Annotated in this window: 52 protein-coding genes and 1 pseudogene (2 of these 53 running past the window's edge); 21 read left to right on the top strand and 32 right to left on the bottom strand. The window is 68.7% G+C overall.

What is annotated here, in order from left to right:
• From ACZ60M_RS03830 to ACZ60M_RS03805, 6 genes are all read left to right on the top strand, one after another.
• Positions 1-601 carry the 3' portion of a hypothetical protein gene (locus tag ACZ60M_RS03830; protein ID WP_465414403.1) on the top strand. 59 nt of this gene lie to the left of the window's left edge, so 601 of the gene's 660 nt are visible here — the last part of the coding sequence; its start codon lies off the left edge, out of view; it ends in the stop codon at positions 599-601.
• Positions 602-616: 15 nt separating this feature from the next.
• Entirely contained in the window at positions 617-1,015 is a 399-nt protein-coding gene (locus tag ACZ60M_RS03825) for a DivIVA domain-containing protein (RefSeq protein ID WP_465414401.1), read from the top strand.
• A 12-nt stretch (positions 1,016-1,027) separates the two neighbouring features.
• On the top strand, positions 1,028-1,555 hold the full coding sequence (locus ACZ60M_RS03820; RefSeq protein ID WP_465414399.1) for a hypothetical protein: 528 nt from the start codon (positions 1,028-1,030) through the stop codon (positions 1,553-1,555).
• A gap of 184 nt (positions 1,556-1,739) precedes the next feature.
• Positions 1,740-1,907 (top strand): DUF3117 domain-containing protein, encoded by a 168-nt coding sequence (locus tag ACZ60M_RS03815; protein ID WP_270121184.1) that lies wholly within the window; start codon positions 1,740-1,742, stop codon positions 1,905-1,907.
• 460 nt (positions 1,908-2,367) lie between these two features.
• Positions 2,368-3,594 (top strand): S1C family serine protease, encoded by a 1,227-nt coding sequence (locus ACZ60M_RS03810; protein WP_465414548.1) that lies wholly within the window; start codon positions 2,368-2,370, stop codon positions 3,592-3,594.
• A 68-nt stretch (positions 3,595-3,662) separates the two neighbouring features.
• Positions 3,663-4,136 carry a twin-arginine translocase TatA/TatE family subunit gene (locus tag ACZ60M_RS03805; protein WP_465414397.1) on the top strand — a complete coding sequence of 158 codons (474 nt, stop codon included), beginning with the start codon at positions 3,663-3,665 and terminating at the stop codon, positions 4,134-4,136.
• Between the two features lie 71 nt (positions 4,137-4,207).
• On the opposite strand, the gene ACZ60M_RS03800 is transcribed toward ACZ60M_RS03805, so the two are convergent.
• The 4 genes from ACZ60M_RS03800 to ACZ60M_RS03785 all read right to left on the bottom strand — a co-directional run bounded on the left by ACZ60M_RS03800 (position 4,208) and on the right by ACZ60M_RS03785 (position 9,218).
• Positions 4,208-4,738, bottom strand: coding sequence for a DUF4190 domain-containing protein (locus tag ACZ60M_RS03800; RefSeq protein WP_465414395.1), 531 nt, complete (start codon positions 4,736-4,738; stop codon positions 4,208-4,210).
• A 116-nt stretch (positions 4,739-4,854) separates the two neighbouring features.
• Positions 4,855-6,033: an amidohydrolase family protein gene (locus tag ACZ60M_RS03795; RefSeq protein ID WP_465414393.1), complete on the bottom strand. Its 1,179-nt coding sequence runs from the start codon at positions 6,031-6,033 to the stop codon at positions 4,855-4,857.
• A gap of 135 nt (positions 6,034-6,168) precedes the next feature.
• The gene (gene ffh, locus ACZ60M_RS03790; RefSeq protein ID WP_465414391.1) at positions 6,169-7,704 is read right to left on the bottom strand and encodes a signal recognition particle protein; all 1,536 of its coding nucleotides are present in this window, start codon (positions 7,702-7,704) and stop codon (positions 6,169-6,171) included.
• Positions 7,705-7,880: 176 nt separating this feature from the next.
• On the bottom strand, positions 7,881-9,218 hold the full coding sequence (locus ACZ60M_RS03785) for an ammonium transporter (RefSeq protein ID WP_465414389.1): 1,338 nt from the start codon (positions 9,216-9,218) through the stop codon (positions 7,881-7,883).
• Positions 9,219-9,711: 493 nt separating this feature from the next.
• Here ACZ60M_RS03785 and ACZ60M_RS03780 point away from each other — a divergent pair, with 493 nt between their 5' ends.
• A complete protein-coding gene (locus tag ACZ60M_RS03780; protein ID WP_465414387.1) occupies positions 9,712-10,758 on the top strand; it encodes a LacI family DNA-binding transcriptional regulator in 1,047 nt (348 codons plus the stop codon).
• Between the two features lie 16 nt (positions 10,759-10,774).
• Complete coding sequence (locus tag ACZ60M_RS03775) at positions 10,775-13,132, top strand: carbohydrate-binding protein (RefSeq protein WP_465414385.1); 2,358 nt, start codon at positions 10,775-10,777, stop codon at positions 13,130-13,132.
• Between the two features lie 46 nt (positions 13,133-13,178).
• Here the strand turns inward: ACZ60M_RS03775 and ACZ60M_RS03770 are convergent, their stop codons facing one another.
• A complete protein-coding gene (locus ACZ60M_RS03770) occupies positions 13,179-13,871 on the bottom strand; it encodes an aldo/keto reductase (RefSeq protein ID WP_465414383.1) in 693 nt (230 codons plus the stop codon).
• Between the two features lie 452 nt (positions 13,872-14,323).
• Between ACZ60M_RS03770 and ACZ60M_RS03765 the strand changes: the two genes are divergently transcribed.
• Positions 14,324-15,337 carry a helix-turn-helix domain-containing protein gene (locus ACZ60M_RS03765; RefSeq protein WP_465414379.1) on the top strand — a complete coding sequence of 338 codons (1,014 nt, stop codon included), beginning with the start codon at positions 14,324-14,326 and terminating at the stop codon, positions 15,335-15,337.
• 56 nt (positions 15,338-15,393) lie between these two features.
• Here ACZ60M_RS03765 and ACZ60M_RS03760 read toward each other — a convergent pair whose 3' ends face one another.
• Positions 15,394-15,756 carry a hypothetical protein gene (locus tag ACZ60M_RS03760; RefSeq protein WP_465414377.1) on the bottom strand — a complete coding sequence of 121 codons (363 nt, stop codon included), beginning with the start codon at positions 15,754-15,756 and terminating at the stop codon, positions 15,394-15,396.
• On the bottom strand, positions 15,757-16,731 hold the full coding sequence (locus tag ACZ60M_RS03755; protein WP_465414375.1) for a transcriptional regulator: 975 nt from the start codon (positions 16,729-16,731) through the stop codon (positions 15,757-15,759).
• 347 nt (positions 16,732-17,078) lie between these two features.
• Between ACZ60M_RS03755 and ACZ60M_RS03750 the strand changes: the two genes are divergently transcribed.
• Positions 17,079-17,399, top strand: a complete 321-nt coding sequence (locus ACZ60M_RS03750) for a hypothetical protein (RefSeq protein ID WP_465414373.1) — start codon at positions 17,079-17,081, stop codon at positions 17,397-17,399.
• 978 nt (positions 17,400-18,377) lie between these two features.
• On the opposite strand, the gene ACZ60M_RS03745 is transcribed toward ACZ60M_RS03750, so the two are convergent.
• Positions 18,378-20,072: a recombinase family protein gene (locus ACZ60M_RS03745; RefSeq protein WP_465414372.1), complete on the bottom strand. Its 1,695-nt coding sequence runs from the start codon at positions 20,070-20,072 to the stop codon at positions 18,378-18,380.
• 39 nt (positions 20,073-20,111) lie between these two features.
• A pseudogene (locus tag ACZ60M_RS03740) lies at positions 20,112-20,276 on the bottom strand (aldo/keto reductase); the annotation flags it as partial.
• 147 nt (positions 20,277-20,423) lie between these two features.
• Between ACZ60M_RS03740 and mscL the strand changes: the two are divergent.
• The 3 genes from mscL (at position 20,424) to ACZ60M_RS03725 (ending at position 22,707) form a co-directional block, all read left to right on the top strand.
• Positions 20,424-20,840 carry a large conductance mechanosensitive channel protein MscL gene (gene mscL / locus ACZ60M_RS03735; protein WP_465414370.1) on the top strand — a complete coding sequence of 139 codons (417 nt, stop codon included), beginning with the start codon at positions 20,424-20,426 and terminating at the stop codon, positions 20,838-20,840.
• Positions 20,841-21,004: 164 nt separating this feature from the next.
• Entirely contained in the window at positions 21,005-21,826 is an 822-nt protein-coding gene (locus ACZ60M_RS03730) for a VOC family protein (protein WP_465414368.1), read from the top strand.
• Positions 21,827-21,903: 77 nt separating this feature from the next.
• A complete protein-coding gene (locus ACZ60M_RS03725) occupies positions 21,904-22,707 on the top strand; it encodes a VOC family protein (RefSeq protein WP_465414366.1) in 804 nt (267 codons plus the stop codon).
• A gap of 68 nt (positions 22,708-22,775) precedes the next feature.
• On the opposite strand, the gene ACZ60M_RS03720 is transcribed toward ACZ60M_RS03725, so the two are convergent.
• Positions 22,776-24,521, bottom strand: a complete 1,746-nt coding sequence (locus ACZ60M_RS03720; protein ID WP_465414365.1) for an ABC transporter permease subunit — start codon at positions 24,519-24,521, stop codon at positions 22,776-22,778.
• Between the two features lie 3 nt (positions 24,522-24,524).
• Positions 24,525-26,030 (bottom strand): ABC transporter substrate-binding protein, encoded by a 1,506-nt coding sequence (locus ACZ60M_RS03715; protein ID WP_465414364.1) that lies wholly within the window; start codon positions 26,028-26,030, stop codon positions 24,525-24,527.
• A gap of 65 nt (positions 26,031-26,095) precedes the next feature.
• On the opposite strand from ACZ60M_RS03715, the gene ACZ60M_RS03710 reads away from it, so the two are divergent.
• On the top strand, positions 26,096-26,686 hold the full coding sequence (locus ACZ60M_RS03710) for a GNAT family N-acetyltransferase (protein ID WP_465414362.1): 591 nt from the start codon (positions 26,096-26,098) through the stop codon (positions 26,684-26,686).
• Between the two features lie 187 nt (positions 26,687-26,873).
• On the opposite strand, the gene rpmF is transcribed toward ACZ60M_RS03710, so the two are convergent.
• Together rpmF and ACZ60M_RS03700 are read right to left on the bottom strand one after the other, a co-directional pair.
• The gene (rpmF, locus tag ACZ60M_RS03705; RefSeq protein WP_465414361.1) at positions 26,874-27,050 is read right to left on the bottom strand and encodes a 50S ribosomal protein L32; all 177 of its coding nucleotides are present in this window, start codon (positions 27,048-27,050) and stop codon (positions 26,874-26,876) included.
• 116 nt (positions 27,051-27,166) lie between these two features.
• Positions 27,167-28,201, bottom strand: coding sequence for a glycerophosphodiester phosphodiesterase family protein (locus ACZ60M_RS03700; protein WP_465414359.1), 1,035 nt, complete (start codon positions 28,199-28,201; stop codon positions 27,167-27,169).
• 667 nt (positions 28,202-28,868) lie between these two features.
• On the opposite strand from ACZ60M_RS03700, the gene ACZ60M_RS03695 reads away from it, so the two are divergent.
• Positions 28,869-29,600: a DUF6270 domain-containing protein gene (locus ACZ60M_RS03695; RefSeq protein WP_465414357.1), complete on the top strand. Its 732-nt coding sequence runs from the start codon at positions 28,869-28,871 to the stop codon at positions 29,598-29,600.
• Positions 29,601-29,923: 323 nt separating this feature from the next.
• Here ACZ60M_RS03695 and ACZ60M_RS03690 read toward each other — a convergent pair whose 3' ends face one another.
• The 11 genes from ACZ60M_RS03690 to ACZ60M_RS03640 all read right to left on the bottom strand — a co-directional run bounded on the left by ACZ60M_RS03690 (position 29,924) and on the right by ACZ60M_RS03640 (position 41,728).
• Complete coding sequence (locus tag ACZ60M_RS03690) at positions 29,924-31,714, bottom strand: ABC transporter ATP-binding protein (RefSeq protein ID WP_465414355.1); 1,791 nt, start codon at positions 31,712-31,714, stop codon at positions 29,924-29,926.
• A gap of 165 nt (positions 31,715-31,879) precedes the next feature.
• Entirely contained in the window at positions 31,880-33,748 is a 1,869-nt protein-coding gene (locus ACZ60M_RS03685; RefSeq protein WP_465414353.1) for a CASTOR/POLLUX-related putative ion channel, read from the bottom strand.
• Positions 33,749-34,027: 279 nt separating this feature from the next.
• Positions 34,028-34,489, bottom strand: a complete 462-nt coding sequence (locus tag ACZ60M_RS03680) for a hypothetical protein (protein ID WP_465414351.1) — start codon at positions 34,487-34,489, stop codon at positions 34,028-34,030.
• Positions 34,486-34,983: an RNA polymerase sigma factor gene (locus ACZ60M_RS03675; RefSeq protein WP_465414349.1), complete on the bottom strand. Its 498-nt coding sequence runs from the start codon at positions 34,981-34,983 to the stop codon at positions 34,486-34,488. The genes ACZ60M_RS03680 and ACZ60M_RS03675 overlap by 4 nt, the downstream gene beginning before the upstream one ends.
• The gene (locus ACZ60M_RS03670) at positions 34,980-36,344 is read right to left on the bottom strand and encodes an alpha/beta fold hydrolase (protein WP_465414347.1); all 1,365 of its coding nucleotides are present in this window, start codon (positions 36,342-36,344) and stop codon (positions 34,980-34,982) included. The genes ACZ60M_RS03675 and ACZ60M_RS03670 overlap by 4 nt, the downstream gene beginning before the upstream one ends.
• 93 nt (positions 36,345-36,437) lie before the next feature.
• Entirely contained in the window at positions 36,438-37,658 is a 1,221-nt protein-coding gene (gene fxlM / locus ACZ60M_RS03665) for a methyltransferase, FxLD system (RefSeq protein ID WP_465414345.1), read from the bottom strand.
• A 70-nt stretch (positions 37,659-37,728) separates the two neighbouring features.
• A complete protein-coding gene (locus ACZ60M_RS03660; RefSeq protein ID WP_465414343.1) occupies positions 37,729-38,598 on the bottom strand; it encodes a hypothetical protein in 870 nt (289 codons plus the stop codon).
• 29 nt (positions 38,599-38,627) lie between these two features.
• On the bottom strand, positions 38,628-39,221 hold the full coding sequence (locus tag ACZ60M_RS03655; RefSeq protein WP_465414341.1) for an RBBP9/YdeN family alpha/beta hydrolase: 594 nt from the start codon (positions 39,219-39,221) through the stop codon (positions 38,628-38,630).
• Positions 39,222-39,317: 96 nt separating this feature from the next.
• The gene (locus ACZ60M_RS03650) at positions 39,318-40,130 is read right to left on the bottom strand and encodes a class I SAM-dependent methyltransferase (RefSeq protein WP_465414339.1); all 813 of its coding nucleotides are present in this window, start codon (positions 40,128-40,130) and stop codon (positions 39,318-39,320) included.
• Positions 40,131-40,312: 182 nt separating this feature from the next.
• A complete protein-coding gene (locus ACZ60M_RS03645) occupies positions 40,313-40,933 on the bottom strand; it encodes a LysE family translocator (RefSeq protein ID WP_465414337.1) in 621 nt (206 codons plus the stop codon).
• 90 nt (positions 40,934-41,023) lie between these two features.
• Positions 41,024-41,728, bottom strand: a complete 705-nt coding sequence (locus ACZ60M_RS03640) for a YqeB family protein (RefSeq protein ID WP_465414335.1) — start codon at positions 41,726-41,728, stop codon at positions 41,024-41,026.
• Between the two features lie 274 nt (positions 41,729-42,002).
• Between ACZ60M_RS03640 and ACZ60M_RS03635 the strand changes: the two genes are divergently transcribed.
• Positions 42,003-42,485 (top strand): hypothetical protein, encoded by a 483-nt coding sequence (locus ACZ60M_RS03635; RefSeq protein WP_465414333.1) that lies wholly within the window; start codon positions 42,003-42,005, stop codon positions 42,483-42,485.
• Positions 42,486-42,517: 32 nt separating this feature from the next.
• On the opposite strand, the gene ACZ60M_RS03630 is transcribed toward ACZ60M_RS03635, so the two are convergent.
• Genes ACZ60M_RS03630 through ACZ60M_RS03615 form a run of 4 tightly spaced genes read right to left on the bottom strand, consistent with a single transcriptional unit; the run spans position 42,518 to position 46,336 of the window.
• Positions 42,518-43,642, bottom strand: coding sequence for a PrsW family intramembrane metalloprotease (locus ACZ60M_RS03630; RefSeq protein ID WP_465414331.1), 1,125 nt, complete (start codon positions 43,640-43,642; stop codon positions 42,518-42,520).
• Complete coding sequence (locus tag ACZ60M_RS03625; protein WP_465414329.1) at positions 43,639-44,235, bottom strand: hypothetical protein; 597 nt, start codon at positions 44,233-44,235, stop codon at positions 43,639-43,641. Before ACZ60M_RS03625 ends, ACZ60M_RS03630 begins: the two co-directional genes overlap by 4 nt.
• Positions 44,236-44,289: 54 nt before the next feature.
• Positions 44,290-45,675: a hypothetical protein gene (locus ACZ60M_RS03620; RefSeq protein ID WP_465414327.1), complete on the bottom strand. Its 1,386-nt coding sequence runs from the start codon at positions 45,673-45,675 to the stop codon at positions 44,290-44,292.
• A 13-nt stretch (positions 45,676-45,688) separates the two neighbouring features.
• On the bottom strand, positions 45,689-46,336 hold the full coding sequence (locus ACZ60M_RS03615) for a hypothetical protein (protein WP_465414325.1): 648 nt from the start codon (positions 46,334-46,336) through the stop codon (positions 45,689-45,691).
• A gap of 172 nt (positions 46,337-46,508) precedes the next feature.
• Here ACZ60M_RS03615 and ACZ60M_RS03610 point away from each other — a divergent pair, with 172 nt between their 5' ends.
• Complete coding sequence (locus ACZ60M_RS03610) at positions 46,509-47,402, top strand: FG-GAP repeat domain-containing protein (protein WP_465414323.1); 894 nt, start codon at positions 46,509-46,511, stop codon at positions 47,400-47,402.
• Here ACZ60M_RS03610 and ACZ60M_RS03605 read toward each other — a convergent pair.
• From ACZ60M_RS03605 to ACZ60M_RS03595, 3 genes are all read right to left on the bottom strand, one after another.
• Entirely contained in the window at positions 47,399-48,847 is a 1,449-nt protein-coding gene (locus ACZ60M_RS03605) for a glycosyltransferase (protein ID WP_465414321.1), read from the bottom strand. The genes ACZ60M_RS03610 and ACZ60M_RS03605 overlap by 4 nt on opposite strands.
• Positions 48,844-52,746, bottom strand: coding sequence for a glycosyltransferase (locus tag ACZ60M_RS03600; RefSeq protein WP_465414320.1), 3,903 nt, complete (start codon positions 52,744-52,746; stop codon positions 48,844-48,846). The genes ACZ60M_RS03605 and ACZ60M_RS03600 overlap by 4 nt, the downstream gene beginning before the upstream one ends.
• 194 nt (positions 52,747-52,940) lie before the next feature.
• Entirely contained in the window at positions 52,941-53,165 is a 225-nt protein-coding gene (locus ACZ60M_RS03595) for a hypothetical protein (RefSeq protein ID WP_465414318.1), read from the bottom strand.
• A gap of 279 nt (positions 53,166-53,444) precedes the next feature.
• Here ACZ60M_RS03595 and ACZ60M_RS03590 point away from each other — a divergent pair, with 279 nt between their 5' ends.
• The 4 genes from ACZ60M_RS03590 to ACZ60M_RS03575 all read left to right on the top strand — a co-directional run bounded on the left by ACZ60M_RS03590 (position 53,445) and on the right by ACZ60M_RS03575 (position 56,491).
• On the top strand, positions 53,445-54,245 hold the full coding sequence (locus ACZ60M_RS03590; RefSeq protein ID WP_465414316.1) for a Scr1 family TA system antitoxin-like transcriptional regulator: 801 nt from the start codon (positions 53,445-53,447) through the stop codon (positions 54,243-54,245).
• Complete coding sequence (locus ACZ60M_RS03585; RefSeq protein WP_465414314.1) at positions 54,232-54,432, top strand: DUF397 domain-containing protein; 201 nt, start codon at positions 54,232-54,234, stop codon at positions 54,430-54,432. The genes ACZ60M_RS03590 and ACZ60M_RS03585 overlap by 14 nt, the downstream gene beginning before the upstream one ends.
• A gap of 155 nt (positions 54,433-54,587) precedes the next feature.
• Positions 54,588-55,190: an FkbM family methyltransferase gene (locus tag ACZ60M_RS03580; RefSeq protein ID WP_465414313.1), complete on the top strand. Its 603-nt coding sequence runs from the start codon at positions 54,588-54,590 to the stop codon at positions 55,188-55,190.
• A gap of 62 nt (positions 55,191-55,252) precedes the next feature.
• A complete protein-coding gene (locus tag ACZ60M_RS03575; RefSeq protein WP_465414312.1) occupies positions 55,253-56,491 on the top strand; it encodes a low temperature requirement protein A in 1,239 nt (412 codons plus the stop codon).
• On the opposite strand, the gene ACZ60M_RS03570 is transcribed toward ACZ60M_RS03575, so the two are convergent.
• On the bottom strand, positions 56,478-56,915 hold the 3' portion of the coding sequence (locus ACZ60M_RS03570) for a hypothetical protein (RefSeq protein ID WP_465414310.1). The gene runs 279 nt beyond the window's last position; 438 of the gene's 717 nt are visible here — the last part of the coding sequence; the start codon falls outside the window, past its right edge; the stop codon is at positions 56,478-56,480. The genes ACZ60M_RS03575 and ACZ60M_RS03570 overlap by 14 nt on opposite strands.

Genomic DNA, 56,915 nt, shown 5'->3' with positions numbered 1-56,915 from the left:
GAACGCGAGCACCGCGCAGGCGACCCGGCAGCTGGAGCGCCGCCGTGAGGCGCTGCGCGAGGTGCGGTCCGAACTGGACGACCAGATGATGGCGGTCGCGGAGCTGTGCGCGCGGTTGCGGCACACTGCGCCCGACTTGACGCCGTCGCAAGTCGACGACAGTGCGGGCGAGTTGCCAGCGCGGCAAGACAACGCCGATGCGGTGCTGGAGCGGGCGAAGACCGCGCTGCGGGAGGCCGAGCTCGCCCGGACGGCGACGGTGCGCGCCGCGCAGCGGCCGACGCTGCTGCCGAAGGCGCACCACGTGCTGCGGGAGCTGCTGGTCTACGGCTCGTGCATGGTGGCGTGCCTCGTCGTGCAGTTCGTGTACTTCGCGGTGACGGGCGGCGAGAGCGAGTCGAAGTGGTGGGTCACGTTCCTGCTGCCGGTGATGGCCACGATCGTGGGGTATGTGCTGGTGGGCATGGCCAACCGGCCGCGCCTGCCGATGCTGGACCGGGCCGGGAAGCCGATCAAGGCGGTCGTCCCCCACAACCCGCGTCTGGGAGTGACCCTCGCGGTCGGCACAATTGCTGTGGTCCTGCTTTTCGCGTGGTTCTAGTCGGAGGAGACTCCTGTGGGTTTCGTGCTGCCGCTCATCGTCGCCGTCATCGGCGTGTGGATCGCCTTCTCGATCGTCGTGTGGGCCACCGGCCGCGACACGCTCCTCGACGTCGCCCCGGCGGGCGCGCCGCTGGGCCTCGGTGAGGGCGAAGCGGTCGATGAGACGGCCGTGGCTTCGGTCAAGTTCGACACGGGTCTGCGCGGCTACCGCACGGACCAGGTCGACGCGGCCCTGAACCGGCTCGCGTGGGAGATCGGCCGCCGGGACGAGCTGCTGGCCGAGATGCGGGCGCGGCTCGGCGACACCGACACTGCGGAGTTCGACGCCGGGTCCGACGAGGACGCCAGCGCCCCTGAGAGTGAGGCAGGGCGCGAGGACGCCGGTGAGACGGCGCCGCGCGACGAGGCGTGATGGGATATGCCCATGCGTTATTGGCTGCTGGCGTTGAACGAGGACGAGTACACGGAGCAACAGGCCTACGAGGTCGAAGCGTTCGCGCCCGCCGCGCGCCCCGGGGGCGCCGCGGACGGCGACGAGGTCGCCTTGGCCGGGCCTGACGGGGTATTCGCGCTCGGCGAGGTCGACGGCGCGGCCGTCAAGTACCGGCGCCGCCTCGAGGAGCCCGCCAAGACCGTCGAGACTGAGCAAATTTACGGCTCCGCAAGCTACGCCGAGACCGACGTCGCAGAAGGCTGGACCGAGCTGAACCCGGAGGCGTGGGAGGACCTGGTCCGGACCCTGCCGACCCCGGAGCGCCGCAGCGACTGGCTCGTGACCCTCTCCATGCCGATCGAGGCGGTGGACAAGGCCGAGGCGGTGCGCCAGTTCTGGTCGTACATCCGCTCGCTCGGGCCGCAGGAGCTGCCGACGTTCGTTTCGCCGTACGGAAGGGAACTTGAGGGTACTTCGTTCCTTTTGGGCGTCGAGCACGAGCAGGACCCGGAGGAGTAAGTGACGGGCCTCATAGTCCGTTAAGAATAATCACTCATGTCACAAACGCCGCTTTCTGGGTGATTTCTACGCAACCTTGTCACATAGACGGAGGGGCGAGTTGGCCCCTGCCCTGTTCATCAGGGAAACTTGATCTAGCAATGTCGAGTCGCAACCTGCGACCTTGGATCGAGGGGAGACCAAAATGGCGGCCATGAAACCGCGGACGGGTGACGGACCACTCGAGGTGGCGCAGGAGGGTCGCGGCATCATCATGCGTGTTCCACTCGAAGGTGGCGGTCGGCTGGTCGTGGAGATGAGCCCGGAAGAAGCAGCGACCTTGAAGAAGGAACTCGAAGGCGCCTTGGAGTAAGACCCGCCTCTTCCACCACCCCCACGGCGGTCACCCCACCGCCGAATCGACCTGATGAGTCCGCCCCGGGCACCGCCCGGGGCGGACTCTCTTTCGTTCCCCGGCCCCGGACCGTCCGGCACCGCACGGAATCGCGGGGCAGGTGAACGAGCGGCATTTCCGGCATAGACTTTCAGTCATGACTTCCGGCACCCAGCCGCCCCAGGCAGATCCGGGCAATCCGCAACACCCCGAACCGGTCGTGCACGCGCCCGGACCGGACGAGGCGGCACCGCAGGACGCGCCCCCGTACGCCGCGCCGCAGCCCGGGACGCCCGGCCCTGCGGCGCACCCGGCCGGACCGTACGAGCCGGCCGTGCAGCCGCCCGCCGCGCCGCACTATGCGGCCCCGCCGCCCGCTGCCGCGCCTCCGGTGTACCTGCCGCCGCAGGACCCCGCCGCTCCTCCCGGGGCGCCCGCGATGGCCGGGCCTCCCCAGCCGCCGTACGCGGCCCCGCAGGCCGACCAGTCGGCCTGGTGGCACCCCGCCGCCGCGTCCGACCCGTGGCGCGACCCCGCCAGCCGCGCCGTCATCGAGACCCGGCCGGTCCCCCACGCGCCCCCGCCCGAGCCGCTCCCGGCCCGCGGGCCGCGCACCAGGCCCGGCCTCGGCATCGTCGTCGCCGTCTCCGCGGTCACCGCGCTCATCGCCGGGACCCTCGGCGCGGCCGTCGGCATCTGGGCCACCCGCTCCGGCTCGGGCGACAACGGCTTCATCGGCGCCGAACCGGAGACCGAGCGCGACGTCACCTCCGTCGCGGGCGTCGTCGAGCAGATCATGCCGTCCGTCGTCACGGTCCTCACCGCCGACGGCGGCAACGGCTCCGGCTTCATCGTCTCCGACGACGGCTACGTCCTGACCAACCACCACGTGGTCGTCGGCGGCGGCACCGAGCCCGCCGACAGCCTCCAGGTGCTCTTCAGCGACGGCAACGTGACCACCGCCGAGGTCATCGGCTCCGACCCCGACTCCGACGTGGCCGTGCTCCGCATCGAAGGCGACGAGCACCCCGCGATGGTCCTCGCCGACTCCGACCAGGTCGCCGTCGGCGACCCCGTGCTCGCCGTCGGCGCGCCCCTCGGGCTCTCCTCCACCGTCACCGAGGGCATCGTCTCCGCGATCGACCGGCCCGTGCTCACCGAGAACAACAACGGCGAGGTCGAGTCGGTCATGGCCGCGATCCAGACCGACGCCGCCATCAACCCCGGCAACTCCGGCGGGCCGCTCACCGACATCGCCGGGCAGGTCATCGGCATCAACACCGCCATCGCCTCCACCGCCGCCGAAGGCGAGGCCGGGAACATCGGCATCGGCTTCGCCATCCCGATCAACCAGGCCAAGCGGATCGCGGACGAGATCATCGCGACCGGATCGGCCAGCCACACCGTGCTCGGCGCCGAGCTCGGAGAATCCGAATTGGGGATCGGCGTGACCCTCGCCGAGGTCGTCGCCGGGTCCCCCGCCGACGACGCCGGACTCCAGGACGGCGACGTCCTGACCAGCTTCAACGGCAATATGGTCGCCGAGAACACCGAGCTGATCGCGCTCATCCGCAAGCTCGCCCCGGGCACCGTCGTCACGGTCGTCTACGAGCGCGACGGACAGGAGCACAGCGCCCAGGTCACGCTGGAAGCGGCAACCGACTGAGTTGGGAGTACGCTAGGCGGAGGTTTTTCAGGTAACAGCTGGCACAGGCAGGCATTAGGAGGATCAGCGTGTTCGGAGGCTTGGGCGGAACCGAGTTCCTGGTCATCATCCTCATCGCGATCTTCCTGTGGGGGCCCGACAAGCTGCCCAAGGCGCTCGCCAACCTGCGCCGGTTCATCTCGAAGGCCCGCACCATGGCGTCCAACGCCGCCGCGGACCTCAGCCGCGAGATCGGCACCGACATCCGGCCCGAGGACCTCAACCCCAAGACCTTCGTCCGCAAGCACATCCTGACCGAAGAGGACCAGGAGATGCTGACGAGCCCGCTGAAATCCACGATGCGCGACCTCCAGGACGGCACGAAGCCGATGAAGGAGAGCCTGACGGAGACCACGCGCGAGGTCGAGAGCACCCGCCGCAGCGTCAACCGCGGCAGCATCACCCGGAAGGCGAACGGCGCCGACGGCTCCGGCGAGGCCGCGGCCGAACCGGCCGCCGCCGAGCGCCGCGACCGCGCCGCCTCCTTCGACGACGTCACCTGATCGGGACCCACAAGAACGCGAAAGCGGCGCGGGCCGGAGCCCGCGCCGCTTTTTTCGCTTTGCAGAGGTCGTTACACCGTCGAGGCGGTGCCCAGTCCGCCGAGCATGGCCATGCCGCTGGTGAACATGATGATGCCGATGACGGCGAGCGCGCAGACGATGATGCCGAGCACGAGCCCGGTGATCGCCTGGCCCTTGCCCGCGGCCTGGCCCGCGTTGATCTTCTTCAGGGCGACGCCGCCGAGGATCGCGGCGATGATGCCGAGGACCAGGCTGGCGAAGTTGATGTACGGGATGCACAGGCCCGCGACGGAGATGATGCCGGTGACCATCGAGCCGATCGCCTGGCCCTTGGGCAGCTGCGGGCCGTAGCCGGGCGCGCCGTAGGCCGGCGGGTAGCCGGGCGCCTGCGGCGGGAGCTGCGGGGCCGGGCCGGGGCCGTACCCCGGCTGCTGCGGCGGGTAGCCGGGCTGCTGGGGCTGGTAACCGGGCTGCTGCGGCTGCGAGGGGTTCTGGGGCTGGGAACCGGGCTGGCTGCCGTACGGGTCGTACTGGAAGCCGCCCTGACCGGACTGGTCCCCAGGAGGCGGAGGATAAGTCATCGCTATAGCTCTCTGCTCGGGCGGAATCGACGCGGGAGGTTCACGATAGCCGACCTCCGCCACGCGCGGGGACGAGGCCGGTTCAGGAAAGCCGCATAAGGCGCAGGTCAGGCGTTTTACTTGGGGGCCTTGAGGAGCCGGCCGCGCAGGACGATGAGCGCGGGGTCGCGGACGGCCGCGAGGTCGGCGCGCGGGTCCCGTTCGTAGACCACGAGGTCGCCCAGATCGCCTGGGATGCCGAGCCATTCGCGGGCGCGCCAGGACGAGACGGCGAGGACGTCGGCGGCGGGGATGCCGGCCCGCTCGTGCAGGAGGTGCATCTCCTCGGCGGCGAGGCCGTGGTCGATGCCGCCGCCCGCGTCGGTGCCGAGGTAGACCTGCACGCCCGCTTCCCAAGCGGCGCGGACGACCTCGGGGAAGCCCTGCTTGAGCCGGCGCATGTGGTCGGCGTAGCGGGGGAACTTGACGTCGGCCCCGGCGGCGATGTCGTCGAACGTCTCGATGTTGATCATGGTGGGCACCAGGGCGATGCCGCGCGCGGCCATGCGGTCGAGGAGGTCGGGGGCGAGGCCCGTGCCGTGCTCGATCGAGTCCGCGCCCGCCTCGACGACGCAGGCGACGGCCTCCTCGGAGAAGGTGTGCACCGCGACCTTCGCGCCTTCCGCCTGGGCGGCATGGATGGCGGCGGTGAGGATCTCGGGCTCGAACGACGGGGCGAGGTCGCCCCGGTCGCGGTCGATCCAGTCGCCGACGAGCTTGACCCAGCCGTCACCGAGCTTCGCCTGGCGGGCGAGGGCGGCGACCGCTTCGTGGGGCTCGCATTCGAGGCCGATGCCGCGCAGGTAGCGGCGTGAGGCGGCGATGTGGTGCCCGGCGCGGATGAGGCGCGGGAGGCCGTCCTCGCCGACGAGTTCGGGGTACGGGTAGGGCGATCCGGCGTCGCGGATGGCGAGGACCCCGGCGTCGCGGTCGGTATAGGCGAGCTCGCGGGCCTCGTCGAGGCTCTCGATCGCGATGGGGCCGCGGCGGATGCCGATGTGGCAGTGGGCGTCCACGAGCCCGGGCAGGGCGAACCCGGAAGTGGCGACCGTGCGGGCGCCGGGCACGGGATCGAAGGTGATCCGGTCGCCGTCGACGTACACGTCGCGGACCGTGTCGTCCGGGAGCCAGACGACCCTGAAATGGAGGGGCTGGCGCGCAGCGCCTTCCGGTTCGGGGGAAGACGACGCAAGCGTCGTCGGAGGGTGGGGCGACGGGTGCGGGTGCGGGTGCTCAAGCGGTGCGAGTGCGTTCATCGCCTCGCAGTATCGCCCGCGGCCCGCCCACCTGCCCGCCCTGGGTGGGAAGTTCCCGCCACTATCGCGCCCGGCCCCGACAAGACGGCGCTTGCCGGAGCCCGGCCGTGACGGAGCACACGCCGATCGTGGCGGTTACTGCTTCTTCTGGTCCTTGAGGAACTGCTCGAAGTCGATGTCGGGCAGGTTGTTCGGGTCGAGCTGCGAGAAGTCGGGCATCCCGGCGGGCATCTGCATCCCGGCGGGGAGCTGCGGGACCGCGTTCTGGGTCGGGCGGCCGCCGCGGGACACCGGCTTCTTCTTCGCCTTCTTGCCCTTGCGCTTGTTGTAGGGCGACTTGGTGGCCTTGGTGCCGCCGCCCAGGCCCATCGCGCCGGTCATGCCGCGCATCATCTTCTGCGCGTCCTTGAACCGCGACAGGAGCTGGTTGACCTCGGAGACGGTGACGCCGGAGCCGTTGGCGATGCGCAGGCGGCGCGAGCCGTTGATGAGCGAGGAGTCGCGGCGCTCGGCGGGGGTCATGGAGCGGATGATCGCGGAGGTGCGGTCGATCTGCTTGTCGTCGATGGAGTCGATCTGCTGGCGCATCTGGCCCATGCCCGGCATCATCTTGAGCACGTTGCCGATCGGGCCCATCTTGCGGATGGCCTGCATCTGCTCCAGGAAGTCCTCGAGGGTGAAGTCCTCGCCCTTGAGGAGCTTCTGCGTCATCTCCTCTTTCTTGTCCTCCTCGAACACGGCCTCGGCCTGCTCGATGAGGGTCAGCATGTCGCCCATGCCGAGGATGCGCGAGGCCATCCGGTCGGGGTGGAAGACGTCGAAGTCTTCGAGCTTCTCGCCGGTGGAGGCGAACATGATCGGCTGCCCGGTCACGTGCCGCACGGAGAGCGCGGCGCCGCCGCGGGCGTCGCCGTCGAGCTTGGAGAGGACCACACCGGTGATGCCGACGCCGTCGCGGAAGGCCTCGGCGGTGTTGACCGCGTCCTGGCCGATCATGGCGTCGATGACGAAGAGGACTTCGTCGGGGTTGACGGCGGCGCGGATGTCGCGGGCCTGGGCCATCATCTCCTCGTCGATGCCGAGGCGTCCGGCGGTGTCGACGATGACGACGTCGTGGCCCCTGCGGCGGGCCTCCTCGATCGAGTCGGTGGCGACCTTGACGGGGTCGCCGACGCCGGAGCCGGGCTCGGGGGCGTAGACGGCCACACCGGCGCGCTCGGCGAGGACCTGGAGCTGCCCGACGGCGTTGGGGCGCTGGAGGTCGGCGGCGACGAGGAGCGGCGAGTGGTCGTCGCCCTTGAGCCACTTGGCGAGCTTCCCGGCGAGCGTGGTCTTGCCGGCGCCCTGGAGGCCCGCGAGCATGATCACGGTGGGGGCCTGCTTGGCGTAGTTCAGGCGCCGCGTCTCGCCGCCGAGGATCGCGATGAGCTCCTCGTTGACGACCTTGATGATCTGCTGGGCCGGGTTGAGGGCCTTGGAGACCTCGGCGCCCTTGCAGCGTTCCTTGATCTGGGTGATGAAGGTCTTGACCACCGGGAGGGCGACGTCGGCTTCGAGCAGGGCGAGGCGGATCTCGCGGGCGGTGGCGTCGATGTCGGCATCGGTCAGGCGGCCTTTGCCGCGGATCGACTCGAAGATCCCGGACAGTCGATCTGACAGAGCGTCGAACACGGGCGAACCTCTCGATGGTGCAGTGCGGATTTCTGACGCCGAACTGAGCGGCGGACTCCTACGAGCTTAACGGGGATGGCGGCGCGGCCGCCGCCCGGTGATGCCGGACCGGGCGTGACACGCGAAACGGCCGCCCCGGGGGCGGGGCGGCCGTTTCTAGCGGTGGTTTGAAGTTGTTAGGCGTTGACCTTCTCGGCGGCCTCGGCGTTGGTCTCGGGCAGACCGGAGCCGGTGTTGCCGTTGAGGGGCAGGTCGTAGCCGGCCTCGCCGTGCTGCGCGGCGTCGATACCGGCCAGCTCCTCTTCCTCGCTGATCCGGACACCGACGGTGAACTTGAGGATCAGGGCGATGATGAGCGAGGCCACGAAGGAGTAGGCGACCACGGACAGGACCGCGACGGCCTGCTTGCCGAAGAACGCGGCGTCGCCGCCGTAGAAGAGGCCGTCGACGCCCGTGTCGTAGACCCCGGCGATCACGGTGACCTCGGAGACCGCGAACAGGCCCACGGAGATCGAGCCCCAGATACCGGCGACCATGTGCAGGCCGACCACGTCGAGCGCGTCGTCGTAGCCGAGCTTGTGCTTGAGGCCGATGGCGAAGGGGCAGATGATACCGGCGACGAGGCCGATGGCGATGGCGCCGACCGGGGCGACGTAGCCGGCGGCCGGGGTGATGGCCACGAGGCCCGCGATGACGCCGGAGCAGGCGCCGAGCACGGAGGGCTTGATGCCGCGGATGCGGTCGACGATGAGCCAGGCGAGGATCGCGGCGGCGGTGGCGACCTGCGTGTTCAGCAGGGCGAGACCGGCGGTGCCGTTGGAGGCGTAAGCCGAACCGGCGTTGAAGCCGAACCAGCCGAACCACAGGAGCCCGGTACCGATGACGACCAGCGGCAGGTTGTGCGGCGCGAAGTTGCCGTCCTTCCAGCCGATGCGGCGGCCGACGACCAGCGCGAGGGCGAGGCCCGCGGCACCGGCGTTGGCGTGGACCGCGGAACCGCCGGCGAAGTCGAGCACGCCCCAGTCCTCGATCCAGCCGCCGCCCCAGACCCAGAAGGCCACGGGAGCGTAGACCACGACCACCCAGACGGTGGCGAAGATGACCCAGGAGAAGAACTTCATGCGGTCGGCGACGGCACCGGCGATGAGGGCGACGGTGATGATCGCGAACATCATGCCGAAGGCCGAGAGGGCGCCGTTCGAGACGCCGCCGGTGACACCGGCGAGGTCGGTCAGGTAGTCAAGGCCGAAGGAGCTGCTGACGTCGCCGAAGAAGGCGTTCGTGGCCGCGCTGCCGGTTTCGGGGTCGGTGTTGCCGATCGCGATCGACTCGCCGACGAGGACCCAGGCGATGGAGACGACGCCGATGGCGACGAGGCACTTCATCATCATGTTGAGGACGCTCGAGGCCCGGGTGAGACCGCCGTAGAACAGGGCCAGACCGGGGGTCATGAGCAGAACAAGGGCGGCGGAGGTCAAGATCCAGGCATTGCTGCCGGTGTCGAGCTCGGGCATGGCCGCCTCCTCTCAGGAGGTACGTGGAGTACTGCGGGCTTTAAGGCTGTTCCGGCGTGAGGGGAGCGACGGTGCTCGGGATAGGCGTTGTCACGCGCCGACCGAAGCGAGTCGGCCGGCGCGTGATGCTCCTACCTACCGGAGTGAAGCCAGCTTCACCAAGACGTGTTACGCGACCCGGGCCTGCGTGTTAAGAAGTTGTCGCCAAAGATTTCGAGTGTGTGAACTCGACCTCACAAGGGCGCCGAGGGGCGCTACCGGAGGAACTGGAGGGCCGGTTGTGCCGTTTGGGGTGTTTGTGGGGGCCTTCGAAACCGTGACCTCGACATGACCACTCCGTTACGGAACTGTGTTGTACTGTTCTTGACGCATAACCGAAGTGATCGTTAACATCACTCGGCGTATCGTCGTATGGGACTGCGGCCACACTGGTACCGGGACGGCCCGGTCCCCTGGGACGGCCTGCGACGGACAAGAAGAGAGACCAATAGCGATGGCGCAACCGAAGAAGGCAGCGAGTATCTGGGATGTGGCGAGGCTGGCCGGGGTCTCCCACCAGACCGTCTCCCGCGTCGTCAACGGCTCGCCGCGGGTCGCCGCGGCCACCCGGGACAAGGTACTGGACGCCATCGCCGAGCTGGGCTACCGGCCCAACCGGCTGGCCCGGAGCCTCGCAGGCGGCGCGGTCGAGTCGGTCACCGTGCTCACCGCCGACACCTCTCTCTACGGGCCCGAAGCGGCCCTCAGAGGTATCGAGAAGGCCGCCCGGTCGCTCGACTGGAGCGTCCAGATCTCCGTGCTCGACCCCGCCGACACGCACTCGGACGCCGACATCGTCGCGCGCCTGCCGCGCGCGGGCGAGCCGACGATCATCATGGCCCACGACGAGCCGGGCATGCGGGCCAAGCAGGTCCTGCTCGACACCCAGCCGCAGGCCATGGTCGCGATAGGGCCGTACACGGCCGAAGAGCTCGCCGCCTCGCCGTGGCTCGTGGGCATGGACGACGGCAAGGCCGCGGCCGAGGCCACCAGGTACCTCCTGGACCTGGGCCACGAGACGGTGCACCACCTGGCGATCCCGACCTCGACGGGCACGTTCGGCGGCGGCAAGGCCCACCGCGCGGACGGCTGGTCGCGGGTGCTGCGCGACGCCGGGCGCGAAGTGCCGGACCCGGTGCCGTCGGGGTGGACCATCGCCGAGGCGTTCAAGGCCGTGCAGCCGCTCGTCGCCGACCCCTCGGTCACCGCGATCCTCTGCGGCAACGACAACCTCGCGCTCGCCACGATGCGCGCCGCGTACCTCGCCGGGCGCTCGGTCCCCGGGGACCTCTCGATCGTCGGGTTCGACAACACCCCGTTCTCGGCGTACACGACCCCGGCGCTGACCACGGTCAACCAGGACTTCGAGAGCGTCGGCCGCGGCGCGTTCGAGCTGCTGCGCCACCGCGTGGACGGCTCCAACCCGCGCCCGAAGCCGAGCTGGCCCGAACCCGAGCTCATCGTCCGCGAGACCTCGGGCCCGCCCCGCTCCCGGTCCTGACGCGAAAGGCCCGGCAATGGCCCTCACCCCCCTCCCTCAGGGGGCGGCCCGCCTCACCGCGGACTTCGCCGCCCCGACCGGCCCGGTGCTGCACGGCGCGGCCGGGTCGCTGTACGGCGTCTCGGAGGACGGCGTGCCCGGCGACGAGCTGCTCGACGCGCTCGACATCACCACGCTCGCAGTGAAACCGGACGGCGGCGCGCAGCACCCCGGCGGCGACGCGTCCTCCGTGGTGCGGGCGCTGCGCCGGGGCGGCGGCGGGCTCGCGTTCGTGTACCTGCAGGACCTGTTCGCCAAGTGGCCGTACGAGGACGTGGGCATCGACCTGTACCACGAGAAGCTGTACGAGTTCGTGCCGCCGATGCTCACCGAGGCGAACGCCGGGCGGCTCGTGTTCGTGCCGTTCAACGAACCGGACTGGATCTGGTACGGGCTCAAGGAGAACGCGCCCGGGAAGTACGACCGGTTCATCGCCGACTGGATCACCACCGTGCAGCTCCTGCGCGGCCTCGCGCCCGGCGTGCCGATCGCCGGGCCCAACGAGGCGTACTACCACCCCGAGTTCCTGCCGCACTTCCTCAGGCGCGCCAGGGACACCGGGACGCTCCCGGAGTGGATGACCTGGCACGAGCTCTCCCCCAGCTCGCTCGCGGAGTTCCGCGGCCACTACGCGGCCTACCGGGGCCTGGAGCGCTCGCTCGGTATCGCGCCCCGGCGCGTCAACATCGACGAGTACGGCAACAACCGCGACCTCTCGGTGCCCGGCCAGCTCGTGCAGTGGGCGGCGATGTTCGAGGAGGCGAAGGTCCACGCCGACATGGCGTTCTGGACCGCCGCCGGGGGCTACTCGGGTGCGGCCCCGCAGCCGAACCTGCCCAACGGGGCGTGGTGGTTCCTCAAGGCGTACTCGGGGATGACCGGCCAGACCGTGCGCGTCGACCCGCCCCATCCGAACACTGTGGACACATTGCAGGGGCTCGCGAGCATCGACGCCGGGCGGCGCACCGCGCAGATCCTCGCGGGCGGCACCGTCGAGGACTTCACCGTGGTCGCCCACGGCCTGGACCCCGAGTTCTGGGGCGAGAAGGTCACCGCCACCGTGCACCGCATCGACTGGACCGGGTACGAGGGCGCCGCCGGTCCCCCGCAGCCCATCGCGCAGGTCGTGAGCGACCCTGCGCGCCTTGAGATCCCGATCTACTGCCCCGACCGCATGGCCGCGTACTGGATCACCGTCACCGCCGGGGAGGCCGCGATGACCGGCCCGCCCCCGTGGAAGGGCCAGTGGGACGCCGAGGCCGCCGACATCACCTCCGGCGAGATCACCCGGCACGGCCACGCCGACGACGGCAACGCGTTCGCCGCCTCCGGCGAGCACGACGTGTGCGGCCTGGGCCTCACCGACTCCGCCGTCGTCTTCCAGGTCCACGTCCCCGAAGCGGGCGAATACGACCTCGCGGTCTTCTACTCCCACATGTACGGGCGCGGAGCCGAAGCCACCGAACCCCAACCGGCGCAGCAGGTCCTCACCGTCAACGGCAATGAGCGCTTCCTCGACTACCCGAGCACCATGAACTGGGGCCACCGCTCCATCGCCCGCGTGCCGCTGACCCTGCGGGCCGGGGCCAACACCGTCGAGCTCTCCAAATCCGGCGCGATCGGCACCGCCCGCGGCGAAGTCGCCCTCGACAAGCTCGAACTCGCCGAGCGCCGCACCGGCCCCGCCTGCTACGACGCCGCGTTCGCGCGCGTCCACCCCGGCGGCCTCGTCTTCGACCTCTATGCGGCCGAAGCGGGCTACCACCGCATCGAAGGCGCCGACACCGCGATCCTCGCCGGACCGCAGAACCAGGACGTCCTCGTCGACCTCGCCCGGCCCGTGTTCCTCCACGCCGGGGTCAACCGCCTGCGCACCGAACCGATCGACGGGCCCGTCCTCGTCACCCCCGCCCGCGGGCCCGAACCGGTCGAAGTGGACGCCGCCGAGGTGACCCGCGCGGGCGGCTCCTGCCTCGTCGTCAACGACTTCGCCCACCGCGGCCACGTCATCGGCTGGAACGGGCGCGGCGCCACCGCCGCCATCGAGGTCGACGCCGCCGAAGGCCCGCACGTGCTCCTCGTCAGCTACGCCAACGACGAGCGCGGCAAAGGCCACGAGTACAACATCGACATCGTCACCCGCCACTGCGCGATCACCGTCAACGGCAAGGACGCGGGCACCTACCCGATGCGCGGCACCTGGACCTGGAACGACTTCTGGACCTACCCGGTCATCCTCGACCTCGACGGCGGCCGCAACACCATCGTCTTCGCCAACCCCGACGGCCCCACCGCCGAGTTCGAGCGCTTCCGCATCGCACCCCTCAACCCCTAAGAGACGCAAAAGGGCCCGTGCCGCAGCACGGGCCCTTCATTGGTGCTTAAGCCGAGGCGAGCGCGTTCAACGCCTCGAACTGGGCGTCCGTGAGCTCGACGTCCCGCGCGCCCACGTTCTCCTCCAGGTGCGCGACCGAGCTCGTGCCCGGGATCGGCACCACGTTCGAAGAACGGCGCAGCAGCCACGCCAGCGCCGTCTGCGCCGGGGTCGCCCCGATCTCGGCCGCGATCTTGCCGACCGGCCCGTCGGGCCCGGCGTGCTCCCCGGCGGCGATCGGGAACCACGGGATGAACGCGATGCCCTGCTCGGCGGTGTAGTCGAGCACGGCCTCACTCTGGCGGTTGATCAGGTTGTACAGGTTCTGGACGCTCGCGATCGGCGCGACCGCCTGCGCCTCCTTCAACTGGTCCACGGTGACCTCGGAGAGGCCGATGTGGCGGATCTTGCCCTGGCGCTGCAGCTCGGCGAGCGTCTCGATCTGGTCGGCGATCGGCAGGGCGAGGTCGAGGCGGTGGATCTGGTAGAGGTCGATCGTCTCGACGCCCAGGCGGCGCAGGCTGAGTTCGACCTGCTGGCGGATGTAGCCGGGGTTGCCGACCGCGACCCACTCCTCCGGGGAGGGGCGCGTGTTGCCGCCCTTGGTGGCGATGACGACGCCGTCCGCGTAGGGCTGCAGGGCCTCGCGGATCAGGGACTCGTTGTCGCCCAAGGCGTAGGAGTCGGCGGTGTCAATCAACTAACTTTGACACACCTATTCCCCCAGTTCAAGACTGCCAACGGCAGTGATTGAGTCATTATCAAAACTGATAATCAAAACCATAAAGATATCCGGCAGGATTCTCCCCCGCCCGCGCACGACACGCCCGGAGGAAGGCTGCGGGAACATCTATTCCCGGTAGCTATCCTCATGTTCTCCTAGCTCCCAACGGGTTCCAAGCTTGCGGGAAGGCCGTAGAGCCGTCTCAGCGGCCCGGAGGGCATGGCAAGCCTTGGAGGGCAACGGCAGTGCCCCAGACGGCTCCCACTGTCCCGCGCTCCGCAGGGCTCCGAAATCTGTGTTGAGTTGGCAACCGTACGTGTGTTTGAATCGTGTTGTCGGTGGGGCTCGATAGCCTCGCTGAGGCATCCCGAACGGGATGAACATGTGAATTAGATGGAGAACGGTTGACTAGAGAACTACACCCTTCGGTGCAAGACCTGCTTAACGGCAACGGCAGGGCACATGACCCGTTCGGCAACGCCATGACGCTGGCGTTCCGTTGCATGGACGCAGGGATGTCCGAAGCTGAATACACTGCCTTGATTACCGGTTCTAAGCTTGCCCGCCAGCTGCGAGGTAAGAAAGATAGTGAGCGTTCAAAACAGTGGTTGGGTTCTGTAGGAAGGGCTTGGGAATTTGCCGACTCCAAGTACGTTCCACCGGGATTCATTCCTGAGGTTTTCGTCCGAGACCTGTTTAAGGTCAGGGACCGTATTCAGGGCTACCGGTTCCCCGGCAGGGGATACGCCATAGATCGTAAGGTGGCGGTCCTCATCACGTATTGGGCAATGGATGTTGGAACTTCAGCGCTGAACATCAGCGTTAGGGACTTGGCGCTCCGCGCTGGCATCTCCAAGGCCTCCGCTTCCCGCTCCCTGCATAGGCTCGTTAGGGTAGGACTGCTTACTCATGTTGGATACGATAGGGCAGTTGACCAGGCAAAACAGTACCGTATCAACTTCAAATGGGACCCTCTGAAGGGAGTTACTGAAACATATAGACCTAGGGGGGGAACAGGATCATATGTCTCAGAAAGTATCTCCGGAGATATCCTAGAGAAGCATGTAACCACCCTTGCGGTTGACGTGTTCTCAGGTAGGCCGGGGCTCGGCCCTAACGCTGAACTTATCTTCTCTCTGTTGTCGTCCTCCCGTGTCAACGGGATGACTGTTCAGGAAGTGTCGCAAGCTACCGGCTTGCAGTCCAAGACTGTCAGGGACAACCTGAGAAAGATGGTTTCTCCGGGCTTGGTTCAGGCTGTCGAGTGGGTTCGGCCGAGTGTTTACAGGGCTCACCCGTTGGCTGATTTGGATGAAGCCGCTAAGGCCAAGGAAGTTGATGGAGCATTGGAATTCAGGGCCAATGGTGTAGAGGTTGACCGGGTGATGTTCGCTGCGGTACGCGCTCACTATGAGCGCAATCGAGAGGTTGTCAAGGCGTAGGCAAGAAACGAGCCCCCTGTTTCGACAGGGGGCTCTTGCTATCTATCTTCAGGGGTTTATCCGTGCGTTTCAGTCTCGATTACATCGAAGATGTCAGAGTCAGTCTCTCGCTGCCACTCCGGAAGTTCCGGCCAGTCCGCAACATAGCTCGGTTTGGGATTGTCGAAGTGCCGGAAGATTTGAGCATTCCAGCAGGTAGCCACAAACCTTCCTCGTTGCTCTCGGGAGAGCTTGGCGGTTGCGCCGCTGCTAACTTGGATGAAGTTTGCAACCTGCTTATAGACGGCTTCGGCCGACTGCTGTTCCCACTCGCTCATTTCGTCCCACGGGGCAACGTATCCTGTCTTCGGCTCCCCGGGATAGTGCTTGGTTACGCCGTCAATCCAAGCCTGCCTAAAGAGCTTTCCTTCTGTGGACATTTAGATTCCTCTCGTTGCCTCGCTGAGTGATTCAGCAAGTTGGATTGCGCGCGGGTCGTTGTCGCCGTGGCGGATATCGTCGGCTAGCTGACTGAGCTTGCCGAGAATGTACCCAGAGTGTGTGCGCGCGGCCAAAGACAGTGCCTCGCTGATATGCCCTTCTGCCGCTTCATAGGCTTTCTGGTGAACTGCTAGCCGCGCCTGGTCTGTGAGTATCGCTGCTGAGCGCCTAGGCGTCACAGACGCTGTGAGTGCTCTCGAAAGCTCAACTTCCGCCCGGTCATACAGACCCAGTGAGAGATAGGCGGAGGCTCGTTGTTCGGGAAGTCTTCCGCCATCGAAGCGGAGCCAGCCACCGTTACCAACAGGCCCGGTCAAATCTATGACCGTGTTTGCAATGTCTAGGGCTCGTTCGCACTCTGACGCGTTGCCCTGTGCCGCTTCGACTTCAGCGCGGACACTCGCCACCCATTGCCGAGTAGAAAGCTGTCCGTCGCCCTGAAGGGCTATCCTGTCCGCTGCCTCAAGCAGGTTTCGGCTGTCACGCCAGCGCTTCTCTGTATTGAGCACCAAGGCGTATCGGGTTAGGGCACAAGCCCAGCGATCAAAATCTCTAGCTTCCTTTGCCGCTGAACTGGATAGCAGGTAGGCGTTGATCGACTCGTCATAGTGTCCAGCATCGTAGAAAACTTCCCCGGCAAGCTGTAGAGCTTCACTCTGGAGAGAACACAACAGGTTGATGGATTGCTGACTACCTCCGCTTGACAAGGCTTCCTGAAGGCTTCCAAGGTGTTCAGCTACGGAAGGCAAGACCTCTGACTTGGATTCAACGCGTCCGTACACTCGCCAGAGGTGAGCGCTGATTGCAGCATAGTCACCAGCTGGGAAGCTCGGAGAGGGTTCGGTGCTTGTCAGCACTGAAAGCATCATGGCTCCGCTTGCCCCTGCCAGCCTGAGGATTTCACGACGGATCACAGGGTCGACCCCCCTTCCGGTCGGAGTGGCCCTAGCTTCCTCGTTGGCTTGCCGGAGAGCTTGGTACGCCTTGCTGAACTTCGTTGTCCCGCAAAGCTTATCCAGGTCTCTCGCCAGCGTCTCTGACGGCGGCTGATGCCCGTTGACGACTCGGCTGGGCATGGCTGGATTCCGGTGCATTTCACGGCAGGCGGAGCGGAGGGTGTAGCCGTGGCGCGCAAGCTCGGCGCGCATGAGTTCCCCGAAGTTCACCACTTCGCCCCTCCGCCTGTTGCTATCTCGACTGGCAACACCAGGCAACGGCTGGCGTCTCCCGTGTCACAGTCCTGTAGCCCAACGATAGCCCTATGAAGATTCCAGGTCAGAACCCACGGGAGCGCGGGACAGGGCTTGAGCCGCCCGAATGGCGGCTCTCAGTTGGTGTCTGGCTGGACACCAAGGTCAATGTGGTTATTGGTGCTTTCTGGTTTCCGAGAGAGCGGGAGATACGGGAGTTGCGAGGCTGTGTCGTGTCCACGGTAGCGACCACGGCTCCGGAGGATGCCGACGACATCACGGCCGAGTGGTCCGCTGACTGCCACTACTCCAAGTACCGGAAGGCGGAGCTTGAGCGGGAGCTGAGGCGGTTGCATGAGCAGCTGAGGGACGCAAGGGTCTGTGAGGGGTAGCGATGATCTACAAGTCGAAGAGTGCCGCTGAGGAAGCGGCTGAGGTCATGCAGACTCACTCGGCTACTTCGGGTGACTGGCGTTGCTCAGCTTGTCTCAGAGGCGGAGTGACCGTGAAGGCCGGGGAATGTGACGCCTACGTGGACGCTGAGCGCCTGAGGCGCAAGGCCCTACAGAATCCCAGCCCTCTGACTGGCTACGGCTCAGGCTCAGTCTGAGGGGCTTTCCCGCCTGGTGTGCTGACTGGCTGGGCGGTTGACTCGCAGATGGTTGGACAGTCGGAGAGGGGAAGCCCTGTCAGGTGGGGCGGGGCTTCCTCAGCAACTCTAGGAACTCTAGGAACTATCGAAGGGGCGTAGTCGACTTATGGGGGACCTTGAGAAGCACAGGGAGTATCAGCGGGCGGAAGCCATAGGCGGACACTCCCCAGACGGCTGGACAGGGCAGCATTGCGCCAAGTGCTCTAGAGACAAGAAAGAGTCGATTCAGTGGCCCTGTGAGAGAGCTATCTACTTGCGGCGCATGGTGCAAGGGGATGTCGAGTAATGGAAGGCGTCAAGCCTGTTGAGCTGTACTCTGCCAGCCTGATAGGCATGGCCCGTAGCCAGCTTCGCTTCCACTTCGCAGATGTTGACGGGATGTGCTCTTACTGCCTTGCCTTCAATAGGACTGCCGTAAAGGCAGAGGACTGTAAATCCATCATTTGGGCTACAGCAATCCTTGCCAAAGCTGGCAGCCCTCAGGCTGGCAGACCTGCCGAGTAGGCATAGCCGCTGACATGCCCTGTGAAGCCCTCATGATGTCCGTTGCATGGATGACTCAGCAAACGATTCTTGAATCGCTCAGTGTTGCCCATAGAGGTGGGTACGGGCAGAGGTAGGGGCGGGGTCGGTTTACGTGTGCGATTGCCTTAGGGATCCCGCCGCCCCATGCGGCTCTCTCTCCCCCGCTCGAATATACCCAACGAGGAAGCCTGAATCAGTCCCGGCTTGCGCCCCTACCAGACGTGACCTCTGACCGTTCACGAACTTCCGCTATCAAGCTTTGAATGGCACCGATATGCATGCCGCAGGGATTTCCCGCCTTACACTTCTTACATGCCTTGGTTGCCGCACTCCACTGATTTACCCTGTAAATATCATCGCTCTCAATCACAGCACCGTCCCCGAAAATGCTAAGAAGCCCTTCGGCAGCATCCTCAGTGATTGAGAACGGAAGATTATCAGAAGTGAGAACTAGGGCATGACCCTTGTCCCCTACCGCAATGCGGAACGTGGACACCTTACTGTCTTGTGAATAAGTTTCGCGCAATACATTCGAATCAGGGCCGTGTACAGCGACCTTCACGCCCAAGTCAATTAGCATCTTGCGGCGCTCTTCGACATCTGCGGATTCCCATGCCTCGCGATAGGTTCGCTCAGTCGGAACATACTCGTATCGGTCGGGTTCTTCAGGAAGTGACTCAAGCTCCCTCCGACGCGCAGTCTGAGCATCCATCATTGAGTAGTATGATTCCATATCACTCTCAAAATAGCCCCGGTTAGCCTCATCGCGCAAGCGGTCAATATTTGCTTGAACCTGCTTAAGCTCGCGAGAATGGTCACTACCTGCAATGAATACGCGCTCCATGACTGGCATGTCGCCACGCATGAGCATAAAGATTTCTTCGATCTTCTCATCCGCCAAGTCGCAGCGAATCCTAAGATTCTCCGAACACCCATCGCGTCGCGTGACCGACTGGCAGACATAGTAAAAATAGTTGCGAGTCTTGCCGGGGTGATTTCGATACATGACACGATCACACCCGGAGCAATAGAGGATCTTCTTACCTAGGTAGGCCTCACCCGTAATTGTCCTTGGTTTCGATATCGCTGCCTCATAGCCCTGAAGTTCATCGAACTTCGCAAAGCTAATCAACGGCTCGCCGAACTGAACGGGTGTTCCACTTTCGTTGACAACCAGCTTGCCTTTAGAAAGTCGTTGCCCGATCAGCCAATGAGACTTGAACAGGCGGGAAATGGAACTCTGCTTCCATTCTTCGCCCGTTGACGTACGCGCTCCCTGCGCGTTAAGCCAGTGGGCAGACTGCCAGCCGGAAAGACCGCTTAGACGCTTCTCAACAAGTTGGGCAACTAGCCCAGCATTAACCGCGTGGCGACTCAGGTACGAACCCCCCTCGCGCTTTTCCATTTCATATCCGAACGGGACACGCCCCCCATGCCAGCGCCCCAACATCCTCAGCTTCGCCTGCGACTCTTGCGCCAGTTCGGCATCCATGCTCCGCCGCCACTCAGCTAGAGCTGACAACAGAACGGCAAAGAATCGCCCTTGCGGAGTACTCGTGTCGATCATGTTGTCTGTCGTAGCAAGCGCCTTGCCTTGCTTCTCAAGGAAGTCCGCCAGTCTCAGGAACTCAAAGACCGAACGGCCCAGCCGGTCTACGCGGAGCGCACACACGATGTCGTATTCGCTGAGCTTGTCTCCCTTCAGCCAAGGGCCGAACCCGCGCCGGTCGAAGGGGGAGGTTGCCCCGGAAACCCCGTCGTCTACGGCCCACCCGATCACGTCGTGTCCGTTGAGCTTCGCCCACATCTCGACTGCCTCACGCTGGCGTTCGATGGAGGTTGACTCGTCTGTCCTGCGGCTCAAACGCAGTGCCCCTAGAACTCTCATGAACATGAGTCTAGAGGTGTGTCAATCTCATGCTTTCAAGGTGTCGATGAAGTTCACGCCGAGTTCGACGGCGCGGCGCAGCACCGCGATGGCGCTCGCGCGGTCCTTCGGCGGCGTGAAGATGCCCGGGTCGCCCGAGAGGCGCATCGCGCCGTACCCGAGCCGGTTCACCTGGAGGTCGCCGCCGATGACAATGTCGCTCATGGTCTTGCCTTTCGAAGTCTCAGGGTGGTTCGGGCCGGGGGTCGCTCGGCCGCTCTCGGATGCAACCGTTCGCATGCCCGGGTTGTTCCCTTCCGGGTGATGTCTCGTGCGCCACTGCGACACGGGGGTTTCGCGACAGCTGTTCCAATGGGCGGAGATGCGAGACTCTTGGGCATGATCAAAGGGTTCAAAGATTTTCTGATGCGCGGCAACGTGGTCGAGCTGGCCGTCGCGGTCGTCATGGGTGCGGCGATGACCGCGCTCGTGGGTTCGTTCGGAGACGCGTTCCTCAACCCCCTCATCACGTTGATCACCGGCGGCGCCGAGGTCGGCGGCGAGTTCACGGTGAACGGCGTGGTCTTCCCGTACGGGGTGTTCCTGAACGGCCTGCTGGTGTTCTTCCTGACGGCGCTGGCGGTGTACTTCGTGATCGTGATGCCGATGAACAAGCTCCGCGAGCGGTTCGCGCCGCCCGCCGAGGAGGTCGACGAGGTGCACGCTGAGGCGGAGATCCAAGTGCTGCAGGAGATCCGGGACCTGCTGCGGGAGCAGCGCCGGAGCTAGTTCCTTCTTCCACTCGGCCCGCTGGCGCTCCGGTACCGGCGGGCCGGGGCGTTTCCGGGCCTCCTCGGGCGGGTAACCGGCGGTTCTGTTCACGCGCGGGGTCTTGCCCGTGTCGTACCCCCGTGGGACGGTGTGTGTAGCCGACCCGATCCGTGGAGGACCGTATGCCGACGAAGATTCCGCTCGGGGCCCCGATATGGGCCGACGCGAACACCCCTGATCTGGCCCGGGACCTGGATTTCTATATGCGCCTGTTCAAGTGGTCGAGTTTCGGTACCGGCGAGGAGTTCGGGCACTACACGGAGTTGTGCCTGGGTTCGACGGTGTCGGTGGCGCGCGCGGTGGGCGGGCTGGCGCCGAACCCGCCGGGCGACGCTGACGCGTTGTCGGCGTGGGGGGTCGCGTTCCATGTGGCCGACTGCTTCCGGGCGGCGGCTGACGCGGAGAAGCTGGGCGGCCAGATCGTCAGCCATCCGGTGCGAGTGGGCGACGACCTGGTGTACGCGGCGTTGAAGGACCCTGACGGCGGGGCGTTCGGCCTGTTCGAGCCGATGAGCGAGCACGTGGGGTTCACGGCGTACGGCGAGCCGGGCGCGGCGGTGTGGTTCGAGTACGTGTACGACGGGGCGCCGGTGGAGGCGATGCAGTTCTACGCGGAGCTGCTGAACTGGTCGGTCGAGGTGCCGGGCGAGGACGAGCCTTCGCACGACGCGCCTTATGTGGGGCTGTGGACGCACGGGCACCTGCCGGGCGCGGCGGTGGAGTTCGGCGGGGCGCGGATGGCGCTCGGGCCGGAAGTGCGGATGAAGCCCCACTGGCTGGTGTGCTTCGGCACGGCCTCGGTGGACCTGACGGCGGCGAAGGCGGTGGACCTGGGCGGGCGGGTCGCGGTCGCGCCGGTCGACGACCCGGGCGGGCGGATGGCGGTGCTGGTGTCGCCGACGGGCGCGCACTTCACGATCATGTCGAGCAAGAAGCTGGACTGAGAAAGCCCTGCGGTCGCCGGTGGGCCGTGCGAATGTGAGGAGGTTGATCGACTTCACTCGCGAAGGAGCAGTGCGCCATGACCGCGATCCCGCTGGGAGCACCGATCTGGTCCGATTCCCTCACCGCCGATCTGGCCGCCGACACCGCGTTCTACAAGGCGCTGTTCGGGTGGAAGGCCGTGGACGCCGGGGAGGAGTTCGGGCATTACACGACCTTCGGCGTCCCGGACGGGTCGGAGGGCGGCCGCCCGGTCATGGGGATCATGCCGTGCCCGCCCGGGATGGAGCCGAGCCGCGTGTGGAGCGTGCAGTTCAGCGTCGCCGACTGCGACGCGTCCACGGCGAAGGCCCGTGACCTGGGCGCATCGGTCACGATCGAGCCCGAGGACATGGGCGGGATGCTGCGGTTCTCGATGCTGAAGGACCCGCAGGGCGCGGATTTCGGGCTGGTCCAGATGCACGAGCCGGGGGCCGGGTTCGGGGTGTGGGGCGAGCCGAACAGCGTCGGCTGGGTCGAGTACCGCCTGGACGGCGTCCCGGCCGAGGCCATGAAGTTCTACGCGGACCTGCTCGGCTGGAAGGTGGCCACTCCCCCGTGGGAGGAATCCTCCAACACGAAGCCGTACGCGGCGGTGAGCGCCGCCGACTCTGAACGCGAGTTCGGCGGCTGCCACGCCTCCGAGGGCTGGGAACTGGACCTCCCGGCGCAGTGGACCGTGATGCTCGGCGTCGAGGACACCGACGAGGTCTGCGAGGACGCCGTCGAACTCGGCGGCACCGTCGCCGCCGAACCGATGGACGTCCCGGGTCTGCGCATCGCAGGCATCGCCGCCCCGAGCGGCACGATAGCGGGCGTCATGTCCCCGCGCCCCTGGGAATAGCGAAGCGCAAAGGCCGGGCCGCTACGGCGGCCCGGCCTTTCCGTTGTCACCGAGCCGGTTCCTCGGTCTCAGTGGCGACGTGTGACGCGTCTCGGGAGTGAAACCGCCGCCATGACGGCAAGTGTCAGGGCGATCATCGCGGCGGCCGGGGCCAGGGCCGCCAGTGGCGCCCGTTCCAGGTACCGGAGCGAGCGGGCGAGGCTGGCGCCCCATTCGGGTGAGTCCGGTGCGGCGCCGAGGCCGAGGAAGCCGAGCGAGGCGATGCCGAGGGCCATGCCGGGCAGGCGCAGACCCGCATGGGCCGCAAGGGGTCCGGTGACGAGCGGCAGGGTGTGCTTGCGGAGCGTCCACCAGCGTCCCGCGCCGAGGGCGAGGCGCGCTTCGAGGTGTCCGGCGGTGCGGGCCTGGGCGACGAGTTCGGCGGCGTGGGCGGCGAGCGGCGGCCAGGAGACGGCGACGACCGCGAGGACCGCCCCGAACTGGCCGCGTCCGAGGACCACGACGACGATCATCCCGGCGATCGCGACCGGGAACGAGTTGAACGCCTCCGCGAGCGGGTGCGCCAGGCGCGGCACGAAACCGAGAACGAGCGCGAGCAGGTAGGCGAGGCCGCACGCGAGGAACGCGGCACCTGCCGTCCAGAGGGCGCCTTGGCCGAGGCGGGCGAGGACGTCGCGGCCGAGTTCGTCGGTGCCGAGCCAGGCGGCGGCGGAGGGGGCGTCGAGGCGGGAGCCGGTGGCGATATCGCCGGATCTGATGAGGCCGTAGGCGACGGCGAGGAGGAGCGGCGCGGCGGTGGCGGCGATCCAGGCGTAGTGGCGGCGGCGCCCGCCCGAGACCGGCGGAGCGACCGGTAGTGCTTCGGCTTCACTGTCGAGGGCTTTCGCGGCGAGGCGGGCGAGGAGTCCAGCGGTGAACCCGAAGGCGATGAGGAGTGCCATGCAGGCCTGGAGGACCGGGAGGTCCTGGGCGTCGGCGGCGGCGAGGGCGGCGCGGCCGAGGCCGGGTATGGCGAAGACCGTCTCGACGGCGACGGCCGCGCCGGTGATGGAGACGGCGATGATCGCGAACTGGGGCAGGACCGGAGGGAGGGCGCGGCGCAGGAGGCCTTGTGCGATACGGGAGCGCGTGTATCCGGCGGTGCGCCATTGGCGGACCCAGTCTTCGGCGGCGACGCGGCCGATGGCGTCGCGGCCGAGGCGGGCGAGGACGCCGCCGCCGGGCAGGCCCATCGCGAGGGCGGGCAGGACGAGGTTGGCGGGGCCGTTGAACCCGTAGGCGGGGAGGAGGCCCGTCCAGGTGGCGAAGACGGCGACGCCGAGGGTGGCGATGAGGAAGTCGGGGAGGGCCGCGAGGGAGGCGACGGCGACGCCGCTGGCGCCGACGGGTCGGCCTTCGGCGGCGCGCCGGAGCGCGGGCAGGCACGCGGCAGCCGTGATCGCGAACGTGACGGCAAGAGAGGCAGCCATCAGGGTGAGCGAGACGCCGAGGGCAGGAAGCACCGTCTCGGCGACGGGTTCCCCACTCGTCCAAGAGGTCCCGAAGTCGCCGCGCGTCAGTCCGCCGATCCACTCCCGCAGGATCGACAGTGCCAATTTATAGCTCGCAAGCTCGCCATGACCCGGCCCGGCGTCGAGGCCGAGTTCGGTGCGGATCGCATCGAGTGCGCCGTCGGTGGCCTCGCGCCCGGGGTAGCGGGCGCGGAGGACGGTGAGGGCCGGGTCGCGGTCGGCGAGCCAGGGCAGCAGGCCGATGGCGGCGAGCACGGCCAGGAGGACCGCGGCCCGGGTGAGAGTGCCGCGCAGGAGTGCCACGGGCTACTCCATGGTCGTTGCGGCGGTGATGATCTCGCGTTCGCGCGGGTCGCTGGTGACGTTCGCGGCGCCGCCCGCGACGCCGGTGACGAGGCGTTCGTGGGCGATGGGGACGACGGCGACGGTGGCGAGCACGACGGCCTCGGCGTCGAGGACGGCGCTCTGGCGGGCCGCGGCTGCGGCGTCAGAGTCCATGTCAGGAGAGGCGGCGGTGGCGACCGCCGCGACGGCGTCGTCCACAGTGGTGTCCTTCAGAAGCGAGGCGTTGAAGCCGCCGTCGCTGGTGAAGTCGGAGTCGAGGTAGGTGTAGGCGTCGCCGGAGTCCTGGACGACGGAGCGGGACATGAGGAACGCGTCGAAGTCCCCGGCGAGCATGTCGGGCTCGATGTCGTTGTACTCCCGCACTTCGGTTTCGACGGCGAACCCGGCGGCCTCCAGCTGGGCGGCGATCACGGTGAGCGTTTCGGGGAGTTCAGCGCGGTTGGAGTAGGTGGCGATCAGGAGGGTCTCGCCTGCTGGGGTCGCGGCTTCGGGGAGCGTGTAGTCGCGATGGCCTGCGGCCCAGGCGAGTGCGGGGCCGAAGAGGCCTTCGGGGGCGTCGGCGCGGCCCTCGTAGATGTCGTCGACGATCGGCGCGGTGTCGATCGCGGCGGCGACGGCGGCGCGGAGCGCGGGGTCGGCGAGGGGGCCGGTCGCGGTGTTGAGGTAGAGGCTGACGGTGCGGCCGGTGGGGGCGTCCTGGAGCTTCGAGGCATCGAGGTTCGCGATCTGCGCGTAGGGGACGGCCTCGATGACGTGGGCTTCGCCGGAGCGGAGCGCGGCGACGCGGGTGGCGGCGTCGGGCACGTAGTCGGAGCGGTAGCCGGGCATGGCGGCTTTCTCGCCCCAGTAGTCGTCGTTGCGTTCGAGGACGACGCCGGTGGAGGTCGACTCGGTAATCGCGAACGGCCCGGTCGCGGAACCGACCGGGTCGACGGGGTCGGAGGCATAGGCGCCCATCGACAGGATCGCGAGGTAGGGGCTGGAGAGCCGTTGCGGGAGTACGGGGTCGGGGGCTTCGGTGCTGATGCGGACCGTGTACTCGTCAAGGTCGTCGGCTTGGAGGCCGATCCCGTCGATGACGCGGGGGACGCTCGCACCCAGGGCGGCGGAGTTGAGCGCGACCGCGACGGCGAAGGCGTCGAGGGGGTGCCCGTCGTGGAAGACGACGTCGTCGCGGAGGGTGAGGTCCCAGGCGGTGGCGTCGACCTGGGTCCAGTCGAGGGCGAGTTTCGGGACGGGGCGGCCGTTGCCGTCGAGGCCGAGGAGGGTTTCGGCGACGCCCCAGCGGGCGAGGAGGAACGCGTCCTCGGAGTGGGGCGAGAGCCCGGCGGCGGGGGTGAGGGCGGTGGCGAAGACGAGGGCGCCGGATTCGCTTGCGCTGGAGGAGAAGCAGCCGGTGGTGGCGAGGACGCCGCCGAGGCCGAGCGGGGCTGCGGAGGAGATCAGGGTGCGCCGGGAGAGCGGCATGGAGTGAGCCTCGTCTCTTATCGCGAAGGGTTTCCTATTGCAAATCGGATGCAATAATGGCACACATGTCAGATATCGCGATCGCGCCGGGAACCCGGGGTGTAGAGGGTTACGTTCTGCGCCAGGCGGAATCCGGGGACCTGCCCGGGGCCAGGTCCGTGATGCTCGACACCGTCTACCGGGACTTCGGGCACGGGTACCTGCCGCAGTGGCACTCCGACATCATCGATCTCGACTCGTACTACCTTGCACCCGAGGACAACACGCTGTTCGTCGCGGTCAAGGACGGCGTCGTCGCGGCCACGGCGGGCGTGCGGGGCCAGACCCCGGTCTCGCCGCCGCACCCGCTCGAGGTGACGAACCGCTTCGAGGAGGGGCACACCGCGACGCTGTACCGCGTGTACGTGCGGCCCGAGCACCGCCGCCAGGGCCTGGCGGGCGCGCTCGTCGACGCCTGCATGGCGTTCATCGCCGACCGCGACCGCTACACCGGCGTATACCTCCACACCGACGCCCGCACCCCCGGCGCAGTCGAGTTCTGGTCCAAGCGCGGCAACATCCTCTTCGACGAGCGCACCGCAGTCAACGAGATGCGCCCCGAGTCCCTCGACGAACCATTCCAAACGGTCCACTTCGAGCTCCCCATCCCCCGCTAAACACCACCACGACCTGCAGAAACACTCGAATGTCAGACCCGTGTGGGAGAGTCGTCTTATTTATCCCAGGTGGTCGGAGGCGGATGCGGGTGGGAAGGGGCACGCCCTATAGCCGCCGCGCCCCGCGCGGCGGCCGCGCGGCCGCACCCGCGGTTGCGGCTGCGGCTGCTGCTGCGGCGGCTCGCGCTTACGGCTCGAGCACCTGTCGACCCTTGTACACGCCGCAGTGCGTGCAGACGTGGTGCGGCCGGATCATCTCCTTGCGCGGGCACGGGCACGCCTGGACGACCGGGGCCTTCGCCTTCCACTGGGAGCGGCGCTTACGGGTGTTCGAGCGCGAGAGGCGCCGTTTCGGAACTGCCATGCCGCCATCATAATGACAACGATTTTCAATAAGAAGTCGGGGGCGCGCGACAAGGGACCGCCCCGGCGGCAGGGCGGCCCCTCGTCTCTCGGTGTGAATCCTGGGTCGGTCCGGGTCTAGCAGTCGCGCGCGGCGATCGCCAGGTCCGGGAAGTCGCTGAAGACCGCGTCGACGCCGAGGTCGTAGAACAGCTTGAGCTCGGCCTCGAGGTCACCCCACGCGGCCGGGTCGGTGCCCTCGCGCAGGTTCGCCGGCAGGAAGTTGTTCTCGGCGCGGAAGGTCCAGACGTGCACGTCCAGGCCCCGGTCGTGCGCGCGCTCGACGATGTCGGTGGGCTCCGAGATCGAGCCGTCGGCGGCCCGCGGGAAGATGCGGTTCTTGTTGAGGCTCACCGTGTCAAGCGTCTCGGCGTACTCGTCGAGCTGCGCGTCCGGGATGGCGCCCTGGCCGTCGATGTTCAGGCCGATCCGGTTGTCCACGCGCTCGTCGATGTTGAGCAGGCTCTGGTACTCGAAGGACTGGATCCACACCGGCGAGCGCTTGCGGTCGAGCTTGCGCTCCTCCAGCAGGTCGGCCAGCGCGTCCTCGATGCTCATGCCCTTGTCCTCGTAGTAGGACGGGTGCTTCATCTCGGGGTAGGTGATCACCTTGCGGTCGAGGGTGCCCACGTAGTCGAGAACCTCGTCGTAGGTGACGAGCTCGAACTCGCCGTCGTGCTCGGCGCTGTCGGGGCGCAGGGCGGGCAGGCGCTCTTCGGCGCGGAGGGTCTTGAGCTCGGCGAGGGTGAAGTCGTCGGCGAAGAAGCCGGTGACGGGCTTGCCGTCGATGAGCTTGGTGGCCTTGCGGTTCGCGAACTCGGGGTGCGCGGCGACGTCGGTGGTCTCGTCGAGGACCGGCTCGTGGCGGGCGAGGAGTTCGCCGTCCTTGGTGAGCACGAGGTCGGGTTCGATGACGTCGGCGCCCATCTCGACGGCGAGCGCGTAGGCCTCGAGCGTGTGCTCGGGCAAGTAGCCGCTGGCGCCGCGGTGCGCGATCACGAGGGGCTCGTGGTGGTGGGACTTGGCGGCGGCCGGGGCGGCGGCGAGGCCGGCGAGGGCTCCGGCTGCGGTCAGCACGGCCGCGCCGCGCAGAAGCACGCTCTTGAGGGACATGAAGGTCCTTTCGTGGGGAACGGCCTTGCGGCACTGGACTCCATCGGGGATGGGCCTTCAGTCAAGCGGCCGAGGTCGTCACGCGTTCGGCGCGAACATGAACGGGGCCTGAACGATGCCAGAAATCCGGCGGCTGGCGGCGGTCGACACGCCGCCGGGCGGGGTCCTCGGGCGGCGCACTCCGCTGCGCGGGCCCATGGGCGGCCGTGCGGGAGGCCGTCGCCTCGGCGGTGGTGGCCACCCCGGCATTCACCACCAAGACCATCGGTACGGTCACCGAGGCGACGGCCTCCCAGTCGGTCCCGCCCGGCCCGATCCGATCGCGGCAGGGGGTGTCACGAGCCGGTACCCGGGGTCGCGAACCCGCAGGTATCGGTTTCTAGATCAGGAGTCCGGTTGGAAGGCATGGGAGGCTGGACCTCCATGAAACGATCCATATATTTATAGGAACCGTTTTCTAAGCTATCTTGGCGCATCCGGGGCCGAACGTCAAGCATCGAAACCTTCGAATGTCTTTCGATTGCGTCCGAGCGGGCGCGAGGTTGCGCGCAGATTGACTGCGGCGGAACAACAAGAACGGCCGCGCTTGTCCCTTCCGAACGCCGCTCAGGTCCTGCATACTGGCCATTTTCGTGCTATCGCCGCCACCGGATCGGAGCATCCGCCCATGGAGCACCTCCTCCCGACCTACTCGCTCATCGGCTGCTGCGTCACACGCGACGCCACCGACCTGGGCAGCGACCCGCTGCCCGCGCCCGTCCACTTCGTCTCGCGCACCCGCGTCCAGAGCCTCGTGTCGACGCCGAGCCCGATCGAACCCGACGACATCAAGCTCGACTCGGCCTTCCAGCGCCGCACTATCGTCGAAGACCACCGCAAGACGGGCCTCGACCCGCTCGCCCGGATCGACCACCCGATCGTCATCGACCTCATCGACGAGCGCTGGCCGCTCGTCGACACCGGCTCCGGGCTGGTGACCTCGACGACGTACTTCCGCCAGGCCGGACTGGCCGACCTCCCCGGGTCGGAGCAGATCCTCAACGACGACGAGCTCGACGCGGACGGGCCGTTCGCTACGGCCGCAACTGAACTCGCGGCGCGGCTCCCGCAGGTGCCGGTCCTGGTCCACCGCGCGTACTGGGCCACCCTCGACACGACCGGCCGGCCCGTGAGCGAAATGCGCCGGACCCGGCGCAACAACAACTGGCTCGAACGCGCCTACGGCATCCTCGAAGCGGCCCTCGGCGACCGCGCCCTCCCCCCGGTCGAAGTGAACCCCGACCTCCGGGTCGCCGACCCCGACCACCGCTGGGGCCTGGGCCCGTACCACTATGTCGACGAGTACTACTCCGAACTCTGCGACGGCATCCGCAAGGCACTCGCCAACGCCCCCAAGTAAATCACCGCCCACCGCCCCACACGCGACCCGCCGCCGAGCGGCCACACTGCGACTCGAGCCACGTGCGCCCGCCCGGGGCTCGCGGCGGCCATCCGATCGGGCCCGGGCGCGGCGGCGGCTCCCGTGCGAAGCGAACCGCCGCAGACCGGCGCCCGTCCGTGGCGGGCTCGCGGGCGGGACCGGCTCCACCTCGACCGCCGCGGAACCGTCCTCGCGCGGCGGCGGCTCCCATGCCACGCGGGCCGCTTCGGACTGGCGCACTCCCGCTGGTTTCTCGCGCGGCGGCCGCGGCATCCGCCGCCGCGCGAGGCCCTCGGCTTTCGCTATGCGGCCGTGAGGAGCTGGGAGGCCGCCAAGTCGCGGTACAGGTCGTCCTTCTCTACGAGCTCGGCGTGGGTGCCGACCGCTCGTACGAGGCCGGCGTCGAAGACCACGATCTGGTCGGCGCTGGTCACCGTCGAGAGGCGGTGGGCGACGACGAGGACGTTGGTGCGTTCGGCCGCGTCGAGCATCACCTGCTTGAGCGCCGCCTCGTTCGCGGCGTCGAGCTGCGATGTCGCTTCGTCGAGCAGCAGCAGGCGCGGCTTGCGCAGCAGCGCCCGCGCGATGGCGACGCGCTGGCGTTCACCGCCTGAGAGGGTCGTGCCCCGGTAGCCGATGCGGGAGTCGAGGCCGTCGGGCAGCTTGGCGACCAGTTCGGTCAGCCGCGCGACCTGCACGACCTCGTCGAGGTCGGCGTCGGTCGCCTCGGGCGAGGCCATCACCAGGTTCTCGCGGAGCGTGCCGTCGAGGACCGGCGCGTCCTGCTCGACGTAGCCGATGAGGCCGCGCAGCTCCCCCAGCGGCCAGTCGGCGACGTCGACGCCGTCCACTGTCACTGAGCCGGTGGTCGCCGGGTAGAACCGCTCGATGAGCGAGAACACCGTGGTCTTCCCCGCGCCCGAAGGGCCGACGAGCGCGGTCAGGCCGCGCCCGCTGGAAGCGAACGAGACCCCGTGGTGGACATAGGGAAGGTCCTCGGCGTACCGGAAGGTGACGTCCTCGAACACGACCTGCGCGGGACCAGTGCCGGCCGGGATGCGCACGGCCTCGGGGAGGTTGCCCTCGGAAGAGGAATCCTCGGCGTCGAGGTTCGCGACCTCCTCGACGCGGTGGATCGCGGCCAGGCCGGTCTGGAGCTGCGAGAGCGACGCGACGAGACCGCTGATCGGGCCCATCATGTAGAACAGCAGCAGCAGGAACCCGATGAGGGTGCCGACCTCCATGGCCCCGTCTGCGACGCGCGCGCCGCCCACGCCGAGGACCATGAGGAACGCGATGTTCACGGGCAGGAACGCGAGCACGCCCGCCAGGCCCTCCCAGAACGAGGCCTTGACGCCCGTATCGCGGGCGGTGGTGGCAGCCTCGTTGAGGCGGCCGATCTCGTGGTCCTCGGCGCTGGAGGCCTTGACGGTGCGGAAGGCGCTGAAGACGCGCTCCAGCAGCGAACCCATGTCGCCCAGGGCCTTCTGCGAGGCGACGGTGGCGTGCTGGATGCGCGGCATGATGAACAGCATCGTCACGGTGACGAACGCGACCATGGCCATGGTGGTGCCGAACAGGGCGAGGTCGAGCCAGGCCATGAGGGCGATGCCGCCGAGGATCATGAAGGCGTCCGTGACGCCGCCGATGACGGTGGTGCTGGCGACGGTGCGCAGGAGGTTCGTGTCCGAGCTGAGCCGCGAGACGAGGTCGCCGGGTTTGAGGCGGTCGACTTCGGCGACTTCGAGGCGCACGAGCCGGTCGATGAGCTGTTTGCGCACGGTGAGGACGACGTCCTGCCCGGCGATCTGCATCAGGTAGGGGCCAAGGGCGCCGAGCGCGCCGCCGACGATGACGACCGCGCCGAGGTAGAGCAGCGGCCTGGTGAGCGATTCGTTCGCCGAGAGGGTGTCGATGACGTCCATGGCGATGAGCGGCTGGACGAGGCCGACGATGCCTCCCGCGAAGGAGAGCGCGCCGCCGATGATGAGCAGGCGCAGGTGCTGGCGGGCGTAGGCCCACAATCGGGTGATCGGTGCCCTGGCGGGCGGCGTCTCGGCCGCTTCAGGGGTGGGTGCGGTGGTGTCGGTCATGTTCGGTTTCCTCCGCTGGGTGCTGCGGTCTCCATCGAAGTTACCTGCGGTGTCCGACACCCGCCTCTGCCGAAAGTCTGAACCGTCCTATGACTAAAGTCGTACGCCCGTCGGGTGACGGTGACCGTCGGTGACGGCCGCCGCCTCCCGGCGGGCGCTTCCGGCTCAGTCCTCGGCGAGGACGATGATCTTGTCGCCGGGGTTCAGCATGAACTGCAGGCCTTTGTCCGGGTTGAGGTGTACGCCGTAGCTGGGGGCCTGCTTGGCCTGGGCGGCGACGCGGTAGCCGATGGCGGTCTCGCCGCGGCGGCGCGCCGACTCGGCGACCGTATAGAAGTTGACCGGCACGCCGGTGCGCACGTAGTGGTCGGCGGGCTTGAGGTAGATCTCGGAGCCGTCGGGGCTGAACAGCTGCCCGAACACCTGCGAGAGATGCGGGTTCTCGGCGGTCTGGGTGAGCAGGAGGCTGATGAGCTTGTCGCTGACGATGAAGTCGTCGGCCTGCGTGACCTGGGCGAGCGTGCGGTTGCGGTCGTCGGCCATCTCCGAGACGACCTTGAAGCGGGTGTTGGAGCGCTGGGCCATGTCGCGCAGGTGCAGCAGGGTCACGAGCGTCTTCGAGTCGGCCAGCTGCGGCGCGACGTCGTCCGAGCACAGGGCGATGATGTGGTTGTACGAGCCCGGGTTGAGCGATTCGAGGAGGAGCCGGTCGGTCGTGTCGTCCTCCTTGTAGTTCAGGCCCTGGACGCGCATGGTGGGGCCGATCTTGCGGATGGCCTCGGGCGCGTCGGGGTGGTCGGAGACGACGTCGGTGACCGAGCCGGGCGCGACGTACTGGTCGAGCTGCTCGAGGATCGTGCGCGACATGGCGTTCCAGCCGAGGATGAGGGTGCGTTCGGGCCGGCTCCCGGGCTCGGCGCGGGCGACGATGACGCTCTCGTCGATCACCGGGCGCGAGCCGTCGAGCTGGATCGCCGAGTCGTCGGCTGCGACGAGGATGAGCTTGTCGCCGGGCTGGAGCGAGGCCGAGGACGGCGGGTTGATGATGCAGCGGCCCTCCTTGGTGAGCACGCCGATGAACGAGGACGTGCGGTAGGAGTGCAGGGCCTGGCTGAGCGGGCGGCCGAACAGGCCGGGCTCCTCGACCATGTAGATCTCGTCGCCGCCGAAGTCGAGCAGGTCGGTGTAGACGACGGAGAGGCCCGATTGGCGGCAGGTCTGCACCATGAGGCGGGCCATGAGGTCGTTGGCGTCGACGATGTGCGCCGCGCGGCCCCCGGCGAGGCGGGCGGCCGGGAGGTTGCGGCCCTCGGCGACCGCGCCCACGACGTGGCACTTGATGCCGTTGCCGCCCTGGGTGACGGCGAGTAGCGAGCGCACGAGCTGCGCGTCGGGGTCCTCTTCGGCGGAGGTCAGGATGATGACGCTCTTGGCCTGGCCGGGGTTGACGAGGCCGATGCTGTCGGGGTCGGCGGGGTCGCCGGTGCGGCAGACGACGTGCGTGGACTTGAGGTCCGCGATCTTCGTGCGGATCTCGTCCTCCATCTCCACTTTGTCGCGGTCGGCGAGGATGGCGATGACGGCGCGCTTCTCGCTCTCGTTGGCCTCCACCAATTCCGAGATGACGATGAAGACCTGATCGGACCACCCGAGAATGACGGTGTGATCTTTCTCAACGACGAGCGAGCGGCCTTTCCGGAGGTCTTCGAGTTTCGCGTCGAGACCGGTCGTCAGCACACCGACGAGTGACGACAGGATCACCAGGCCGCCGATGGTGGTGATGAACATGACGACCATGCCAGGGCCGCTGGCGTCGTCACCGGTGATGGTCCCGGCGTCGAGGATGTGGATGAACGACTTCCACAATGTACCGCCGAAGCCGTCGCCCTCCTGGACGACGACGAGGAACAGCGCACCTATCGCGGTGAGCACCAAGGTGATTACGGTCAGCCAACCAATGAGCGCTTTCGTGCCCTTCGACATGGTGTTGTCGAACCAATAGCGTGCCCGCTGTTTGAACGTCGGCTCGGACATCGGGGGCGTCCTTTCTGGGAACGGCTTTCGACCGGCCGACTCGGGGCGGAGGCGAGTGGGGCCGGGAGTTTTTCCGGGGCGTCAGCCACTATTACTGCATTGCGTCCACTGCGACCATTCGCAGCGAATGCGCTACACGGGGTCACCCACTCCCGAAGAAGCGGAGCCGAGGGGGCGCCGGGGGTGGGGCGCACTGATCGGCGGGCGACGACCCTCCCACCCTAGTTCGAATCGTTAAGCGCGGGAAGGCGAGGGTGACGGGACGCCCGGGGAAGGTGCTCAGCGTTCCATGCGGCGCCGCAGCAACCGCAGCGACCTGACCCCTGACCGCTTGACGCCCAAGGGAACCAGCGCCGCACGGCCCGGCACGCGGACACCGCCGGTGAACGCCACCCGGGTCCGCCCAGGGCCGTGGGGCACGGCGGCCACGCCGATGAGCAGGAAGCGGCTCTGCAGCCAGCACCAGCCGGGGCGCAGCGTCCCGCGCAGCCGCGCCCGCATCCCGTACCGGCTGACCGCGAGCGCTTCGATGCGGCCGTCCTCCTCGCTGATGACCTTGAGCCGCTTCATGTCCGGTTCGATGTCGCCGAACCCGCCCTCCAGGTCGGCGAGGTGCGCCCAGACGCGCGCGAACGGCGCTTCGACGACGCCTTCGGTGACGTGCGCGCCGCCGATCGCAGCGGCCAGCGCGCGGAGGCGCGCGACGGCGTCGGGTTCGGCCACGGGCCAGTGCTGGTTCACGCGGACCACGCCTTTCGGAAAGTGCGCCGGGCCCGGTTGAGCCTGGACTTGGCGGTGCCGACCTCGATGGCGAGGAGTTCAGCGGCCTCGGTTTCGCTGTAGCCCTCCTGGACGCGGAGGACGAGGATCGCGCGGTGCTCGGGCGAGAGCCGGCGCAGCACGTCCTCGATCTCGGTTTCGAGCTGCGGGTCGCCCGGCTGCGGAAGTTCGGCGAGCTCGGCGGGGGCGGTGCAGCGGTCCTTTGCGATGCGGACGGCTTCGCGGACCGCGATCGTCCGCGCCCAGGCGAGGAGCGCTTCGGGTGCGCGGAGCCGCTTGAGCGACTTGAAGATCGCGATGAGGGCTTCCTGGGCGGCGTCGGGGCCGTGGCCGAGGGCGATGGGCGCGCAGATGCGCCCGACGTAGGGTGCGAGGGCGTCGAGGAGGTCGTTCATGGCGAGGGTGTCGCCCCGCTGGGCCTGGCGGACCAGCGGGGCGAGCTCGTCGGGGTTCACGTGAGGAATCCTGACATCAGGGTCCGGACCTGGTCGGGGCAGTCGAGGGTGAGGGCGTGGCCGCAGCCGTCGAGGGTCTCGAGGCGCACGTCAGTCAGGCGGGCCGTGAAGACCTCGGCGTCGGCGACCGGGAGGACGTTGTCGGCGGTGCCCCAGATGATGAGCACGGGCTGGCGGACGGCGGGCATGGCCGCTTCGGTCGCGGACCAGTCGAGGCCGCGTTCATAGAGGTAGACGGAGCGGAGGTTGGCGGTGCGGGTATTGGGCTTCCAGAAGGCGTCGATGATCTCGTCGGTGACGGCGTCGTCGTGCTCGACGATGCCGAGCAGCGATTGCTCGGCGGCACCGCGTCCTGAGTAGAGGTTGGTGAGGAGTTCCCCGGCGACGGGGGTCTTCAGGGCCTCCCACGAGGCCGGGTCGGGCCGGTCGGCGCCGCTGGGTGCCAGGAGGACGAGGCGGTCGACGCGTTCGGGTCGGGCCTGCGCGTAGGCGAGTGCCCAACCACCGCTCCAGGAGTGCCCGGCGAGCGCGACGGTGTCGAGGTCCTGTGAGTCGAGGAACGCGTCGATCGCTTCGGTGACGGCTTCGAGGGTGTAGTCGAAGTCCTGGCGGAGTTCGGTGTAGCCCTGGCCGGGCAGGTCGACGGTGTAGACGGTGTGTTCCTCGGCGAGGGCGTGCGCCTGGTCCTGCCAGGCGAACAGCCAGGACGCGCCGGGCGAGAGCAGGACGACGGGGCTGCCGTCGCCTTCGCGGGTGTAGTGGAAGCGGGCGAGTGCCGTTTCGGCGTAACGGGAGTCGACGCCGGCGTCGGCGGTGTCGTAGGGTGCTTCGGCCGGGGTCCAGGCGTAGGCGCCCGCCAGGAGGGCGACGACCGGGAGCGGCGCGGCGGCCAGTGCGATCCTGCCGCGCAGGCGCAGGGGTGTCGCGCCGCGCCTGGAGATCGCGAAGACCGCGGCGGCCATCGCGAGGCACAGCGGCGTGTAGAGCAGCAGGTTGAGCCGGTAGTAGGCGGGATAGTCCGGCGGTGTGCCGACGCCGAGGCACCAGACGAGGCCCGCCAGCGCTCGGGCGCTGAGGAAGTAGAGGAACGCGAGGGTCCCCGCTTGGAGGAGCGGGTAGAGGCGGTGGCCGCGGGTGACGCGGGCGCGGGCGTGGATCACCGCGAGCGTGGCGAGGGCGATGCCGGTGAGCGCGAGCAGGAGTCCGGGCGCGAACGAGACTTCAGCGCCGAGGAGTGCGTAGGAGAGCATCCGGAGATCGCTTGCGGGCCAGGTGCTTCCGGTGGCCCAGAGGAGGTGGATCGCGGCATCGGCGACGAGCGCGGCTTCGACGGCGTACGCGAGCCTGGGATGGCGGGTCATGGGCTGGTCCTTCCGAACGGAACGGTTCGTCAGGAAGGAAGAGGGGCGCTCGCGGTGAAACGTTCCCCGGCAGTGGCCGCCGCCACTGCCGGGTCAGGCAAGGCCGTCGGTGGCGGCGACCTCGATGGCGAGGCGGGTGTGGCGTTTGGGGACGGTGAAGCGCGGCTCGGTGTCGGGGCCGGTGCCCTTGCGGTAGGCGGTGATCTGCAGGCTCACGCCGTCGCGGCACTCGCGGTCCCAGACGCGGACTTGGTCGGCGACGCGCACGGCGAGCGCCGGGCCGTTCGGGCCGTGGCCGCGAACGCCGATCTCGTTGCCGCCGCCGTGGCGGCGGCACACCAGGTACGCGAAGTCCTCGCCCTCTACGACGGCCGGGTTCGCCCAGCGCAGCAGCAGCCGCTGCAGGCCGTGGTCGCCGAAGGGGGCGCTCATGCGCCCGTACCCGGCGAACGCGCAGGCCAGCCACAGCGACAGCTGCGTGGCGTCGTCGTTCACCTTGAGCTGCACGGGGGTCCACACGGTCGTGCCGCGCCCGTCGAGGACGCCGCGCACGCCGTCGGCCTCGACCTCGTGCTCCACGTGGAAGGTCATGATGCGGCCCTCGGAGAGCTCGACGGTCTGGTCCTCCTGGCTGCCGAGGCCGCGCATCGGCATAAAACCACAGCCCACGATGGAGCGGCTGCGCATCACGCCGTCCGCGTAGTCGAAGGCCACCGAGTGCTCGCAGCCGCGGATGCTCAGGGGCGCAACGAGTCTGCCGCCCTCGGCGAGCTGGTCCCACCAGGCCGGGGGCAGGTCCCAGGTGCCGACGGTGGCGATGATGCGGTCGTACGGCGCGCCGTCGATGAAGCCGAGCTCGCCGTCGCCCTGCACGACGCGCACGCGGTCGCACCCGACGTCGTCGAGGGCCTTGCGGGCCCGCCCGGCGGTGTCGGCGTCGATGTCGACTGTGGTCACCGCGCCGTCGGGGCCGACGAGCGCGTCGAGCAGCGCGGCGTTGTAGCCGGTGCCCGCCCCGATCTCCAGGACGCGGTGGCCCGGGCGCACGTCGAGCTGCTCCAGCATCTCGGCGACGATCGCGGGCTGCGAGGCGGAGCTGACGGGCTCGCCGTCGCTGTTGCGCTTGGTGACGTACACGTCGTCGGCGTAGGCGATGCGCAGCGGCGCCTCGGGGACGAAGCGGTGGCGCGGCACGGCGAGCATCGCCGTCTCCACCGCCCCGCTTCGTATCACGCCGCGCGACCGCAGGCCCCCCACGAGGCGCGTGCGCAACTGGTGCGCCTCGTTACCTGAAGTATCGGTGTGATCACCCACGCCTTCCAGCGTACGTCCGATGTGCCGTGTTCGCCTCCCCCAGTTCCATCGATTGGAACGGTTCAACCGGTCACTCGAGCCCCTCGCAGCGGACGTCGAGCATCGCCCACAACGCCTCACGCTGGGCCTCCGGCACGTCGAGCGGCGTGGCGACCGGCTCGCCCCCGTCGATCGCGATCCACACGGTGAACCCGAACGGGTGCTTCGCGTCGCCCACGACATGGCCGTCGCAGCGGTGCGCGTCGAACACGAGCGGCACCGTCTCGCCGCCGGCCTCGGGCACGGACGCGCCGGGGTGGATCTCGAAGAGGACGCTCCCGCGCACCTCGGTCACGTCCAGCGCCGCGTCTCCGAGCGGCGTCACGCTCAACCTCCCTTCCAGGGTGCCGTCCTCGGCCGGGCTCAGCTCCCCCAGTTCGATGCGGGCCGACGCGGCCACCGCCTGCGCCGCGCACGCTTCCCGGACCAATCGGTCAAGTGTGCCGTTCGGGTACGACAATTCCAGGGTCACGGTGTGTTCGGCCTGGTCTTCGGTGGCGACGTGCAAGGTCACGGAGGCGGGTTCGGCGGTGGTGGCGGCGCCGTCGGGGCAGCGCGCCTCGCCGTACTTGGTGATCATGTCGCGGGCGTTGACGCTCGGCGGGACCTCGGTGTCGAACGCCTGGACGCCCAAGGGCGCGAAGGACTCCGTGACGAGCTCGACGCCGAGGACGCGGACGGGCGCGTCGCCGTGGTTGGTCACGGCGATGGCGACCTGGCCGGGCTTCATGAACATGCGGCGGATCTCGGCGGTGGCGGTCAGGTCGGGAGGATCGGAGGCGGCCGCGGCTCGGTCGTCGCGGGGGCTCGCGAGGCTCCCGGCGAGCGCCGCGGTGGCGGCGGCCAGCACGAAGGCGCCGACGACGGCGATCCGAATCCAGCGCATGTCCCAGTCTGGCACTGCAAACGGCCGATGTGAAGACTCCCGCCTTACCTGTTGGGGGTCAGGCGTTCTGACTCGTCGAGGCACCAGGCGAGCGCGGCGGGCCAGCGGCCGTAGCCGTCGCCCAGGGCGATGTGGCCGCCGCCGGGGATCACGTCGACCTCGCAGCCCAGCGGCCGCCCGTAGTACTCCACGGCGTTCTCGACGCAGTACGGATCGCCGTCGGAGCAGGCCAGACGCACCGCGCCCTTGGCGAGCCGCAGGCCTTCGAGGTGGAGACCCGCGGTAGTGAACCCGGCGATGACGTCCCACTCGAACGCCTTCGGCCCCGGCGGGCTCACCAGCAGCACGCGGTCGGCCGAGAGCGGGTTGGCCGAAGCGGCGTCAGCGGCCGCGAGGTGCAGCCACGCGACGCTGGCGAGGCTGTGGCAGACCACGACCTTCTCGCCGCGCATGAGCGCCAGCTCGGCCCGGAACGCGTCGGTCCAGTCCGCGAGCGAGGGCCGGTCGGTGTCGGGCAGCTGCGGGTAGAAGACCTGCTCGCCGCGCTCGCGCAGGTCCATGGCGAGCTCGTGCTGCCAGTGGCCTTCGGGCCTGCGGTTCTCCACGCCGTGGAGGATGAGAAAGCTGCGGTTCCACATGTCCGGGACACTAGCGGCGCCCCAGGTCGAGGGCAAGCGATGTCCCATTTTCAAGACACAGCCGCGGGGCACCCGAGGGCGCCCCGCGACCCGCGTCTAGGAAGGCAGCGTCGCGACGGTCAGCAGGTGGTTGCTCGCGCCGAGCAGCGAGGGCTCGGCCTCGATCACGCGCAGGCCGTCCATGAGGTGCTTGCTCGCCTCGGGCTCGTCGATGAGCCGCTCGAGTTCGGGGATGTACCCCGGGAAGCCCTGCACGGCATACTGCGCCGGGCCCTCAAGGCCCGCATCGGCGAACTCCTCGTAGACCTCGCCGGGGTGCGCGAGGTACGCGGTGGTGAACATTTCCTGCTCGAAGTACCGCAGTTCGCCGTCGCCGAGGATGCGGAGGCTGTCCTCGGCGCTGATCTTCCGGTCGATGTCGTTGGACTGCGAGAGCAGCCAGTCGCACCAGCCCGAGCTGCGGTTGATCGTCACGGCCGCGACGATGCCGCCGGGACGCGCGCACCGCCGCGCCTCCGCGATCGCCTGCACGCGCTGCTTCCGGTCGGTCAGGTGGTAGAGCGGGCCCATGAGCAGCACGGCGTCGAAACTCGCGTCGTCCCAAGGCAGTTCGCGCGCGTCGCCGACGACGGCGGTGACGCCGGGCAGTTCCGCGGCGACCTCGACCTGGCTCGCGACGGGGTCGATGAGGGTGACCCGGTGGCCGTCTTCGGCGAGCCACTTGGAGTGGATGCCGGTCGCGCCGCCCACGTCAAGAACGTCAAGCGCCTCACCGGGCAGCTTGCGGCGCAGCAGGTCCTGCATCCGGGCGAACTCCAGGCGCCCGCGCGGGCTGCGCGTCAGGCGCGCGCCCTCCTCGCCGCGCTCGTAGTACGACCCGATCTCGGCTTCAAGTTCCCAGGTTGTCATGGTCGTCATTGTGCAGGAACAGGAGTGAAAACGCTATCCCGAATACGGGGCGCGGAAACGGCGGCCGGTCTGCCGTCCCTTCGGCGCTCCCGCAAGTGCGAAGGGACGGTCGGCTGGCCGCCGCGCTGCTATCTCACCTCATGCCCCGCCCGCCCCGCCGCGCGGGGCCGCTACTCACGGGTTCAGTTGGCGGCGAAGCGGAGTCCGAGCGCGACCATGACGGCCCCGGTGACCCCGTTGAGCCAGGCGCGCACACTCGGGCGTTCGAGCACGGCGCGGAAGAGGCCGATCAGGTTCGCCAGTCCGATGTAGAACAGCCCGCAGACGGCCATGCCGACCGCCGCGAGCTCGCCGATCAGCACGGCCTGCGAGCCGCCGCCGACGAGGAACTGCGGCATCAGCGCCGTGAACAGCACGACCGCTTTCGGGTTGAGCAGGTTACACATCAGGCCCGACCGGAACGCGGCCCAGTGGCTCATCGGCCGGTCCAGCTCGACCTCGGCAACAGGCTTCCGCCGCTCCTTGACCGCCGCACGGATCGACCGCACACCCAGGTAGACGAGGTAGACAGCGCCCGCGAGCTTCACAACAGTGAACGCCAGCGCCGAGGCGGCGAGGAGCGCGGCAAGCCCGATCGAGGTGGCGACGACCCACACGACGATGCCGAGCCCGATCCCGGCGGCGGTCCACATCCCGCTCACCCGCCCCGAGAGCACCGTGTTGCGCACGACCATCGCGAAGTCGGGTCCGGGCACGATGGCGGCGAGCAGGATCGCCAGGCCGAAGAGCAGCGGCGCGGTCATGGTTTCCCCCTAGATCGGTGCGGTGGCACCTATCCTCCGCGCCGAAGGGGTGCTGCGCATCAGCACGTTGACGGGGTCGGGCGACCGGGTTCAGGCGGGGTCGGCGAGCCGCCAGTACTGCTTCTTGTCCTTGTCGTGGACGACGACGCCGAGGGCGGCGAGTTCGTCGAGGAGTTCCCGCAGGTCGCCGCCGCTGCCTTTCTCGAGTGCGTGCTGCCGGGCCTTGAGCACGGCGTTCGCGCCCTGCGGGAGGCCGTCGGCGCCGGGGACCCAGCGCCTGAACTCGGCGGCGTAGGGGTCGCCGTCGGGCAGCCAGCCGTAGCCGTGCCTGCGGAGGGCGGCGGCGAGGGCGTCGCGGTCGAGGTCGAATTCGGTGCTGGCGAGTTCCTGGCGGCGGTGGCCGAGGACGACGATCCGCTTGTCCTGCACGAAGACGCCCGCGACGTCGGCGCGGTCGGTCTCGCGTTCGTAGTCGCCGCGTTTGAGCCCGATGCGGTCGCGCCCCACGGTGATCGTGAGCATTTCGTGGAGGACGAAGAGGGCGATGCCGAGTCCGAGGAGGAGCCCGGCGGCGAGGGCGACGACGAGCTGGAGGGTCGGGGAGAGGTCGGTGAACAGCTCGAAGAGGCCTTGGAACGGGAACCAGGAGAGCCCAACGATCCATTCGACGATGAAGGTGAGCCCCCACCCGAGCGCGGCCCCGGCGAGAGGGAGGCCGATGAGGAAGGCCGGGCCGACCCAGGGGGCGTCGGCCACGGTGGTGGTCTCGCCGGTGCGGGTGTCGTCGTGGGGCATCGGGGTCGCCGCCTTTCGGTCAGATGCGAACGCCTTCACTGTATCCACGCCTTTTGAGCTGCTCAAACGGTTCTTTCGAGAACGGTCCCAAGGAGGAGCGGCCCGATACCGAAGGCGCCCGCGCCGGTCCCGGATCGATACGAAAGTATCGCGGATCCGACTCCTGAAAACGTGCGAAAAAGCCGCAAACGGGATTCGGCTCCGCTAACGTGCTGATCGTTCGATCCGGAACGCGGCCATGGAGATGCGCCGCGCGCGAGAAAGGCCCGGACCCGTGCCGAACCGCCGCCCTGCCACGCTCGTCGCCGCCGCTGCGGCGCTCCTGCTCTGCACGACCGCCTCGGTCGCCGCGTCGACCGAACCGGCCCCGAACTATGTGGACCTCGCTCTGGCCGAGGGCGACAGCCGCTGCGCGATCGAACGCGTCCAGGTCGCGGCCGCGCCGCCGACGACGGTGGGCATCGACTCGGACAAGGTCGACTTCGACTGCAGCGGCAGCACCGTGCTCGCTTTCACCGCCGACACGGCGTTCGCCTTCGATGACGCGAAGGGCACCGCGACCGCCGAGGACGTCCGCATCGCCGCCACCAAGTTCGGCGTGACCTGCACGTACGAGGCCGACAGCGTGACGCTCAAACGCGAGGGCACCGACCGCGCCTACGAGGGCGGGCCGATCGGCGGCAAGAAGGTCGGGGGCTCGTTCCTGTGCCCGGGTTCGGTGAACCTCGACTCGGCCGAGGTCGTGTTCCACCAGTAGGCGAAAGGGCCGGGCGATGAGCCCGGCCCCCGTTACTCCACCCCGACGAGCGGCCCCTGCCGCGCCGCCGCGACCGCGTCCCGCCACGGTTGTGCCATGGAAGTGGCGAGCCGCGTCGGCATCCGTTCCTCGATCAGGTCCAGCTGCAGGCACTGCAGGCGTTCCCGCGCTTGACGTTCGGGCCCGTGCGGGAACCCGTGCAGGTACCGCCGCCGCGCGCGCCGCCGCGAGAGGTGTTCGGCCTCTTCGGGAGCGAGGCTCCCGGCCGCGACCTCCTCGGCGGCGACCTCGTCCCAGCGGGCCCGGAATCGGCGCCGCACGACGCGGTAGACGAGCAGCACGATCACGAAGTTGACGAGCGGTTTGAGCACCAGGCCGAGGAATCCGCCGAGCAGCGGGCTGTCGAACAGCCAGTGCATGGCCATCGCCAGGAGCACGCACCCGGCCGCGACCCCGATGCGCCGCGCGGCCGTCCGGCCCGTCGCGCTCACCAGGTACCCGATGCCCGCGCCCGAGACGGCGGTCATCGCCCAGTGCGAGCCGATGCCGGTGAGCACGATCCGGATGCCGAGGACCTCGACGGTCTCCCCGACCGGGTTCACGCCGCCGACCATCGCGATCTCGTTGAGCCCGTAGGTGAAGTTCTCCATGATCTGGAAGCCGAGCCCGACGAGCGCGCCGTAGACGAGGCCGTCCGCGGCGCTGCGCACGAGCCGCGTCGAGACCGCGGCGAGGAGCGCCACGCCCGCGACTTTCACGGTCTCCTCGTTGATCGGGGCGGTGAGCGCCGCCGACCAGTCGCTCGCGGTCTCCAGGCTCAGCGCCTTCGACCAGCCCGCGATGAGCAGGCCGTTGAACACGATCGCGAGGCCGCACGCGCCGAGCGCGCCCCACATCAGCGCGAGCCAGATCCCGGGCCACGGCGGGGCCTGCACGGGCCGCAGGAACCGGCAGGCCAGCCACATCCCGACCGCGAGGCTCAGCACGAGCACGACGACGTCGACCGCGGCGCTCCCCGGGAACGCCTCCATGGCGGGCAGGAAGTCACGTTTGAGGTTCCACAGACCGAAGGCGGACAAGGCGATCATGACCCATATCGCCACCGCCTTGAACTCGACGGAACGTGGACGCACCGTCATGGAAGCGGGCGCGGTCATGACTCCTCCTCGAACGCGATCGAGCCGATGAGCGCCCCGGCGGCGGCCCAGTCCTCGTCGGCCGCGTGGAGCGGCGCGAGCACGACCGCCTCGACGGCCTCAGAGCGGTCGTCGTTCGGGAGCACGAAGGCGCTGCCGACGCGGCTGCCGATCTGGAGGTCGCCCCGGAGCCCGTCCGAGATGGACGAGTTCTCGAACGCGGCGGGCCTGCCCAGCCAGACCTCGGTGCCCGCGTGCCGCTGGATGTCGAAGAGCCGGTCCATGCCCGTCCACATCTGGCGCGGGAGCGGGCGCCCGCCGAACGTCACCACCGGCAGTTCGACGGTCATGTCGTGGCGGACGAGCACGATCCGGCTGTTGGCGTCGCTCGCGGCCTTGTCGAGGGTCCAGGCCTCGCCCGCCTCGACCGACACCTGCCCCTCGACGCCGAACTCGATCACCGTCCCGGCCGCCATCGCCTCCCCGTCGGGCTGGGCCTTCGCGAAGACCGCGTCGGCGGCGAGCAGCACGGCGAGCACCCCGAGGACGGCGAGCGGCACCCAGACGCGGCGCCTGCCGTGCACCGCGTTGCCCGCGGTCCCTATGTCGTTCATGCGTTCAACCTAGTCAGAAAACAGCGGCTCCGACCTGGGAAGACGCGTTTCGGGTCAGGGCGAGCCGTGGACGTCGGCGCCGTGCAGGAAGGTCTGCTGGACGTTCCACACGTCCGGGTTGAGCGCCATCCGCGCCGAGTACCAGACCCGGTAGCCGGGCTTGCCGTATTCGGTGTCGGCGTAGAGGGTCGCGCGGTAGAGGAGGTCGTGCTGCCCGGGTTTGAGCCGCGGGATGGCCGACATCGGGAACGACTTGAAGTTCGTCGGCGTCGACCCGGCGATGAACTGCAGGTCGCCCTCGCGTCCGCTCGCGCCGACGATCGTGTCGTTGAGCAGTCCGATGTACTCGTTGCCGTCCTTGACGATCGAGAGGTGCCACGGCTCCTTGTTGTTCTGCATCGGACCGAGGGTCGCGTACACGCCCGCCGTGGTCCAGTTGGCTTTCGCGGGCGTCGAACCGCCGACGTAGTAGACGATGCGGTTGGGCGAGCGGACTATGTCGACCGCCCACATGACCCAGCGGCCGTTCTCGTAGATGAACGCGGGCGACAGGGGGCGGCGGACGCTCATCGAGCTGCGCATGACCTCGGCGGGCGCGGACCAGTTGACGCCGTTGGTGGAGGTCGAGTACTTGATGCGCTCCTGGGCGAGGTCGGGGATCACCACGCGCCAGAACAGGTACATGGTGTTGCCCGGCCCCAGCTGCAGGTCGGTGTCGGAGTTGTAGGGCCCGGGCCGTCCGGGCTGGTCGTCGATCGGGTTCGACAGGCCCGCGGGCACCACCCATTTGACGCCGTCGTGGGACGCGGCGACGTTCGGGTCCTCGTGGGCGTCGTTGCTGGACGGGTAGGGCGTGTGGGCCATCCAGTACTCGTAGCCGTTCCAGCCGCCGGGAACCTTGACGACGCTGGGGTGGGTGGTCTGGCCGCCTTCGGGCGAGACGTGCGTGGGGATGGTCCGCTTGGCGCCGTAGGGCCCCCAGGTGCGGCCGGGCTGTTCGAGCTCTTCGTCGCCGGGTACGGCCGGTTCGCACCGGCTGAGGTCGACCGCCTTCTCCAGGACCTCGCCCGAAGGGTCGAGGCGGGCCTTCAGGGCGACGCGCCGCTCGGAGCCGACGGGCAGAATGGCGGTGCCGGTGAGCGTCTGGTGCCCCGCCAGCGCGGTGCCGGTGCGGAGCGTCCCGGCGAGGTCGGCGGGTTGCCAGGGGTTCGAGTCGGGTCCGGTCTGGATCTCGACGCCTGCGACGGCGTGCTCGGCGTCCCCGTAGTTGCGCAGCGCGAACTCGACCTCCCTGTCGCCTGCGGCTGTGCATGTGGCCGAGGCGTATTCGAGGACGGGCCCGCTCGGCAGGCGCTCCTGGGCCTGGGTCGGGAGGGCGACCGCGAGTGCGGTCAGGCCGGCCGCGGCGGTGACTGCGAGCCGTTGGCGTGTGCTGGGCATGCTGCGCTCCTTGTTAGGCGGGGTGGCCGACGGTCAGGTGGAAGTCGTTGAGCATGCCGATCGATTCGGCGCCGGTGACGCCGTCGGCGCCTTCCCACACCAGGACCGGGCTCGGCAGGCTGAACGTGCGGTCGAGCGGCGGGAACGCCGGGTCGGTGACGGGTTCGTCCGGCTGCAGCCGGACCGGTCCGGTGTAGAGGTAGAGGGGCTCGCCGGTGCTGACCATGCCGGGGACCTTCTCGACCTCGAACTCGAGGCCGGAGGTGAACACGATGGACTCGGCGTCGGGGTTGTACTCGTAGGTGGTGGAGCTAAGCGAGCGGATCGAGATGGAGGCCTTGCCGAACGGGCCGGTCTCGTCGTCCGACGTGCCGAGCACGAGGTTGGCGGTGGTGATCGCTGTTTCGCCGGGGTGGCGGGCGAGGTCGACTTCCCCGGCGAGGCCGCCGGTGGCGTTCGGTTCGAGCTCGCCGAGGATGTCGAACACCGCGCCGTCGCTGGTCACGGCCACGCGCCTGAAGTTCGGGTCGTCGGCGACGATGTCCTGGGCGACGGTGACGGCGGCCGCGAGGAGGACGATGAGCGGCACCGCGACTGCGACGACGCCCAGTCGGTGCCTGCGATGGCGGCCCGCGTCGGACCGGTCGGCTTCTCTGCGCACTTGGCGTTCCCTCCGTCGCTGCAGCGGGATTTCGGGGTCCGCCGCCGATGTCTGTCCGCACCGGACAGTAGACGCCTCAGTTGCCGTTCGTGCCGTTTTTGACCGAAAACCAGCAGGTACCCCGCGAGGTACGCAAGGTGAAGTGGTCCACCGCCACCGGAGGGGAAACGAAATGGCACACAGTGCACGTCGCAGGATCGCACCGGCCCGCGGTCTCGCGGCCGCCGGCGCGGTCGTCGCCGCGCTCATCGCTCCGGCCCCGGCCGCCGCCCTGGAAGCGGCTCCGGTCGAGCAGGGGTTCGCCGGGTCCTACGACTACAACGGGGACGGCCGCGCCGACCTTGTCGCCCGCCGCGACGAGACCGGCATCCTGGAGGTGTGGCCCGGCAGCGGCTCCGGCGGCTTCGGCGAGCACTACCCGGTCGGCTCCGGCTGGAACGCGATGGACCTTCTCGCGACCGCCGGAGACCTGGACGAGGACGGCCGGGCGGACCTCGTCGCGCGCCGCGCGAGCGACGGCGCGCTGCTGTTCTACGGCGGCAACGGCACCGGGTTCGACCCGGCCGTGCGCATCGGCCACGGCTGGGACGCCATGAGCGCCGTGGTCGCCGGTCACGACTACGACGGCGACGGCCGCGCCGACCTTCTCGCGGTCGAATCCGCCACCGGCTACCTGTGGCTGTACCCGGGCAACGGCGCCGGCGGCCACGGCGCCCGCGTCAAGATCGGGTCGAGCTGGAACCTGCAGAAGGAGCTGACCGCGGTCGGCGACATGGACGAGGACGGCCACGCCGACATCGTCGCGGTCCGCAACGCCGACGAGTGCATGTACTTCTACGGCGGCCCCGGCAGCCAGGGCTTCCGCCGCCCGGTCTTGTTCGACTGCGGCTGGGATGTGATGGCGTCCGCGGCCGCCGCCGGTGACTTCAACGGCGACGGGCACGCGGACTGGGTCGGGCGGGAGACCGCGACCGGCCTCCTCTACCTGTTCACCGGCGACGGCGACGGCGGGCACAGCTCGTCGCCCGTGATCGACGTCGGCTGGGGCAAGATGACGATCGCCTAGTGCACGGCCGCCGGCAGCCGGTCCATCAGGGACTTCGCTGAGCAGTGGTCGGCCAGGTGCGCCCAGGCCGCCTCCTGCTGCGCCGCGTACGCGCCCGGCTCGGTCGCCAGCCGCTCGGCGACGTCGGCGACCTCGCCCGGTTCGCAGTAGAGGGCGGCCGGGCCGTACACGGGCGCGAACCGCCGGTCCATGACGACCGGCACTCCGGCGGCCATCGCTTCGAGCGGCGCCCTTCCGAAGGCCCCCATGCCTTCCGCGGCGAAGCAGACCATGACGTCGATCCCGGCCAGGAACTCCGGCATCGCGTCGAACGGGTGCACGGTCCAGTTCCCGGGCAGCCCGCCGAGCACGCGCGCGGGCGTCTCGGCGCCGCCGAGCACGTGGATCGCGAACGGCTCCCGCCCGGGGTAGCACTCCAGCAGCGTCTCGCGCCGCTCGGGCCAGTGCGCCCGCTCGTCCCGCGAGTGCCTGCCGATGCGGATGCGCCCGTCCGGGACGCGGCGGCCGCCGTGGCGCCACCGTTCGATGTCGATGACCTCGTGCCAGGGCTCGGGGGCCAGGTCGACGGTGTCCGCGTGGCGTTCCAGCGCGGCCTGCGCGAGCGGCCCGCCCGCGAACCAGGTGTGCGGTCCCAGCCATCCGGCGACGTTCCGTTCGACGATCGCCAGCTCCCAGGCCTCCCCGCCCTCCCCATAGGACCCGGACGGCGCTTCGGCGGCGACGACGGCGGTCCGCCCGGCCTTGACCAGCGGGCGCCGTTCGAGCGGGTGCATGAGCGGCACGGGATCGCGCACGACCGCCAGCGCGCACTCGACCTCGTCGTCGCGGCCGATCAGCCGGACCGACCCGTCATCGATGAGTGCTGCGATACGAGGATCGAGCGGCGCGCCCGGGTGCCGCCGGTAGACGGGGTGGTGCACCAGGCCGACCGTGAGGCCGAGGTCCCGGCAGATCTCGACTTCCGCCACGGTGGAGGCGACCTCGCCGCCGCAGTCGGCGACGTATACGACGTCGACCGCGATCCGCTCCGGCGCGACCCGCGACCGCTCCTCTGCGAGCTGCCGCGCTTCGACTTCCCGCAGCAGCGCGATCCGGTCGGCGATCGGCACCCTGGTGTCGGCGGCGATCTCCCTGGCTTCCCGCACAGCCGTAATCGGGAACCCGCTCTCCAGCGCCTCGAACACGCGCCGCATCCGGCGGTCCCCGACCCCGGGGGCCCGCTCGGCACGCCGGTGCAGCAGCGCCGCCGCTTTCCGCCCGGCCGCGATATCGCGGCCGAGACGCCGGAGGCGCACCGCCGCGCGCCAGGAAAGTCCGATCAGGACAAGCAGGATCAAGCCCGCGACCGCCAGCGCGTAGGGCGCGTCGAGGACGAACGGCAGCGCGACGGTCGCGGCGGCCGCAGCGCAGGTGAGCAGGGCGCGCATCCGCAGGTGCTGGTTCATCGGGTGCCTTCCATGGTCGGCTGGGCGTCGGACCGGTCCGGCAGCTTGGTGACGCCGAGGCCGTTCACCCTGCGCAGCAGTGCTTCCGGGGAGAACCGCTCGCGCACGGTCCGGAGCCCGGCCTCGGCGCGTTCGGTGTAGTAGGCGCGGTCGGCGGCGAGGCGCCGCACCTCGGCCTCAACGTCCTCGGGCTCGCGGTAGACCGCGCCGTCGCCGAACAGCTCGGCGAAATCGGGCGACAGGATGGTCGGCAACCCGGCGGCCATGGCCTCCATGGGGGCCCGCCCGAACGCCTCGACCAGGTTCTCGTCGACGAAGTACGCGTACACGTCGACCTGCCCGAGGAAGTCCACGGCCGACATCGCACCGAACGGATGCGAGGTCCAGCGCGGCGGGATCGTGCCCAGGATGCGCTGCAGCGCATCGTGACCGCCGAGCATGTGTACGTCGATGCCGTCCGTGTCGGGATAGGCGGCGAGCAGCTGCTTGGCCATGTTCGGGAACTTCGTCACGTGGTCGCGGCTGTGCCGCCCGAGCCGGATCGGCTCGCCTTCGGCGCGGACCCGCCGCTGCGGTGGTGTCCACTCGGCGATGTCGATGGTCTCGTACCAGAAGTCCTGGGCGAGCTCGATTCCCGCCATCTCCTCGGCGTGGTGGGCGTGCAGCACATCGCGGATGGCCGGGCCGATCGCGTACCAGGTGTGGTCGCCGAGCCATTCGGTGACGTTGCGGTGCACGTCCGGGATGCTCCACGCGGTGCCGTACCCGCCGGTCGGCCCGTACTCCTCGAACGGCGCCTGGTTCACGAGAAGGACGGTCCGGTCGGCCGCGATCTCGGGCCGGTCCTCCATCATCTTCGCCAGCGCCACGGGGAAGCGGACGATCGTGAGATCACAGTGGACAGTATCCCGCGGGTCGACGAGCACGACCTGCCCGCCGTCGACGAGCTCCATGATCTTCGGGTCGACGGGCCTGCCCATCGCCCGCTCCTTCACCGGGTGGTTCACGAGCGCCACGCGCAGCCCGGCCGAGACGTAGGCCAGGATCTCCGCCTGGTTCGCGGAGGTCGTGCCGCCCCGGAGGTTGAACGTGGACACGATCGCGATGTCGGCGCGGATGGTCCGCCCCGCCCGGGGGTCGAGGGCCGCCCGGCGGGCGCAGAGGGCGCCGAGGGCGTGGACCTGGGTCTCGCGGTAGCCCTTCTTGGAATCGGCGGCGATGCCTTCCAATGCGGTTGTCGCCGTTGCCGACCAGCCGTGGTTCAGGCGCACCTCCCACCGGTCGATCATCCTGCGCTTCTTGTCGGTGATGCCGGCGGAGGCGGCCGCCTGGCACTCGGCGGTGGCGCTGACGCGGGCGCGATCGAGCGCGCGGAGCAACCGGAGCTGGGTCACGGCGGCCAGCAGGCACAGCACGGTCAGCGCGGCGCCTGCGGCGAACCACGGCTGCGGCGCGAAGACCGCGAACGCGGGGACGAGCGGCGCGGCTGCGGCCGCGGACCAGACCGGACGGCGTCCGGCAGCCCTCACGAGGTGGACCAGCGGGGTCGGCAGTTTGCTGGGGTCCTTGGCGGGCAACAGCGGTCGCGCCTCAGGAGTCTGACCGGGCTGCGCGATTGATAGCCGGGCAGGCACTTGGCGGTCGAAGGCCCGCCACGCGGCGAGCGCGAACACGGAGCCGGTCCAGACGAGAACGCTCGCCCCCGAGATCCACGGCAGGGCAGCGGGTTCGAGGGCCGCGGCGAGTGCGATGGCAGCGGCGACGGAAGCGAGTCCGCAGGCTGCGAGAAGCAGGTCGGCCCGCCCGAACGCCCGACGCAAACCGCGGGAGGCGGTCCGCGAACCGGAGCGAGTGGAAGACGCGTCGGCAACCGCCGAGACTGAAGCAGCCACGGCCATCTCGGCGGACTCGGCGGTTCGCGCGGCGGGCACGACGTGGTCAGCGGCCTCGTGCACGGGCGCAGCGCCGAAGGCATCAGGCGCGCTGGCCGCATCGGGCTGCGACACAGTCGCGGCCGTCGCATCGGCCGTCTCGGCCGACGCCGATGAGGAGGCGGCCGCCGCAGTCCCGGCGATGCGCGCCGCGCTCGTGGCGCCCGCACCCCCATCCGCGTTCGCGTTCGCGTTCGCGTTCGCGTTCGCGTTCGCGTTCGCGTTCGCGTTCACCGGATCGGACACACCTTCAGCCCCGTGCACTCGAATCCGGCCCGCATCGATCCCCGGGTGCTCGAACCGCAGCAACTCCGCGTAGTCCGTGCTCGGAGTGAAAACCGGAGCCGTATGCCGCCCCTCCGGTTCGATGAAGTCGAGCCCGTACTCCGAGGCGGCAGTCAGAACCGTCCGATCCACGAGGGCCTGGTCGCCCTTGATGCCCTTCAGGTCCGGACAGTGCAGCAGTGCGACCGCGACGCCCCCGCGCGCCGTGTCGCCCGCGTCGTCGAGCATCGCGCGCCGCCGGGTGTCGATCGCGCTCCAGTCGGCGGCGTAGATGCGGCCGTACTCGATCGCTCGATTGTCCGCATTGGATCGCGTGATGCACTGCGTGATCGGGAACGGCCTCGGCCGGGCCATCGAAGCCATGAACGGCGACGCCTGGTCCCGCCCGATCGCCCGGTGCCAGCGCGCGAACCCCGAGTAGTACCCGAAGCGGCTCGCCGACATCCAATGCCGCGAGACCTCCCCGGCCGACAGCGTGTTCCCGTTGTACCGCACGGCGGTCAGCGGACCGTTCCCCATGCGCAGGAAGCCGCCCCTCCCGAACGCGGTCTGGATGCGGAACCGGTACTCGGAGTCGGCGGTCTTCCTGACCTCGTCGTAGAACCCGACCTTCTTCAGCACGGCCTCGGCCCGGATCATGATCGGCGTCGACCGCGCGGCGATGATCGCGATCTGCGGATCGATCATCAGCGACAGGTCCTCTGCGACCGCGACGCACCGCGATTCGACCATCACCAGGTCCGGATTGGCGACCATCGGCCGCACCTGCAGCTCGAGACGGCGCGGGTGCGCCCAGTCGTCGGAGTCCAACCCGGTGATGAACTTGCCCGCCGCCACGGCCATCGCGCGGTTGCGCGCCTGGTACGTGCCCGCGTTCTCGGGCTGGATAAGAAGTTTCACGCGCGGATCGAGCGACGCGGCCTCCAAGAGCACCGACTCGTACTCGGGCCCCGAGGCGTCGTCGACGAGCAACAGCTCCCAGTTCTGCCACGTCTGCGCCACAATCGACCGCACGGCGGTCAGCAGCGCCTCGCCGGGTTTGAAGCAGGTCATGACGACCGAGATCAGCGGCCCCCGGTCGACCATCTCCAGTGGACCGGTCCGCAACCCGTCGAAGCTCAACGCCGCACCGGGCTCGGGCCCCACCAGCTCGGGCCAGTCGGTGAACTGCCTGAACCGGCGCATGTACGCGGCCGCGCTGCCGCCGTGGTTTGGATGCGCTTCTTGGCAGCGGAGCGAGCGGAGCAGGAGGTCCGGCAGGCCGCCGTAGGCCTTGATCAGCCGTTTCACCTGCCGGGTCCGGCCGTCCAGGTGCGCCGTGGTCACATGCAGCTCTTGGTGTTCGCGCGGCATGCGGCCGCCGAGCCGACGGTAGGCGAGGTCGTACAGCGCGAGGGCCTTCGCGCGTTCCTCCGGGGTCCGGGCCTTCAGACCGATGGAGGCCGCCAGCGCGCAGAGCGCTTCGAGGTTGAGCGCCGCCTTCTCAAGGCGCGCTTCGCGACCTCGGGGATCGAGGACCAGCCCGGGGTCGGCCGGATATGCGAGGCGCGCGAGCACATGGAGCACGAGACGCGAGTTGTGGTACTGCCCCCACTCGTGGATGTCCTTGATGCGTGTCGACGCCACTGACCCGAGCGCCTGCTCGACCAATTCATCGACGTTCGGCGGCTTGTCCACTCGCACGGAACCGCCATCGACCGCACGCTGGCTCGGTCGGGATTCGGGCGTGGGCGAGAGGGTTCTCGTACCAGTAGAACCTGTCATGAGCCGGACTTTACGAGTTTTTCCGGCCTCAATAGTCGATGTCGGCGGCGTGTTGCCGCACTTGGGAAGGAATGGACCGGCCGACCCCCACCAGGTCGACCGGTCCCCCGGGGCTAATTTGGCGCCGCCCCGGCGATGAAAGCTTTGGCCTGCTTCATAAGTCCCCCGCACCACGCGTCGCCGTTCCACGATCCGCGCCAGACCGGCGCGAAATTCTCGTCGTCGAACCGGCAGACCTCGTGGGGGCCGACCCCGTCGTCGCAATCGAGCAGATATTCGCAAGGACCGTTCGGATACCGGCTCTGATCCGGGCCGAGCCGGTAGAGCGAGAACAGCACATGGCCCCTTGCGAAGTCACCGAGGAAGCCCATCGTCGAGAGCCCGCCGTCCGAACGACGCCCACACTGCCGCACCAATGCCCTACCTCCATTTCACCCTGTCGGATCAAATGTAGGCAAAACCGAGACACCCCAAAAGGTCTGGCGAGGCAGCACTTCCTACCGGAAAGTTTTGCGCCCCAAACTTTCTGAAGCTCGCTCCCTATTGATTCGCACAAGCGGCCGAGTGTACCTTTTCCACTACAGTGCGTTCCCACCAAACGAACTCAGGGGAGTCCGATGCCGCTCTCAAGACTCGCTAACTGGTACGTCCTGGCTGAACTCAATGCGCTCACCAAGGAAACGGACCAGACCCAGCAGCAGCTTGCAGACGAGGTCGGAGTGAGTCCACGGACCATCACCAACTACCTCACCGGGGAGACTCGCCCGAAGGCGGGCATGGCAGCTTCGTTCGCCAAAGCCTGCGGTGCCAGCGACAAGCGAGCGAACTTCCTCTCTCACGTGATCAAGCAGCTCGACAGCGGCAGGATCGTCTCAGATCTCAGCCAGCGCAACATCTTCATCGTTGAGCGCGCCGAGGCAACCTCAGGTGAATTCTGGAAGTGGGAGCCGCTATACATCCCAGGGCCGCTCCAGATCGAGCGCTACCACATGGAGAAGCTTCCCGAAATCAGCGCGAACCCCATGCAGAACTGGCTGCGAAAGCAGCGTCGCTTCTTGACCATCCGCAACCGCAAACCCGCGCCGAAGATGCGTTTCCTGACAAGCACAAACGCCCTTCGCCAGCTCCGGGGCTGGGAGTGGGGCGAGCGCCAGTTCGATCACCTCATCGAGGTCAGCAAGTGGCCGAACTGCGAAATCCGAGTCCTAGACGGGCTTCACGGGGGCATGGACCACTCGTTCGACATCTTTCTGCCTGGCGGGCGACCCGCCGCAGCGCCACCGTTCGTCTATGTAGAAGCGCTTGACCAGAGCCGACACGTCGAGGAACCCGAAAAGATCAGCTTGTACCATGACCGATGCAAGGGAATGTGGTCGTTTGGTTCGAGTATCGGAGGGCGCTTGGATGACTGGATTTAGCGACTGGCGCAAGAGCACTCGCAGCAACAGCGGAGACGACAGCAACTGCGTCGAGTGCCGCGTGACCTGGCAAAAGAGCACTCACAGCGGAGCGTTCCAGGTCCGGGACTCGAAGTTGGGACACGGGTCCCCGGTCTTCGACCTCGCCGCGACCGACTTCAAGGCGCTCCTCGCCGCGGCCGAGTAGGCGTCGCCCCGCGACTCGCCGCAGAGCGCAGGGGTTCCGCGTGTCGGCGCTGAGAATCGGCGACGGTCATTAGCCTGTCGATATATCTCCCAGACGGACGACTCTGGAGTCGCATGAGGACCATTACGCTCGAGACGGGCCATGAGCCTGCCAACATGATCGTCGATGAAGAAGACCACATCGGCCGCGTGATCGCTGCGCACTCCTCCTGGTACGAGCTCGATCTGCTCAACGACGCGCGCGAGCGGGTCACCGCGCCCGGCACGGCCGTCGATATCGGCGCGCACATGGGGAACCACAGCCTGTGGTTCTCGCTCGCCTGCGGCCTCGACGTCATCGCGATCGAACCGAACCCCGAAACGCTGAAGCACCTGAAGGCGAACGTCGAGGCCAATCCGAAGGCGAGCATCGAGGTGCGAAACGTCGCCATTGGACGCGAGCCCGGGTGGGGCGCCACCGTCCCTCCTCCTGAGGGGAACACCGGCATGGCGCAGTTCCGTCTCGATCGCCAGGGCGGAACCAGGGTCACCACGTTGGACCTGCTCGACGCGAAGAACGTCGAACTCGTCAAGATCGACGTCGAGGGCATGGCCTGCGAGGTCCTGGAGGGCGGACGGCGTCTCCTCGAAACGCAGTCGCCGATCCTCTATGTCGAAGGCGATCGGGACGAGATCGCCGCGGTGCTGCCCAGCGGATATGAGTGCTTCGGCAGGTTCGCCAAAACTCCCACCTGGGGATTCTCTCGAACCGCCGGTTAGGTAGCTTGTTCCTGCCTCGCGGTGCTGGTGGAAAGATGGTGCCCATGCCGACAACACCGTCCGTGAGCAGGAACCACCGCATCCGGAGCATGACGAGCCGCGATCCCGAAGAGGCGCACCGCACCGCGACGCCGCTCGAACTGCTCTTCGACCTGACCTTGGTCGTGGCGTTCAGTCAGGCCGGGACGCAGATGGCGCACCTGCTGGAGCTCGGGCACTACGCGCCCGCGATCGGGGCGTTCTCGTTCTCGGTGTTCGCGATCTGCTGGGCGTGGATCAACTACTCGTGGCTGGCATCGGCGTTCGACAACGACGACGTGTTCTTCCGGGTCGCGACGATGGTGCAGATGATCGGCGTGCTCATCCTCGCGCTCGGGCTGCCGCGGATGTTCCACTCCATTGACGAAGGCGCGCACGTCGACAACAGCGTGGTCGTCGCCGGGTACGTGGTCATGCGGGTCGCGATGATCGCGCTGTGGCTGCGCGTCGCCCGCCACGACAGCGAACAGCGCCGCACCGCGCTCACGTACGCGTCCCTCATGGCGATCGCGCAGGTCGGCTGGACCGCCCAGATCTTCGTCGACCCGCCGCTCGCGGTGACTGTCGGAGTCGTGGTCGTCTTGGGGGCCTTCGAGATGCTGATCCCGGTCGTCGCCGAGTCGCGCGGCGGGGGCAGCCCGTGGCACCCGCACCACATCGCCGAACGCTACGGACTGCTCGTGATCATCACCCTCGGCGAAGTCGTGCTCGGCACGATCCTCGCCGTCTCGGCGGTCATCGAAGTGCAGGGCTGGTCGGTGGAAGCCGTGCTCGTCGCTTTCGGCGGGACCGCGCTCGCGTTCGGGCTGTGGTGGGTGTACTTCACGATGCCCTCGGCCGAAGTGCTCGAACGCCACCGCGAGCGCGCATTCGTCTGGGGCTACGGGCATCTGCTCATCTTCGGGTCGCTCGCGGCGACCGGCGCGGGCCTGCACGTGGCCGCCACGGTCATCGACCACACCGCGCACATCAGCGCCACCGCCGCGATCCTGACGCTCGTCGTCCCGGTCGCGATCTTCACGGTCGCGCTGTTCGCCCTCTACTCGCTCCTCCTGCGCGAGTTCGACTCGTTCCACCTGGTGCTCTTCATCGGTGCGGTCCTCGCGCTCGCCGCCTCGGCGATCGCGGTGGCGGCCGGGGCGTCGATCGGCGTGGGCATCGTGATCGCCGTCTGCTCGCCGCTGGTGATCATCGTCGGCTACGAGACCGTGGGCCACCGCCACCAGGCGGCGGCCCTCGAAAGGGCCCTCACGGGCGCATGATGTGGAGGTTCTCGCCCCATCCGTCGAGGACCTTGCCGTGGCCTGCCTTGCGGGCCTTGGCTTCGACCTCGGCGAAGAGGCGGCGCTGCACGTCCGCGTCGCCGGTGTCGAGGATGACCTGGATGGTGTCGAGGAGCGCCGGGGTGTCCCAGCCGGGGAGCGGGTGGCGCTCCAGCTCCCATTCGAGGGCCTTGCTGTAGGGGCGCGGGCGCAGGTCCATGGTGAAGAGCAGTTCGAGGAGCGCGCCGATGCTGTCGGCGGCGTCGAGCCGCCCGGCGAGGACGCGGCCGTCGCGCTGGTTCTTCAGCGAGCGGTACAGGTAGTTCGCGTAGCCGTCGAGGATCTCGTCGGCGCGGTCGAAGGCCTGCTGCGGGTCGAGTCGGCCCTTGGCTTCGAGGAACGCGGTGAGCTCGCCGCCGGTGCG

It is taken from the genome of Glycomyces sp. NPDC050141, from assembly GCF_055586545.1.
This window is presented reverse-complemented; position numbering and strand designations above follow the sequence as displayed.

Coding starts and splice junctions, on each gene's coding strand:
- ACZ60M_RS03820 (WP_465414399.1), top strand. CDS start 1,028: ATGCGTTATTGGCTGCTGGCGTTGAACGAGGACGAGTACACGGAGCAA.
- ACZ60M_RS03815 (WP_270121184.1), top strand. CDS start 1,740: ATGGCGGCCATGAAACCGCGGACGGGTGACGGACCACTCGAGGTGGCG.
- ACZ60M_RS03810 (WP_465414548.1), top strand. CDS start 2,368: ATGGCCGGGCCTCCCCAGCCGCCGTACGCGGCCCCGCAGGCCGACCAG.
- ACZ60M_RS03800 (WP_465414395.1), bottom strand. CDS start 4,738: ATGACTTATCCTCCGCCTCCTGGGGACCAGTCCGGTCAGGGCGGCTTC.
- ACZ60M_RS03795 (WP_465414393.1), bottom strand. CDS start 6,033: ATGAACGCACTCGCACCGCTTGAGCACCCGCACCCGCACCCGTCGCCC.
- ACZ60M_RS03785 (WP_465414389.1), bottom strand. CDS start 9,218: ATGCCCGAGCTCGACACCGGCAGCAATGCCTGGATCTTGACCTCCGCC.
- ACZ60M_RS03780 (WP_465414387.1), top strand. CDS start 9,712: ATGGCGCAACCGAAGAAGGCAGCGAGTATCTGGGATGTGGCGAGGCTG.
- ACZ60M_RS03775 (WP_465414385.1), top strand. CDS start 10,775: ATGGCCCTCACCCCCCTCCCTCAGGGGGCGGCCCGCCTCACCGCGGAC.
- ACZ60M_RS03760 (WP_465414377.1), bottom strand. CDS start 15,756: ATGTCCACAGAAGGAAAGCTCTTTAGGCAGGCTTGGATTGACGGCGTA.
- ACZ60M_RS03750 (WP_465414373.1), top strand. CDS start 17,079: ATGAAGATTCCAGGTCAGAACCCACGGGAGCGCGGGACAGGGCTTGAG.
- ACZ60M_RS03745 (WP_465414372.1), bottom strand. CDS start 20,072: ATGAGAGTTCTAGGGGCACTGCGTTTGAGCCGCAGGACAGACGAGTCA.
- mscL (WP_465414370.1), top strand. CDS start 20,424: ATGGGCGGAGATGCGAGACTCTTGGGCATGATCAAAGGGTTCAAAGAT.
- ACZ60M_RS03730 (WP_465414368.1), top strand. CDS start 21,005: ATGCCGACGAAGATTCCGCTCGGGGCCCCGATATGGGCCGACGCGAAC.
- ACZ60M_RS03725 (WP_465414366.1), top strand. CDS start 21,904: ATGACCGCGATCCCGCTGGGAGCACCGATCTGGTCCGATTCCCTCACC.
- ACZ60M_RS03715 (WP_465414364.1), bottom strand. CDS start 26,030: ATGCCGCTCTCCCGGCGCACCCTGATCTCCTCCGCAGCCCCGCTCGGC.
- ACZ60M_RS03710 (WP_465414362.1), top strand. CDS start 26,096: ATGTCAGATATCGCGATCGCGCCGGGAACCCGGGGTGTAGAGGGTTAC.
- rpmF (WP_465414361.1), bottom strand. CDS start 27,050: ATGGCAGTTCCGAAACGGCGCCTCTCGCGCTCGAACACCCGTAAGCGC.
- ACZ60M_RS03700 (WP_465414359.1), bottom strand. CDS start 28,201: ATGTCCCTCAAGAGCGTGCTTCTGCGCGGCGCGGCCGTGCTGACCGCA.
- ACZ60M_RS03695 (WP_465414357.1), top strand. CDS start 28,869: ATGGAGCACCTCCTCCCGACCTACTCGCTCATCGGCTGCTGCGTCACA.
- ACZ60M_RS03690 (WP_465414355.1), bottom strand. CDS start 31,714: ATGACCGACACCACCGCACCCACCCCTGAAGCGGCCGAGACGCCGCCC.
- ACZ60M_RS03685 (WP_465414353.1), bottom strand. CDS start 33,748: ATGTCCGAGCCGACGTTCAAACAGCGGGCACGCTATTGGTTCGACAAC.
- ACZ60M_RS03670 (WP_465414347.1), bottom strand. CDS start 36,344: ATGACCCGCCATCCCAGGCTCGCGTACGCCGTCGAAGCCGCGCTCGTC.
- ACZ60M_RS03655 (WP_465414341.1), bottom strand. CDS start 39,221: ATGTGGAACCGCAGCTTTCTCATCCTCCACGGCGTGGAGAACCGCAGG.
- ACZ60M_RS03650 (WP_465414339.1), bottom strand. CDS start 40,130: ATGACAACCTGGGAACTTGAAGCCGAGATCGGGTCGTACTACGAGCGC.
- ACZ60M_RS03645 (WP_465414337.1), bottom strand. CDS start 40,933: ATGACCGCGCCGCTGCTCTTCGGCCTGGCGATCCTGCTCGCCGCCATC.
- ACZ60M_RS03640 (WP_465414335.1), bottom strand. CDS start 41,728: ATGCCCCACGACGACACCCGCACCGGCGAGACCACCACCGTGGCCGAC.
- ACZ60M_RS03630 (WP_465414331.1), bottom strand. CDS start 43,642: ATGACCGCGCCCGCTTCCATGACGGTGCGTCCACGTTCCGTCGAGTTC.
- ACZ60M_RS03625 (WP_465414329.1), bottom strand. CDS start 44,235: ATGAACGACATAGGGACCGCGGGCAACGCGGTGCACGGCAGGCGCCGC.
- ACZ60M_RS03620 (WP_465414327.1), bottom strand. CDS start 45,675: ATGCCCAGCACACGCCAACGGCTCGCAGTCACCGCCGCGGCCGGCCTG.
- ACZ60M_RS03610 (WP_465414323.1), top strand. CDS start 46,509: ATGGCACACAGTGCACGTCGCAGGATCGCACCGGCCCGCGGTCTCGCG.
- ACZ60M_RS03605 (WP_465414321.1), bottom strand. CDS start 48,847: ATGAACCAGCACCTGCGGATGCGCGCCCTGCTCACCTGCGCTGCGGCC.
- ACZ60M_RS03590 (WP_465414316.1), top strand. CDS start 53,445: ATGCCGCTCTCAAGACTCGCTAACTGGTACGTCCTGGCTGAACTCAAT.
- ACZ60M_RS03585 (WP_465414314.1), top strand. CDS start 54,232: ATGACTGGATTTAGCGACTGGCGCAAGAGCACTCGCAGCAACAGCGGA.
- ACZ60M_RS03580 (WP_465414313.1), top strand. CDS start 54,588: ATGATCGTCGATGAAGAAGACCACATCGGCCGCGTGATCGCTGCGCAC.